At 60.0% G+C, this 42,568-nt stretch carries 31 protein-coding genes; 19 read left to right on the top strand and 12 right to left on the bottom strand.

What is annotated here, in order from left to right; all coding sequences use genetic code 11:
• The first annotated feature begins 1,541 nt into the window (after nucleotides 1-1,541).
• The 3 genes from ACCC96_RS26535 to ACCC96_RS26525 all read left to right on the top strand — a co-directional run bounded on the left by ACCC96_RS26535 (nucleotide 1,542) and on the right by ACCC96_RS26525 (nucleotide 8,356).
• Nucleotides 1,542-4,994, top strand: a complete 3,453-nt coding sequence (locus ACCC96_RS26535; protein WP_413697366.1) for a GMC family oxidoreductase N-terminal domain-containing protein — start codon at nucleotides 1,542-1,544, stop codon at nucleotides 4,992-4,994.
• Between the two features lie 216 nt (nucleotides 4,995-5,210).
• Nucleotides 5,211-7,079 (top strand): hypothetical protein, encoded by a 1,869-nt coding sequence (locus ACCC96_RS26530; RefSeq protein WP_413697365.1) that lies wholly within the window; start codon nucleotides 5,211-5,213, stop codon nucleotides 7,077-7,079.
• Nucleotides 7,080-7,105: 26 nt separating this feature from the next.
• Nucleotides 7,106-8,356 (top strand): metallophosphoesterase family protein, encoded by a 1,251-nt coding sequence (locus ACCC96_RS26525; RefSeq protein ID WP_413697364.1) that lies wholly within the window; start codon nucleotides 7,106-7,108, stop codon nucleotides 8,354-8,356.
• 100 nt (nucleotides 8,357-8,456) lie between these two features.
• On the opposite strand, the gene gbcA is transcribed toward ACCC96_RS26525, so the two are convergent.
• Nucleotides 8,457-9,752, bottom strand: coding sequence for a glycine-betaine demethylase subunit GbcA (gene gbcA / locus ACCC96_RS26520; RefSeq protein ID WP_019650289.1), 1,296 nt, complete (start codon nucleotides 9,750-9,752; stop codon nucleotides 8,457-8,459).
• Between the two features lie 283 nt (nucleotides 9,753-10,035).
• On the opposite strand from gbcA, the gene gbcB reads away from it, so the two are divergent.
• Nucleotides 10,036-11,136, top strand: coding sequence for a glycine-betaine demethylase subunit GbcB (gene gbcB, locus ACCC96_RS26515; RefSeq protein ID WP_019650290.1), 1,101 nt, complete (start codon nucleotides 10,036-10,038; stop codon nucleotides 11,134-11,136).
• A 90-nt stretch (nucleotides 11,137-11,226) separates the two neighbouring features.
• Here gbcB and ACCC96_RS26510 read toward each other — a convergent pair whose 3' ends face one another.
• Both ACCC96_RS26510 and ACCC96_RS26505 read right to left on the bottom strand, forming a co-directional pair.
• The gene (locus ACCC96_RS26510) at nucleotides 11,227-12,051 is read right to left on the bottom strand and encodes an SDR family oxidoreductase (protein ID WP_413697363.1); all 825 of its coding nucleotides are present in this window, start codon (nucleotides 12,049-12,051) and stop codon (nucleotides 11,227-11,229) included.
• A gap of 342 nt (nucleotides 12,052-12,393) precedes the next feature.
• Complete coding sequence (locus tag ACCC96_RS26505) at nucleotides 12,394-13,434, bottom strand: low specificity L-threonine aldolase (RefSeq protein WP_258671384.1); 1,041 nt, start codon at nucleotides 13,432-13,434, stop codon at nucleotides 12,394-12,396.
• A gap of 127 nt (nucleotides 13,435-13,561) precedes the next feature.
• On the opposite strand from ACCC96_RS26505, the gene ACCC96_RS26500 reads away from it, so the two are divergent.
• The 8 genes from ACCC96_RS26500 to fdhA all read left to right on the top strand — a co-directional run bounded on the left by ACCC96_RS26500 (nucleotide 13,562) and on the right by fdhA (nucleotide 23,577).
• Nucleotides 13,562-14,278: a TraX family protein gene (locus ACCC96_RS26500; RefSeq protein WP_413697362.1), complete on the top strand. Its 717-nt coding sequence runs from the start codon at nucleotides 13,562-13,564 to the stop codon at nucleotides 14,276-14,278.
• A 317-nt stretch (nucleotides 14,279-14,595) separates the two neighbouring features.
• Entirely contained in the window at nucleotides 14,596-15,849 is a 1,254-nt protein-coding gene (gene glyA, locus ACCC96_RS26495; protein ID WP_413697361.1) for a serine hydroxymethyltransferase, read from the top strand.
• Nucleotides 15,850-15,872: 23 nt separating this feature from the next.
• Nucleotides 15,873-17,123, top strand: coding sequence for a sarcosine oxidase subunit beta (locus tag ACCC96_RS26490; protein WP_007936415.1), 1,251 nt, complete (start codon nucleotides 15,873-15,875; stop codon nucleotides 17,121-17,123).
• A 14-nt stretch (nucleotides 17,124-17,137) separates the two neighbouring features.
• The gene (locus ACCC96_RS26485) at nucleotides 17,138-17,467 is read left to right on the top strand and encodes a sarcosine oxidase subunit delta (protein WP_007907563.1); all 330 of its coding nucleotides are present in this window, start codon (nucleotides 17,138-17,140) and stop codon (nucleotides 17,465-17,467) included.
• Complete coding sequence (locus tag ACCC96_RS26480) at nucleotides 17,464-20,481, top strand: sarcosine oxidase subunit alpha (RefSeq protein WP_019650294.1); 3,018 nt, start codon at nucleotides 17,464-17,466, stop codon at nucleotides 20,479-20,481. Before ACCC96_RS26485 ends, ACCC96_RS26480 begins: the two co-directional genes overlap by 4 nt.
• Nucleotides 20,482-20,538: 57 nt before the next feature.
• Nucleotides 20,539-21,171 (top strand): sarcosine oxidase subunit gamma, encoded by a 633-nt coding sequence (locus ACCC96_RS26475; RefSeq protein ID WP_019580687.1) that lies wholly within the window; start codon nucleotides 20,539-20,541, stop codon nucleotides 21,169-21,171.
• Between the two features lie 196 nt (nucleotides 21,172-21,367).
• A complete protein-coding gene (gene purU / locus ACCC96_RS26470; protein WP_018928799.1) occupies nucleotides 21,368-22,225 on the top strand; it encodes a formyltetrahydrofolate deformylase in 858 nt (285 codons plus the stop codon).
• Between the two features lie 152 nt (nucleotides 22,226-22,377).
• Nucleotides 22,378-23,577 carry a formaldehyde dehydrogenase, glutathione-independent gene (gene fdhA, locus ACCC96_RS26465; RefSeq protein ID WP_019580688.1) on the top strand — a complete coding sequence of 400 codons (1,200 nt, stop codon included), beginning with the start codon at nucleotides 22,378-22,380 and terminating at the stop codon, nucleotides 23,575-23,577.
• Nucleotides 23,578-23,651: 74 nt separating this feature from the next.
• Here the strand turns inward: fdhA and ACCC96_RS26460 are convergent, their stop codons facing one another.
• Nucleotides 23,652-23,999: a hypothetical protein gene (locus tag ACCC96_RS26460; RefSeq protein WP_258671377.1), complete on the bottom strand. Its 348-nt coding sequence runs from the start codon at nucleotides 23,997-23,999 to the stop codon at nucleotides 23,652-23,654.
• Nucleotides 24,000-24,231: 232 nt separating this feature from the next.
• Between ACCC96_RS26460 and ACCC96_RS26455 the strand changes: the two genes are divergently transcribed.
• Complete coding sequence (locus ACCC96_RS26455; protein WP_019650295.1) at nucleotides 24,232-24,846, top strand: DUF2780 domain-containing protein; 615 nt, start codon at nucleotides 24,232-24,234, stop codon at nucleotides 24,844-24,846.
• Nucleotide 24,847: 1 nt separating this feature from the next.
• Here ACCC96_RS26455 and ACCC96_RS26450 read toward each other — a convergent pair whose 3' ends face one another.
• Entirely contained in the window at nucleotides 24,848-25,732 is an 885-nt protein-coding gene (locus ACCC96_RS26450; protein WP_413697360.1) for an acyltransferase, read from the bottom strand.
• Between the two features lie 337 nt (nucleotides 25,733-26,069).
• On the opposite strand from ACCC96_RS26450, the gene ACCC96_RS26445 reads away from it, so the two are divergent.
• The 4 genes from ACCC96_RS26445 to creD all read left to right on the top strand — a co-directional run bounded on the left by ACCC96_RS26445 (nucleotide 26,070) and on the right by creD (nucleotide 30,242).
• Nucleotides 26,070-26,576, top strand: a complete 507-nt coding sequence (locus ACCC96_RS26445; RefSeq protein ID WP_018928803.1) for an ATP-dependent zinc protease — start codon at nucleotides 26,070-26,072, stop codon at nucleotides 26,574-26,576.
• Between the two features lie 59 nt (nucleotides 26,577-26,635).
• Nucleotides 26,636-27,325 (top strand): two-component system response regulator CreB, encoded by a 690-nt coding sequence (gene creB, locus ACCC96_RS26440; RefSeq protein ID WP_258671374.1) that lies wholly within the window; start codon nucleotides 26,636-26,638, stop codon nucleotides 27,323-27,325.
• Complete coding sequence (gene creC / locus ACCC96_RS26435) at nucleotides 27,325-28,752, top strand: two-component system sensor histidine kinase CreC (protein ID WP_413697359.1); 1,428 nt, start codon at nucleotides 27,325-27,327, stop codon at nucleotides 28,750-28,752. Before creB ends, creC begins: the two co-directional genes overlap by 1 nt.
• A 119-nt stretch (nucleotides 28,753-28,871) precedes the next feature.
• On the top strand, nucleotides 28,872-30,242 hold the full coding sequence (creD, locus tag ACCC96_RS26430; RefSeq protein WP_019650300.1) for a cell envelope integrity protein CreD: 1,371 nt from the start codon (nucleotides 28,872-28,874) through the stop codon (nucleotides 30,240-30,242).
• Between the two features lie 181 nt (nucleotides 30,243-30,423).
• Here the strand turns inward: creD and ACCC96_RS26425 are convergent, their stop codons facing one another.
• The 3 genes from ACCC96_RS26425 to ACCC96_RS26415 all read right to left on the bottom strand — a co-directional run bounded on the left by ACCC96_RS26425 (nucleotide 30,424) and on the right by ACCC96_RS26415 (nucleotide 33,902).
• Nucleotides 30,424-31,053 carry a glutathione S-transferase gene (locus ACCC96_RS26425; protein ID WP_413697358.1) on the bottom strand — a complete coding sequence of 210 codons (630 nt, stop codon included), beginning with the start codon at nucleotides 31,051-31,053 and terminating at the stop codon, nucleotides 30,424-30,426.
• A 204-nt stretch (nucleotides 31,054-31,257) separates the two neighbouring features.
• The gene (locus tag ACCC96_RS26420; RefSeq protein WP_413697357.1) at nucleotides 31,258-31,965 is read right to left on the bottom strand and encodes a PolC-type DNA polymerase III; all 708 of its coding nucleotides are present in this window, start codon (nucleotides 31,963-31,965) and stop codon (nucleotides 31,258-31,260) included.
• Nucleotides 31,962-33,902, bottom strand: coding sequence for a putative nucleotidyltransferase substrate binding domain-containing protein (locus ACCC96_RS26415; RefSeq protein ID WP_349747378.1), 1,941 nt, complete (start codon nucleotides 33,900-33,902; stop codon nucleotides 31,962-31,964). Before ACCC96_RS26415 ends, ACCC96_RS26420 begins: the two co-directional genes overlap by 4 nt.
• A gap of 265 nt (nucleotides 33,903-34,167) precedes the next feature.
• Here ACCC96_RS26415 and ACCC96_RS26410 point away from each other — a divergent pair, with 265 nt between their 5' ends.
• Nucleotides 34,168-34,614, top strand: a complete 447-nt coding sequence (locus tag ACCC96_RS26410) for a response regulator (protein ID WP_413697356.1) — start codon at nucleotides 34,168-34,170, stop codon at nucleotides 34,612-34,614.
• Between the two features lie 278 nt (nucleotides 34,615-34,892).
• Here ACCC96_RS26410 and ACCC96_RS26405 read toward each other — a convergent pair whose 3' ends face one another.
• Entirely contained in the window at nucleotides 34,893-37,070 is a 2,178-nt protein-coding gene (locus tag ACCC96_RS26405; RefSeq protein ID WP_258671362.1) for a malate synthase G, read from the bottom strand.
• 581 nt (nucleotides 37,071-37,651) lie between these two features.
• On the opposite strand from ACCC96_RS26405, the gene ACCC96_RS26400 reads away from it, so the two are divergent.
• Nucleotides 37,652-38,170: a glycine cleavage system protein R gene (locus ACCC96_RS26400; RefSeq protein WP_007936467.1), complete on the top strand. Its 519-nt coding sequence runs from the start codon at nucleotides 37,652-37,654 to the stop codon at nucleotides 38,168-38,170.
• A 215-nt stretch (nucleotides 38,171-38,385) separates the two neighbouring features.
• On the opposite strand, the gene rarD is transcribed toward ACCC96_RS26400, so the two are convergent.
• From rarD to ACCC96_RS26385, 3 genes are all read right to left on the bottom strand, one after another.
• Nucleotides 38,386-39,273, bottom strand: a complete 888-nt coding sequence (rarD, locus tag ACCC96_RS26395) for an EamA family transporter RarD (RefSeq protein WP_019580701.1) — start codon at nucleotides 39,271-39,273, stop codon at nucleotides 38,386-38,388.
• Between the two features lie 152 nt (nucleotides 39,274-39,425).
• The gene (locus ACCC96_RS26390) at nucleotides 39,426-40,400 is read right to left on the bottom strand and encodes a serine/threonine protein kinase (RefSeq protein WP_019650305.1); all 975 of its coding nucleotides are present in this window, start codon (nucleotides 40,398-40,400) and stop codon (nucleotides 39,426-39,428) included.
• A 163-nt stretch (nucleotides 40,401-40,563) separates the two neighbouring features.
• Complete coding sequence (locus ACCC96_RS26385) at nucleotides 40,564-42,465, bottom strand: PhoX family protein (protein ID WP_413697355.1); 1,902 nt, start codon at nucleotides 42,463-42,465, stop codon at nucleotides 40,564-40,566.
• Between the last annotated feature and the right edge of the window lie 103 nt (nucleotides 42,466-42,568).

Raw genomic sequence — 42,568 nt, 5'->3', positions numbered from 1 at the left:
GGCGCGGATCAACGCTGGTAGAGGCGTCGATGGAGGTAGTCACCGGTTGACGGACAGGCTCAGGGCGTGAGGGGGCGGTGCGTCAAAATCAAAAGCAAGGCGGCCTACCGGCCGGCCTGATCTCACGTGCACGCATTTCCCTGTAGGAGCTGTCGAGCGAAGCGAGGCTGCGATCTTTTGATCTTGCTTTTGCTTTTGCTTTTGCTTTTGCTTTTGCTTTGCTTTGCTTTGCTTTGCTTTGCTTTGCTTTGCTTTGGCTTTTGATCTTGATCTGTACGCCCCTTTCCCAGAGGCCGAACGCAGGCGTTGCGCAGGGGGCACCGCGGCAGGGATGCCGCGGTAGCCGCCCCCGGCCATGGATGGCCGATGGCGGCGGGCCCCCGGAGCAATGCCGGAGTGAGGGCATGCCGAGCCTAGGCGAGGCACCGAATGGCGGGGCAAAAGCGTTTTGGTTACTTTGGCGCTTTTCCAAAGTGACCCGCTGTAAGAGCGGAACCATAAGCCGCCGTTACCGCAGAAATGGATATGCACTCCCAACACCTGGCCCCAACATTACCCACAATCCCTGTTAGCGCTTCTGTGGATAACATGTTCGCCCCTCGCTACACCCCATGCCAATCAAGCCCTGCAGCCCTCCGTACAAAAAACAACCAGCCTAAGCCACGGTTTTTTCGGGCTTTTTCCACAGCATAACCTCGCTCACTGGCCGACACTTGCCCCCAATCTCTGTTGGCGCTTCTGTGGATAACATGTTCGCCCATCGCTACAGCCCATATAGATCGCGGCTTTCAGTAGGTTGATCAAATATTGTCCAATTCGACGTTTTCCCCCACTAATCCTCCCGCAAACCCCGAATTCTCGCGGGTTTCAGCGGTTTTCCACAGAACGAGCAAAGTTGCCCCCAAAGTCTGTTGGTGCTTCTGTGGATAAGGTGTTCGCCATCCCCTGCGCGCCATGTAAACCGTGCTCTGCAAGCTTCTGATTAAAAAATAACCAGTGTCTGGCTAAAACCCTGCTTCTGGATAAGTCACGGTTTTTCTTCGGTTTTTGTGAATAGATTTAGCCTGTCACCCACAGTTGTCCCCATTTGCTGTGGGTGGAGATGTGGATAACTTGTTCGCTGAACCCTGTAAGCCACGGCCCGTATAGGCCGGAACGCGATAGATCAGATTTCATACAGTTCTAAGGCACTTCCTTGACTTCGATCTGTCGCCTGTCTTCACTCTCATCGCATAAGGACAACTGTCACTTATCCACATCTGGTTCAGGGAGAACGCGTGATGGATAGCCAGCCACATCGCTCGCAGCCACATTCGCACCAAAGCCCCTGCACGACCTGTGTCCCGACATCCGCCACCTTGTTGCACAAGCGGATTCATCGTCGCGCCGCCAATCAGCGCGCTCGTCTATAGCACCTGGCCCCCTTATGCCATTACGCCGCTGCCATTGAGGCCCGACCGTGCCCGGTGACCAGGCGTTTGTTCGTCTATCGATTGCAGGCAACCGCAGAGTTGCTCCATCTGCCTGAGAGGAAATGACCCATGACACGGATCGCCACGCCCATCAGCGATATCAAGGAACATTACGACGTGATCGTCATTGGCTCCGGCTACGGCGGCGGGATCGCGGCGTCGCGCCTGTCCCGGGCCGGCAAGCGGGTATGCCTGCTGGAGCGAGGCCGGGAAATCCAGCCCGGCGAATACCCCAATACGATGCTGGCGGCCACTGAAGAGCTGCAAGTGCATGACCCGGACGGGCACATCGGTTCGCGCACCGGGCTGTTCGACCTGCACGTCAACGCCCAGCAGAACGTAGTGGTCGGTTGCGGCCTGGGTGGCACGTCGCTGATCAACGCCAACGTCGCGCTGGAACCGGAACCCGGTGTGTTCGACGATCCGCGTTGGCCGCTGGCGGTACGTGAACATCGCGACACGCTGCTCAAGGACGGATACGCCCGGGCTCGGGAGATGCTCAAGCCCAATCCCTATCCGAAAACCGCTCCGACCTTGCCCAAACTCGAGGCTAACCAGAAGTCCGCCGATTACCTCAAGCAAGGCGCGCACTTCTACAAGCCGCCGATCAACGTGACCTTCGACAAACTGCCGAACAACCTCAACCACGTCGGCGTCGAGCAATTGCCGTGCAACCACTGCGGCGACTGCGTTTCGGGCTGTAACAACAAGGCCAAGAACACCACGTTGATGAATTACCTGCCGGATGCCTGCAACCACGGCGCAGAGATTTTCTGCCAGGCCGAGGTGCGGCATCTGGAGCGCGACGGCGATGGCTGGATCGTGCACTTCCAATACCTGGACAGCGGCCGCGAGAAATTCTCCGCGCCGACGCTGTTCGTCAAGGCGGACATCGTCGTGGTGTCGGCCGGCACCCTGGGTTCCACCGAAATCCTCCTGCGCTCTCGGGACAAAGGCCTGTCGACGTCCAATCAGCTTGGCGAAAACATGAGCGGCAACGGCGACATCCTCGGTTTCGGCCACAATTGCGATGAAACGATCAACGGCATCGGTTTCGGTGCCCATCCGGCCTCGGAAATGAAACCGGTCGGCCCGTGCATCACCTCGATCATCGACATGCGCACCGAAGGCGACTGGCGCAGCCGTATGGTCATCGAAGAAGGCTCGATCCCCGGCGCACTCGGCCGGCCCATGGTGCCGAGCATGGCCACATTCGCCGGGTTGATCGGTAAACCCACCGATGACAGCTTCACCGGCAAGCTCAAATATGCCGAGCGCGAAGCCGAAAGCTTCCTGCGCGGCCCGTATCACGGCGCCCTGCACAACATGCAGACCTACCTGATCATGAGCCACGACGACGGCAAGGGCCGCATGGTGCTCGACAGCAAGGATCAGTTGCGCATCGACTGGCCGGGCGTTGGCGAGCAGGAAAACGTCAAGATCGGCAACGAGCGTTTGCACCAGAGCACCAAGGCCTTGGGCGGGATCTGGGTCGAGAACCCGATCTGGACCGAGCTGCTCAAACACAGCATCGTTTCCGTGCACCCATTGGGCGGTTGTGTGATGGGCGAGGATGCAACGCAAGGCGTGGTCAACCACAAGGGCCAGGTGTTCAGCGGCGTCAGCGGCACCGATGTCTATGCCGGGCTGTACGTGGCCGACGGTGCGGTGATCCCGACCTCACTGGCGGTCAATCCGTTGCTGACCATCTCTGCCGTGAGCGAGCGCAACATGGGGCTGCTGGCGGCCGATCGTGGTTGGCACATCGACTACACGTTACCCTCGGCACCGCGCAAACCGGTGGCGGCACCGACCCTCGGCGTGCAGTTCACCGAAACCATGAAGGGCTATTTCTCCAAAGATTTCACCCAGCCCCAGGGCACCGATCTAAAACTCTACGAAGCGGCGGCCAAACGCGGCAAGTCGGATAACTCACCGATCGAATTCACCTTGACCATCACCGCCAACGACCTCAATCGCATGATCAAGGAGCCGGAACACGCCGCGACACTGGTCGGCACCCTGGATGCGCCGGGCTTGTCGCCGGAACCGCTGACTGCCAGCAACGGCGTGTTCAATCTGTTCGAGGAGTATCAGGAACAGGTCGGCGTGCGGCACATGAATTACGACATGAAGCTGACCGCTGAGGACGGCAGCGATTATTACTTCAGCGCATTCAAGACCGTGCCCGAAGACAACGGCGTGCTTAACGTCTGGCACGACACCAGTACGCTCTACGTGACGCTGTATCGCGGGCCGGACAAGACGGGCGAGGTCATCGGTTCGGGGGTGATGCACATCGAGCCGGCCGATTTCGCCAAGCAGATGACCACCATGAAGGTGCTCAACGCGCGCAACGAACGCGAGCGCATTGAGGGGCTGGCGCGGTTCGGCAAGTTCTTCGCCGGCATCTTGTGGGAGAGCTATGGCGGGGTGTTCGCGGGCGACATCTACTTCAACCCCGATGCGCCGCCCCGGCAGAAACGGCCGCTGGATGCGCCGACGCCAAGCGTGCAGTTCTTCCAGACCGAAGACAGCGTCCAGCTCCGCCTGACCCGTTATCAGGGCGGCAGCAAGGGGCCGGTGATGCTGGTGCATGGTTTGGGGGTGGGCTCGAATATTTTCTCTACCGACACCATCCAGACCAACCTGCTGGAGTACCTGTGCAAGCACGAGTATGACGTCTGGCTCCTGGATTTCCGGGTCAGCATCCTGCTGCCGGCCAGCAAACATGAATGGAACGGCGACCAGATTGCCCAGTACGACTTCAAGGCCGCCATCGAGCATATCCAGCAGGCAACCCTCGCCGCTGACGTGCAGTGCGTGGTGCATTGCTACGGCGCGACGACCTTCTTCATGTCGCTGCTGGCCGGTTTGCAGGGCGTGCGCTCGGTGGTCTGTTCGCAGATCGCTGCGGACACGGTGGTCGCCACGGCAACAGGGCTCAAGGCCGGTCTGCATTTGCCGGGGATGCTCGACGCCATCGGCATCAAATCCCTCACCGCGTATGCCGACAACAAGGAGAGCTGGTTCAACAAACTCTATGACAAGGCCCTCAACATCTACGCCCGCATCGAGGCTCAAGGTTACTGCACCAACCCGGTGTGCCACCGCATCACCTTCATGTACGCGTCGTTGTATCGCCATGACACGCTCAACGAAACCCTGCACGACAACCTGCACGAGTTGTTCGGCGAGTCGAACATACAGACCTTCGAGCACCTGGCGCTGATCCTGCGCAAAGGCCATCTGGTGGACTTCAAGGGCCATGACGTCTACATGCCGCACTTCGACCGGCTGACCATGCCGATCTGCTTCATCAGCGGCGAAGACAATCAGTGCTACTTGCCCGAAAGCACGCTCAGGACCTATGAGCGCGTGTGCAAAATCCATGGACCGGAACGCTACAGCCGGCATGTGGTGCCGGGTTACGGGCATATTGACTGCATGTTCGGCAAGAACGCGGTGGTCGATGTGTACCCGATCATCCTGCAACACCTGGAGAAAACCGCCCTCGGCTAGCACTGCTCACCTGTGGCTTGGGGCTTGTTGTGGCGAGGGGGCTTGCCCCCGTTGGGCTGCGAAGCGGCCCCAAATCGGCAAATGCGGTCATTCAGGAACATTGCGATTGCATGTTTCACGACTGCTTCGCAGCCGAGCGGGGGCAAGCCCCCTCGCCACGGGTATGTGCCCACTCAAGATTCGTTGGTGGCTAGGGACAAAAAGGAAATGGATGCCATGGACAGTTACATCCGCTGGTTTCAACGCTTCATCTGGATAGGCATCGCAATGAACATGGTCTTCGCGATTCCGGCGCTGTTTGCACCGGCGTTGCTGACCTCGATGCTCGGGATGCCTCCACAACTCTCCGATCCTTGGCTGGAGAACGCCGGCATGTTGCTGGTGGGGATCAGCCTTTTTTACATGCCGTCAGGCTTCAATGCCCCCAAATACGTGGTGCATTCGTGGCTGTGCGTATTGTCGCGGTTGGTCGCCGTGGCGTTCTGGATTTACCTGATCAACACCAGCAACCAGGCCCAGGTGTTCGTGCCGATGCTGCTGGGCGATCTGGGCATGTTCCTGATCCTCGGGATTCTGCTGTACCTGGGCAGCGCGCCGGCCAATCGGCCGTTCGCCCTGCTTCGCGATGGCTGGCGTGAGTGGTGCGCAGCGTGGGCGCGACGCTGGCGGCGGCACAGCTTCAAGGTCGCCACGCTGGTCGTGGTGCTGGCGCTGGGGTTTATCGGCTACGAAACCTGGTACCAGATGCTGCGGGTGGTGCCGGCCGAGCAATACGCTTCTGACGAAGACCACTACAAATACGCTGCCATCGGCCTGGGCATCGAAGCACGGATTCCCTATTACCTGTTCGCCGTGTTGCCGCAGATGTGCCCGGAGAAACTGCCGAAGCCCGGCGGTTACGAAGTGTTCGGTTTCCTCTACGAGAACGGCAAGGACCTGCCGATCGGCATGGCCAAGCGGCAGATCGGCTACCCGACCGTGGAGCCCAACTGCGCCTTGTGCCACACCGGCTCCTACCGCGCCAATGCCAGCGACGTTGCGACCCCGGTGGCCTCCGCGCCGGCCAATACCCTGCAGCTGCAGGCCTTCCAGTGGTTCGCCTACGATTGCGCGAGTGACCCCAAATTCACGCCTGACGCGGTGATGACGGCGATCAACAGCAAGTTTCAGCTTGGGTTCTTCGAGCGCCTGTACAACCGTTATCTGATCATCCCGATGGCCACCAGCGCGCTGATCAAACAAAAGCAGGCCTATGCCTGGCAGAAGCTGCGCGCACCGCAAGGGCCGGGGCGTACCGACACCTTCAACCCGACGAAAATGGTGGTGTTCGGCTTCCCGGATGACTCGACCATCGGCACCGTCGACTTGCCGCAAGTCTGGAACCAGAAACCCCGGGAGTCGCTGTACCTGCACTGGGACGGCAACAACAACGATATCCATGAGCGCAACTACGCGGCGGCCATGGCCGTGGGCGCGACGCCGGAGTCGGTGCTGCCGGACAGTTTCAACCGGGTGACCAATTGGCTGCTGGGCCACAAGGCACCGGCCTGGCCGTTCGCGCTGGATCAGGCCAAAATCGCCCGGGGCAAGCCGGTCTGGGAAAAAAATTGCGCCGGTTGCCATGACTTCGGCCGCACCGACACCGGTCAGGTCACCACCACTATTGATGAACTGGGCACCGATCCCCATCGGCTGAACTCGTTCACCACCGGTTTAGTGACAGCCTTCCACGGCTTCAAGAAACCGCCGTTCGACTTTGGCGCTTACCGCAAGACCCAGAGCTACAGCAACACGCCCACCGACGGCATCTGGTTGCGCGCGCCGTACTTGCACAACGGTTCGGTGCCGACCCTGTGGGATTTGCTGCAACCACCGGAACTGCGGCCGCAGGTGTTCTTCACCGGCTCCGACATTTACGACAAGGACAAGGTCGGCTTCGTCACCGGTGGCGAGCAGGTGAAAGCCTCGGCGGACTTCAAATACGACACGCGCCTGGAGGGCAACCACAACGGTGGCCACCTGTACGGCACGCAATTGTCGGAACTCGATAAGCGGGCGCTCATCGAGTTCATGAAAACCCTGTGATTCCACTACGGATGGAGGAAGTCGACATGTCATTGGTCAGTCATTGGGAACATGAGTACGTCAAGGTCAAGCTACGTTTGCATGGTTTGGTCACCCGCCTGGAAATGGCCTGGAAGAAGCTCGTCAGCGAGCTTGAGCCGGAGGAGTACCAGGCCATCGTCGCGCTGCTGCAGCGGGGGCACGATCAGGCGCAATACGTGCTCAAGCACGGCGACATGCCGGACGATCAACCGAGTGTGCCGTGGGAGTTGTCCCACGGTTTGTCGATCCTGCACATCGGCAACGCCAGCCCCTTGCCGCAATCGGTAGATGAGCTGCAGACCCAAGTGCTCAAGGATGGCAGCCTGCTCGGTTGTCGCAAATGGGAGCTGCTGGATCTGTTGTGGAGCGAAGCGCTGCTCAAGTGGATCGAGAACCTGCGGCATCACGCACCGTTCGCCACCAATCCGGCGTTGATGCGCATGGACAGTGACGTGACCCTGGCCATCGCCGGCGACTGGGGCACCGGGCCGTTCGACAGTCATGCCCCGGCGGTAGCGGTGGCCAATCAGATGCAACTGGCCCAGGCCGACTTCACCATCCATTTGGGGGATGTGTATTACGCCGGCACCCGCTCCCAGGAAGACGTCGACATGGTCGGCTGGCCGATGGGCAAGCACGGCTCGTTCACCCTCAACTCCAACCACGAGATGTACAGCGGCGCCCATGGCTACTTCAAGGAACTGGCCAAGCGTTTTCCAGCACAGCAGGGCACCAGTTATTTTGCGTTGTACAACGATGACTGGCTGGTGGTCGGGATCGACTCGGCTTATGCCTCCAGTCCAATCAACCTGTATATGGACGGCGCGCTGAACAAGCAGCAGATCGACTGGATGAAAGACTTGCCCAAACGCAAGAAGATCATGGTGCTCAGTCATCACCAGGGCTTTGACATTACCGGGCGTGACAAGACCGCGTTGTACAAGCCGGTCTGCGATGCCTTGGGACGCGAGCCGGATTACTGGTATTGGGGGCATTTGCATAACGGCATCTGCTATGCCACTCAAGGTGGCTTGCATGCACGTTGCGCAGGGCATGGGGCGATTCCCTATGGCAATGCCAGCGAGCTGAACGGGCATCCGGGGGTGCTGTGGTCGGAAACGCAGAATGCGCGGGATGAGGCGTACCCGGATCGGGTGTTGAACGGTTATGTGAAGGTGCGGCTGGTGGGGGAGAACATCGAAGAGACGTTTATTGGCGAGGATGGTTCGGTGCGATGGTCTTCGGTATTACAGTAATTGTGCGTTGCCGTTGAAAAGATCGCAGCCTGCGGCAGCTCCTACAGGTGTACACAAAACCCTGTAGGAGCTGCCGCAGGCTGCGATCTTTTGATCTTGATTAACCCTGAACCGGCACGCCTTTGAGGTAAGGCGCAGGCTCGGCCCCGAGGTTGTTCAGCAGGCGCTCGCTGTACCAGTCCACGAAGTTCACCACACCAAACTCATAGGTCTTGGAGTAAGGCCCTGGCTGGTACGCGGTGGAGTTGATCCCGCGCTGGTTCTCTTCGGCCAGGCGACGGTCCTGGTCGTTGGTGGCATCCCAGACCTGGCGCATGCGCTCCACGTCATAGTCCACGCCTTCGACCGCGTCCTTGTGGACGATCCACTTGGTGGTGACCATGGTTTCCTGGGCGCTGATCGGCCACACGGTGAACACGATGATGTGGTCGCCCATGCAGTGGTTCCACGAGTGCGGCAGGTGCAGGATGCGCATCGAGCCCAGGTCCGGGTTCTTGATGCGGCCCATCAGTTTGGCGCAGCCCTGTTTGCCGTCCATGGTCATCGATACGGTGCCCTTGAGCAGCGGCATGCGCACGATACGGTTACGCAGGCCGAAACTGGCGTGGGCGTAAGGGATCTTCTCGGCTTCCCAGGCAGCGGCGGAAGCGGCTACGTGGTCCTTGAAGGCCTGGTCGGCACGCGGGTCGGTGACGTCGTCCCATTCCAGCAGGGTTTTCAGCAATTCGGGGTGTGAACCGCCGCAGTGGTAGCACTCGCGGTTGTTTTCCAGCACCAGTTTCCAGTTGGCTTTTTCCATCAAGGTGGTTTGTACCGCCACCTTGGTGTTCTCCATGTCGTACGGTTCCATGTAATGGCTGAGCGTCGACAGGAAGTCATCGATGGCTGGCGGGTTTTCCGCCAGGCTGATGAAGATGTAACCGCCAGCAGTTTTCACGTTTACCGGCTTGAGGCCGTACTGCTTCATGTCGAAGTCGGCGCCCATTTCGGTCCCGGCGAACAGCAGGCGACCGTCCAGCTCATACGTCCACTGGTGGTAGTGGCAGACCAGTTTGGCGACTTTGCCTTTTTCACTGGTGCACAGGCGTGAACCACGATGGCGGCAGACGTTGTGGAACGCATGCACCACGCCATCGGCGCCGCGAATCACGATGATCGGGTTCTTGCCGACCTGCAGGGTCAGGTAGTTGCCCTTGGTCGGGATCTCGCAGGTCATGCCGGCGATCAACCACTCTTTCTGGAAGATTTCCTGCATGTCGATATCAAACAGCCGCTCGTCAGAGTAAAACGGCTGCGGCAGCGAGAAAGTGCGCTCGCGCTCTTGCAGCATCTGCGCAGTGGCCTTGCGTGCGGGTTCCAGTGGATCGCCCAGGCTCAGGGTAGTGGTGACGTCCATCGTTTAATCCTCAAGGCCATTCTGTGTGGCCGGCGAAAGTGGCTAATCAGGTTTGCTACGCAAGGTGTAAAGGTTGTGTCTTGGTATGGGGCGAGTGTGGGGCCGGCGCGCACCACAACCTTATCCATGGGCGACATGGCCCAATCTGTTCCCGACGCGCAACCCCCGGTAATTGGGGGCTGGTCGCGATAAGTATGTCAATGTCGCAGATAGGTAAATGGCGGGGCTGCTCTATACGCAGAATCGCCAACATAAAGGCCGGTAGTCGGCCGTGGAGATCAGCATGTCCAACAACTTCCTGAACCCGGTAACCACCCAGACCTGGGCCAATGGTCGACACATTGTCCGTTGCGTCAAAGTCATCCAGGAAACCTGGGATGTGCGCACCTTCTGCTTTATGGCCGACCAGCCGATCATGTTCTTCTTCAAACCGGGGCAATTCGTCACCCTGGAGCTGGAAATCGAAGGCCAGCAGATCATGCGTTCGTACACCATTTCCAGCTCGCCGTCGGTGCCATACAGCTTCTCGGTGACGATCAAGCGCGTACCGGGCGGCAAGGTCTCGAACTGGTTGCATGACACCCTGCATGAAGGCTACGAACTGGCGGTGCACGGCCCGGTCGGGCTGTTCAACGCCATCGACTTTCCGAACCCGAAAGTGCTGTACCTCAGCGGAGGTGTGGGCATCACCCCGGTGATGTCCATGGCGCGCTGGTTCTTCGATACCAACGGCAATGTCGATATGGCCTTCATCCACAGCGCCCGCTCGCCGAAAGACATCATTTATCACCGCGAGCTGGAACACATGGCGGCGCGGATCGAAAACTTTAGCCTGCATCTGATCTGCGAGAAACACGGTTTCGGTGAGCCGTGGGCCGGATACCGCGGTTATCTCAACCACAAGATGCTCGAACTGATGGTCCCGGATTTCCTTGAGCGGGAAGTGTTCTGCTGCGGCCCGACGCCTTACATGAACGCGGTCAAGCGTTTGCTGGAAAACGCCGGCTTCAATATGAAGCGCTACCACGAAGAGTCCTTCGGCGCCACGCCGCCTGAGGCAATCGCCGATGCAGAGGAACACGCTGAACAAGCGGCCGACGCCCCCGCAATCGACGCCGCCGACCTGAACCAGGTGGAATTCACCGCCTCCGGCAAGAGCATCCGCGTGGCCCCGGGCGAAACCGTTCACGCCGCTGCCGCCAAACTTGGCCTGATGATCCCCAAGGCTTGCGGCATGGGCATCTGCGGCACCTGCAAGGTAATGAAGCTTGCCGGCGAAGTGGAAATGGAACACAACGGCGGGATTACCGAGGAAGACGAAGCTGAAGGGTTCATCCTGTCTTGCTGCAGCGTGCCGAAGGGTGACGTGCGGATCGAGTATTGATCGGTCTAGATGGCCACTGAATAACTCCCGTAGGAGCTGCCGAAGGCTCGGGCCGCGTTCGGCAGCTCCTACAGGGTGTGTGTAGATCCATCAATCAACGAACAGATCCGGCATCAGCAGCGCGTCGCTGTCCGGTGCATACCGATACCCTTCAAAATCCGTCACCCCATGCTCACCCAAAATCTCCTCATCGATCAGCAACCGACCGGTAATGCTGCAACCGCTGCTGTCGAGAATGATGTGGGCGGCATCCGCCATGATCGCGGGTGTGCGGGCATGTTTGAAAGATTCGCGCGATCCGAGCTGAAACTCGATGGCGGCCGTGGCGATCATGGTCTGCGGCCATAGAGAGTTGACGCTGATGCCGTAGGCGGCGAATTCCTCGCTCATACCCAGGGTCAACATACTCATGCCGTACTTGGTCACCGTGTAGGGGCTGTACTGGGCGAACCATTTGGTGGCCAGGTTCAGCGGCGGTGACAGGTTGAGGATGTGGCCGCTGGATTTTTTCAGATAGGGCAGGGCGGCCTGGCTGCACAGCAACACGGCGCGGGTGTTGATCTGGTGCATCAGGTCGAAGCGCTTGAGTTCGATGTGCTGCACGCCGGTCAGCTTGATCGCTCCTGCATTGTTGATCAGTGCGTCGATGCCACCAAAATGCTCGCTGGCGTCAGCCATCGCGTGGCGCACAATGGCTTCATCGCGCACATCAACCTCCAATGCCAGCGCCTTGCCGCCCGCAGCTTCGACTTCCGCCGCAACGCTGAAGATGGTGCCGGGCAGTTTGGGGTGAGGGGCGGCGCTTTTCGCGGCAATCACGATGTTGGCCCCGTCGCGCGCGGCCCGCAGCGCAATCTCACGACCAATCCCGCGACTGGCGCCGGTGATGAACAGGGTTTTGCCTTGTAGTGACATGCGGACGCTCCCGATTGGCGTGATCCGAGTGGATCGAAACGGCTCGCAGTCAATGTAGACCAACTCGTGCGGGACTGTGGCAAGGGGGGAAGCCCCCTCGCCATAAGATCTCTTGCCAATCAAATAGCTGAGGTCGAGCGCAGAACCTGTGGCGAGGGAGCTTGCTCCCGTTGGGTTGCGAAGCAGCCCCAAAGCCTGAGCATGCGGTCTGTCAGGTGGACCGCGTTGGCTGGTTTTACGACTGCTGCGCAGCCGAGCGGGAGCAAGCTCCCTCGCCACAAAGTCGCATTTCAACCAAATAGCTGAGGTGGAACACAGAGTCTGTGGCTGGGAGGGAGGGAGTCAGGCCGCCATCACGTGCCGAATATCCGCTGCCAGTTCCCGCACGCGTTCTTCTTCGGTGTCCCACGAGCACATGAACCGTGCGCCACCGTTGCCGATGAAGGTGTAGAAGCGCCAGCCCTTGGCGGTCAGTGCGGCGATGGCCGGCTCCGAGAGTTGCAGGAACACACCGTTGGCCTGCACCGGGAACATCAGCTCGACGCCAGGAATGTCGCTCACCAGTTCGGCCAGCAACTGCGCGCAGTGGTTGGCGTGGCGGGCGTATTTGAGCCAAGCGTCGTTTTCAAGAATCCCGACCCAGGGGGCCGAGAGGAAGCGCATCTTCGACGCCAGTTGCCCAGCCTGCTTGCAGCGGTAGTCGAAATCTTCGGCCAGTTTGTGGTTGAAGAACAGAATCGCTTCGCCCACCGCCATGCCGTTTTTCGTACCGCCAAAGCACAGCACGTCGACGCCGGCCTTCCAGGTCAGGTCGGCTGGCGAGCAACCCAGATAAGCGCAGGCGTTGGAGAAACGAGCACCGTCCATGTGCAGGTTCAAGCCCAGTTCTTTACAGGTGACGCTGATGGCGCGGATTTCTTCCGGGGTGTACACGCTGCCGACTTCAGTGGCCTGGGTCAGGGTCACGACGCGTGGTTTCGGGTAGTGGATGTCCTGGCGCTTGAGAGCAATTTCGCGAATCGATTCCGGCGTCAGCTTGCCGTTTTCGGTGCGGGCGATGAGCAGCTTGGAACCGTTGGAGAAAAACTCCGGTGCGCCGCATTCGTCGGTTTCGACGTGGGCGGTTTCCGAGCAGATCACGCTGTGGTAACTCTGGCACAGCGACGACAGGGCCAACGAGTTGGCCGCGGTGCCGTTGAAAGCGAAGAACACTTCGCAGTCGGTTTCGAACAGCTTACGGAATTGATCGGACGCGCGTGCGGTCCACTCATCGTCGCCGTAAGCGCGTTGGTGGCCGTGGTTGGCCTGTTCCATGGCAGCCCAGGCTTCAGGGCAAATACCGGAATAGTTGTCGCTGGCGAATTGTTGGCTCTTGTCGGTCATGGCCGGCTTCCGTGATCGAGGCGCTTGTGGCGCTTCGTTGGTCAATGATGATGTGCACTTTACCGAAGATCGTCCGGGGAGCACACGGGATGAGTCTGTCAGAAAAATACAAACACCTTGGGCAATTATGCACATGACGCAGAGGGACGGTGCACTGGATCTGCTCAAGTGGCTGGCGCTGTTGAGCATGGTGCTCGATCACCTGCGATATGTCGGTTATTCCCTCGATCTGCTGTATGTGCCGGGCAGACTGGCGTTCCCGTGGTTCTGTCTGGCGATGGCGGCGAACCTGGCGCGTGTCCGTACAGTGACGACCGACGGCCAGTGGCGCTACCTCGGTTGGTTGTTGCTGTTCAGTGCCCTGAGCGAAATTCCGTATCGGATGTACATTCCTGATCACGACACCTTGAATGTATTGCCTACGCTGGTCTTGGGGTTGTTGGTGGCGCGTGGCTGGCGGCACGGGATGCTGCAATCGCGACTGTTGGCGGCGCTTGCCTTGTTGCTGGCTGCACTGTTCCCGCAGCGACTGATGTTCGGTTTCTTCGGTGTGCTGTTGCCGCTGGCGATGTTGCTGGTAATCCAGCGGCCCTGGTATTTCAGCCTGCTGCCGGGGTTGGTGTGCCTGGCGGCCAATCAATGGCAAGTACTGTATTCCGCTGCCTGGTTCGGCAGCGGTGCGGCGATTTTGGGTATTGTCGTTTGTCTGATTGCGCCATTGTTGGGCTTGCTGCTATTGCGACATGCCCAAGGCATCCAGACACCGCCGATGCGCCGCTGGGCCTACGCGCTCTATCCCGGGCATTTCCTCGCGCTTCTGGCCTTGCGCCAACTCGTCGCCTGACACCCGTCCCCTGTGGCGAGGGAGCTTGCTCCCGCTGGGCTGCGCAGCAGACCCAAACCCGGCGCATGTGGTTCGTCAGTTAGATCGAATTTGTCGGTTTCACGACTGCTTCGCAGTCGAGCGGGAGCAAGCTCCCTCGCCACAGGGGTGTTCGCCCGTTCACCCATTTCGGCCCATGTCGTAAACGCACCTTTGCGTGGCGTCCATAGGCATTTGACCTGTCTGCGCCGGTCATACCATCGCTATCAAAGGGCACTGCCGAAATGCCAGTGCCTCACCGAGACGAAAGGCGCACCGCCGCCGCTGGGAGAGACGCGATGTTCAGCAAGCAAGACCAGATTCAGGGTTACGACGATGCACTGCTGGCGGCGATGAATGCCGAGGAGCAACGCCAGGAAGATCACATCGAGCTGATCGCGTCAGAGAACTACACCAGCAAGCGCGTGATGGAAGCGCAAGGCAGTGGCCTGACCAACAAATACGCCGAAGGCTATCCGGGCAAGCGCTACTACGGTGGCTGCGAGCACGTCGACAAGGTTGAAGCCCTGGCCATCGAACGCGCCAAGCAATTGTTCGGTGCCGATTACGCCAACGTGCAGCCGCACTCCGGCTCCTCGGCCAACAGCGCCGTTTACCTGGCCCTGCTGCAAGCCGGCGACACCATTCTGGGCATGAGCCTGGCCCACGGCGGTCACTTGACCCACGGCGCCAAAGTGTCGTCCTCGGGCAAGCTGTACAACGCTGTGCAGTACGGCATCGACACCAAAACCGGCTTGATTGACTACGATGAAGTCGAACGCCTGGCTGTTGAATGCAAGCCGAAGATGATCGTCGCCGGTTTCTCGGCTTACTCCAAGACCCTCGACTTCCCACGTTTCCGCCAGATCGCTGACAAGGTCGGTGCCCTGCTGTTCGTCGACATGGCTCACGTCGCCGGTCTGGTCGCTGCTGGCCTGTACCCGAACCCGCTGCCTTACGCCGACGTAGTGACCACCACCACCCACAAGACCCTGCGCGGTCCACGTGGTGGCCTGATCCTGGCCAAGGCCAACGAAGAAATCGAGAAGAAGCTCAACGCCGCGGTATTCCCTGGTGCCCAGGGCGGCCCGTTGATGCACGTCATCGCCGGTAAAGCAGTGTGCTTCAAGGAAGCACTGGAGCCTGGCTTCAAGGCCTACCAGCAACAAGTGATCGACAACGCCAAGGCAATGGCCGGCGTATTTATCAAACGCGGCTACGATGTAGTGTCCGGCGGTACCGATAACCACCTGTTCCTGGTCAGCCTGATCCGTCAGGGCCTCACCGGTAAAGAGGCGGACGCAGCACTCGGTCGCGCCCACATCACCGTGAACAAGAACGCTGTCCCGAACGATCCACAGTCGCCGTTCGTGACCTCCGGCCTGCGTATCGGCACCCCGGCGGTGACCACTCGCGGCTTCAAGGTCGCACAGTGCGTTGAGTTGTCCGGCTGGATCTGCGACATCCTCGACAACTTAGGCGACGCCGATGTAGAGGCCAATGTCGCCAAGCATGTGGCAGCCCTGTGCGCGGACTTCCCGGTTTATCGCTGAGCGCGGTTTTGGAGTAAATGACTATGCAACGCTATTCGGGCTTCGGCCTCTTCAAACACTCCCTCAGCCACCATGAAAACTGGCAGCGCATGTGGCGTACACCGACCCCGAAAAAGGTCTACGACGTAGTCATCGTCGGCGGTGGCGGGCATGGTCTGGCGACCGCCTACTACCTGGCCAAGGAGCACGGCATCACCAACGTGGCCGTGGTCGAGAAAGGCTGGCTGGGCGGCGGTAACACCGCGCGCAACACCACCATCGTGCGTTCCAACTACCTGTGGGACGAGTCGGCGCACCTGTACGAACACGCGATGAAATTGTGGGAAGGCCTGTCCCAGGACCTGAACTACAACGTGATGTTCTCCCAGCGTGGCGTCTACAACCTGTGCCACACCCTGCAGGACATTCGTGATTCCGAGCGTCGGGTCAGCGCCAACCGCCTCAACGGCGTGGACGGCGAACTGCTCGATGCCAAGCAAGTGGCAGACGAGATCCCGTACCTCGACTGCTCCAAGAACACCCGCTACCCGGTGATGGGCGCTACCGTCCAGCGTCGCGGCGGCGTGGCCCGTCACGATGCCGTGGCGTGGGGCTTTGCCCGTGCCGCCGACGCCTTGGGCGTGGACCTGATCCAGCAGACCGAAGTGATCGGTTTCCGTAAGGAAAACGGTGTGTGCATCGGTGTTGAAACCAACAAGGGCTTCATCGGCGCCAAGCGCGTCGGCGTGGTGACTGCCGGTAACTCCGGGCACATGGCCAAACTCGCCGGTTTCCGCCTGCCGATCGAATCGCACCCGCTGCAAGCGCTGGTGTCCGAGCCGATCAAGCCGATTATCGACAGCGTGATCATGTCCAACGCCGTACACGGTTACATCAGCCAGTCCGACAAGGGCGACCTGGTGATCGGCGCCGGTATCGACGGCTACAACGGCTATGGCCAGCGTGGTTCGTACCCGGTGATCGAGCACACCATCCAGGCCATCGTCGAGATGTTCCCGGTGCTGTCGCGCGTACGCATGAACCGTCAGTGGGGCGGCATCGTCGACACCACGCCGGATGCGTGCCCGATCATCTCGAAGACTCCGGTACCGAACATGTTCTTCAACTGCGGTTGGGGTACCGGTGGCTTCAAGGCTACACCTGGCTCGGGCAACGTGTTTGCCGCAAGCCTGGCCAAGGGTGAAATGCACCCATTGGCTGCACCTTTCTCCATCGACCGCTTCCACAGCGGTGCGTTGATCGACGAACACGGCGCTGCAGCAGTCGCCCACTAACAGGAGAAATCCCTATGTTGCATATCTTCTGTCCTCACTGTGGCGAACTGCGCTCCGAAGAGGAATTCCATGCATCCGGCCAGGCGCACATCCCGCGTCCACTGGATCCGAACAGCTGCACCGACGAGGAGTGGGGCGACTACATGTTCTTCCGCGATAACCCTCGCGGTCTGCACCACGAACTGTGGGATCACGTCGCCGGTTGCCGTCAGTACTTCAACGTGACCCGTGACACCGTGACCTACGAGATTCTCGAAACCTACAAGATCGGCACCAAGCCGCAGTTCACCGACAAGACCGACAGCCCGAAAGCGGCCGCCACGGCTCTGGGAGAGAAGGTATGAGCCAGATCAATCGCCTGTCCAACGGCGGACGCATCGACCGCAACAAAGTGCTGAGTTTCACCTTCAACGGCCAGGTCTACAAAGGTTTTGAAGGCGACTCGCTGGCCGCAGCCTTGCTGGCCAACGGTGTCGATATCGTCGGCCGCAGCTTCAAGTATTCGCGCCCACGCGGCATCTTCGCCGCCGGTGCCGAAGAGCCGAACGCCGTGCTGCAGATCGGTGCGACCGAAGCCACGCAGATCCCGAACGTACGCGCCACGCAACAAGCGCTGTATCAAGGCCTGGTCGCCACCAGCACCAACGGCTGGCCAAGCGTGAACAACGACATGATGGGGATTCTCGGCAAGGTCGGCGGCAAGCTGATGCCACCGGGCTTCTACTACAAAACCTTCATGTACCCGCAATCGTTCTGGATGACTTACGAGAAGTACATTCGTAAGGCAGCCGGTCTTGGCCGTTCGCCGACCGAGAACGATCCGGACACCTACGACTACATGAACCAGCACTGCGACGTGCTGATCGTCGGCGCTGGCCCTGCGGGTCTGGCGGCTGCACTGGCGGCTGCCCGCAGCGGCGCCCGTGTGATCCTGGCCGATGAGCAGGAAGAGTTTGGTGGTAGCCTGCTCGACTCCCGCGAAAGCCTCGATGGCAAACCAGCTACCGAGTGGGTTGCCAGCGTCATCGCCGAGCTGAAAAACACCCCTGACGTGCTGCTGTTGCCGCGCGCCACGGTCAACGGTTACCACGACCATAACTTCCTGACCATTCACGAGCGCCTCACCGATCACCTCGGCGACCGCGCTCCGATCGGCCAGGTGCGTCAGCGCATCCACCGGGTTCGCGCCAAGCGCGTGGTGCTGGCGACAGGTAGCCACGAGCGTCCACTGGTTTACGGCAACAACGACGTGCCGGGCAACATGCTCGCCGGCGCTGTGTCGACTTATGTACGTCGCTATGGCGTGGCACCGGGCAAGAAACTGGTGCTGTCGACCAACAACGACCACGCCTACCGCGTTGCCCTGGACTGGCTCGACGCCAGCCTGCAAGTGGTGGCCATCGCCGACGCCCGCAGCAACCCTCGCGGTGCGCTGGTGGAAGAAGCGCGCGCCAAAGGCATTCGCATCCTGACCGGCAGCGCCGTGATCGAGGCCCGTGGCAGCAAGCACGTGACCGCCGCTCGCGTTGCAGCGATTGATGTAAAAGCACACACCGTGACCAGCCCGGGCGAATGGCTCGATTGCGACCTGGTCGCCAGTTCCGGCGGTTACAGCCCAGTGGTTCACCTGGCTTCGCACCTGGGTGGCAAGCCGATCTGGCGTGAAGACATCCTCGGTTTCGTACCGGGCGAAGCACCGCAGAAACGCGTGTGCGTCGGTGGCATCAACGGCGTCTACAGCCTCGGCGATTCGTTGGCCGATGGTTTTGAAGGCGGTGCTCGCGCTGCCAGCGAAGCTGGTTTCGGCAAGGTCGAAGGCGTACTGCCCAAAGCCCTGAGCCGACTCGAAGAGCCGACGCTGGCGCTGTTCCAGGTGCCTCACGAAAAAGCCACTGCCCGTGCGCCGAAGCAATTCGTCGACCTGCAGAACGACGTCACCGCAGCCGCCATCGAACTGGCGACCCGCGAAGGTTTCGAATCGGTCGAGCACGTCAAGCGCTACACCGCACTGGGCTTTGGCACCGATCAGGGCAAGCTCGGCAACGTCAACGGCTTGGCCATCGCCGCCCGTTCGCTGAACGTGACCATCCCGCAGATGGGCACCACCATGTTCCGCCCGAACTACACGCCGGTGACTTTCGGCGCCGTGGCCGGTCGTCACTGTGGGCACATCTTCGAGCCGGTTCGCTTCACCGCGCTGCATCACTGGCACGTGAAGAACGGCGCCGAGTTCGAAGACGTCGGTCAGTGGAAACGTCCTTGGTACTTCCCGAAAAACGGTGAAGACCTGCATGCCGCGGTCAAGCGCGAATGCAAAGCCGTGCGCGACAGCGTCGGCCTGCTGGACGCTTCGACCCTGGGCAAGATCGACATCCAGGGCCCGGACTCCCGCGAGTTCCTCAACCGTATCTACACCAACGCCTGGACCAAGCTCGACGTGGGCAAGGCGCGCTACGGCCTGATGTGTAAAGAAGACGGCATGGTGTTCGACGACGGCGTGACTGCATGCCTGGCCGACAACCATTTCGTGATGACCACCACCACCGGCGGCGCTGCGCGCGTGCTGCAATGGCTGGAAATCTACCACCAGACCGAATGGCCAGACCTGAAGGTGTACTTCACTTCCGTGACGGATCACTGGGCAACCATGACCCTGTCCGGGCCGAACAGCCGCAAGCTGCTCAGCGAAGTCACCGACGCCGACCTGAGCAACGAAGCCTTCCCGTTCATGACCTGGAAAGAAGCCCTGGTCGGTGGCGTGCCGGCGCGGATTTTCCGGATTTCGTTTACCGGTGAGCTGTCGTACGAAGTCAACGTGCAGGCCGACTATGCGATGGGCGTGCTGGAAAAAATTGTCGATGCTGGCAAGAAGTACAACCTGACGCCATATGGCACTGAAACCATGCACGTACTGCGGGCCGAGAAGGGCTTCATCATCGTCGGTCAGGACACTGACAGTTCGATGACCCCGGACGACCTGAACATGGGCTGGTGTGTCGGTCGCACCAAACCGTTCTCGTGGATCGGCTGGCGTGGCATGAACCGTGAAGACTGCGTGCGTGATCAGCGCAAACAGCTGGTTGGCCTGAAGCCGATCGATCCGACCAAATGGTTGCCGGAAGGTGCTCAACTGGTGTTCAACACCAAGCAAGCCATCCCGATGACCATGGTGGGCCACGTGACTTCCAGTTACCTGCACAACTCCCTGGGCTATTCGTTTGCCATGGGCGTGGTGAAAGGCGGCTTGAAGCGCATGGGTGAGCGGGTGTTCGCACCGCTGGCCGACGGCAGCGTGATCGAGGCGGAAATCGTTTCTTCGGTGTTCTTCGATCCGAAAGGCGATCGCCAGAACGTGTAATCGATCACCCCCCGCGCCAGGCGCGGGGGGCGACAAAGAATTCAGGACAGGTGCTTTATGACCGCAGCCAATGTTTACCAACAACGCCCAACCACTGGGGCCAAGGCCGAGTCGTCGCTGCATCACGCCGACCTCGCCAGCCTGGTGGGCAAGGGTCGCAAAAACGCCGGCGTGATCGTGCGTGAGAAAAAACTCCTCGGTCACCTGACCATCCGTGGCGATGGCCACGACGCCGCGTTCGCTGCTGGTGTGCACAAGGCCCTTGGCATCGAATTGCCAGGTGCGCTGACCGTGATCATCAAAGGCGAAACCAGCCTGCAATGGATGGGGCCGGATGAATGGCTGCTGATCGTGCCGACCGGTGAAGAATTCGCCGCCGAGAAAAAACTCCGTGAAGCGCTGGGCGACCTGCACATTCAGATCGTCAACGTCAGCGGTGGCCAGCAGATCCTCGAACTCAGCGGCCCGAACGTACGTCAAGTGCTGATGAAATCCACCAGCTACGACGTGCACCCCAACAACTTCCCGGTGGGCAAGGCTGTTGGCACGGTGTTCGCCAAATCGCAACTGATGATCCGCCATACCGCAGAAGACACCTGGGAACTGCTGATTCGCCGCAGCTTCTCGGATTACTGGTGGTTGTGGTTGCAGGATGCGGCGGCTGAGTACGGGCTTAGCGTCCAGGCGTAATTAGGTTTGTGACTGCTTTTGTGGCGAGGGAGCTTGCTCCCGCTCGGCTGCGCAGCAGTCGTAAACCCTGCCTCCGCGTTCCTTCTGCAGGAATGCGGATGTTGATTTTGGGGTCGCTTCGCAACCCAGCGGGAGCAAGCTCCCTCGCCACAGAGTTCTCTCTGATCACAGATGTTGCAGCAGGAGTCACCGCACTATGAGCCGCGCCCCAGACACATGGATTCTGACCGCCGACTGCCCAAGCGTCCTCGGCACCGTGGATGCGGTGACCCGCTTTCTGTTCGAGCAGGGCTGCTACGTCACCGAGCACCACTCCTTTGATGACCGGCTCTCAGGCCGTTTCTTCATCCGAGTGGAGTTTCGGCAACCCGACGCTTTCGACGAACAAGCCTTCCGCGCAGGCCTGGCGGAGCGTGGTGCCGCCTTCGGGATGGTCTTCGAGCTGACCCCGCCGAACTACCGGCCAAAAGTGGTGATCATGGTCTCCAAGGCCGATCACTGCCTCAACGACTTGCTCTACCGCCAGCGCATCGGCCAGTTGTCGATGGACGTGGTCGCGGTGGTCTCCAACCACCCGGACCTCAAGCCGTTGGCCGACTGGCACCAGATTCCGTACTACCACTTTCCGCTGGACCCCAACGACAAACCATCGCAAGAGCGCCAGGTCTGGCAGGTGATCGAAGAGGCCGGCGCCGAGCTGGTGATCCTTGCCCGCTACATGCAGGTTCTGTCGCCAGAGCTGTGCCGCAAACTCGACGGCAAGGCGATCAACATTCACCACTCCCTGCTGCCGGGCTTCAAGGGCGCCAAGCCGTATCACCAGGCCTACAACAAAGGCGTGAAACTGGTCGGCGCCACGGCGCATTACATCAACAACGATCTGGATGAAGGTCCGATCATCGCCCAGGGCGTGGAAGCCGTGGATCACAGCCACTATCCCGAAGACTTGATCGCCAAGGGGCGGGATATCGAAGGGCTGACGTTGGCGCGGGCCGTGGGTTATCACATTGAAAGACGCGTGTTCCTTAACGCTAACAGGACAGTTGTTCTCTAGCGTTTTTACTGCCTGAAAAGATCGCCTGCCTCTGTAGACGCTGCCGAAGGTTCGGGCCGCGTTCGGACGATCTTTTGATTTATCGAGCAATCAACGCGCCGCCGCTTCCTGGCGACGCGACCGCTACATAAAAACAACAGCGAGGTGAAAGCATGTCTGGTAATCGTGGTGTGGTGTATCTCGGCGCAGGCAAGGTCGAAGTACAGAAAATCGACTATCCCAAAATGCAGGACCCGCGCGGCAGGAAGATCGAGCACGGTGTCATCCTGCGCGTAGTTTCCACCAACATCTGTGGTTCCGATCAGCACATGGTGCGCGGTCGTACCACCGCTCAGACCGGTCTGGTGCTGGGCCACGAGATCACGGGTGAAGTGATCGAGAAGGGTAGCGGTGTCGAGAACCTGCAGATCGGCGACTTGGTGTCGGTACCTTTCAACGTTGCCTGTGGCCGTTGCCGTTCGTGCAAAGAGCAACATACTGGCGTCTGCCTGAGCGTTAACCCGGCGCGTCCGGGCGGTGCCTATGGTTATGTCGACATGGGTGACTGGACCGGTGGCCAGGCTGAATACGCGTTCGTGCCGTATGCCGACTTCAACCTGCTGAAACTTCCAGATCGCGACCGGGCCATGGAAAAAATCCGTGACCTGACCTGTCTCTCCGACATCCTGCCGACCGGTTACCACGGCGCAGTGACTGCCGGCGTTGGCCCTGGCAGCACCGTGTACGTCGCCGGCGCCGGCCCGGTTGGCCTGGCAGCTGCCGCTTCCGCTCGCCTGCTGGGTGCTGCGGTGGTGATCATCGGTGACGTCAACCCGATCCGCCTGGCCCATGCCAAGGCTCAGGGCTTCGAAATCGCTGACCTGTCGACAGACACCCCGCTGCACGAACAAATCGCTGCACTGTTGGGCGAACCGGAAGTGGACTGCGCCGTCGATGCCGTAGGCTTCGAAGCTCGCGGTCACGGCCATGCCGGCGTGAAGCACGAGGCTCCGGCCACCGTACTCAACTCGCTGATGGGCGTGGTTCGCGTCGCTGGCAAAATCGGTATTCCTGGCCTGTACGTCACCGAAGATCCGGGTGCAGTGGACGCTGCCGCGAAAATGGGCAGCCTGAGCATCCGCTTCGGCCTGGGCTGGGCCAAATCCCACAGCTTCCACACCGGCCAGACGCCAGTGATGAAGTACAACCGCCAGCTGATGCAGGCGATCATGTGGGACCGCATCAAGATTGCCGACATCGTCGGTGTGGAAGTCATCAGCCTGGATGATGCGCCACGGGGTTACGGCGAGTTCGATGCCGGCGTGCCGAAGAAGTTTGTGATCGATCCGCACAAGTTGTTTAGTGCGGCATAAGTAAAAAAACGGGCGGCCCTTGGGTCGCCCGTTTTTTATATGAATCAAAGGTACTCAGTAAAAGGTACCCGGCATTAGCTTGCCTTGAGCTTCAGATAAGGAACCGCTGTCTCGCCATTCTCTACTAACGTTTTGCCGCCGTAGCTGCAGATGGAGCCATCAAAGCTTTCGGCTTTCAGTTCGTATTTTTTGGCCAGATAATCATCGTTGGTAGCCATTGTGACGCCAGTCCATGTTTTGCCATTGGCGGTCGCGGTGTATTTGTAACCTTCATTGAAAGGGGCGGGAATATTCTTGTCGTCACTTGTATAAGGCGATGATTTGATATCACCCACTTTAGGGCAGGTGCTGACGTCTGCTGCATAAACATTGCCCATCAGCGCCATCATTGCAAACACACCCACCGCAATTTTGCTTTGCATTATTTAGTACTCCATTACGTAATTGGAGTGCCAATGCTGGTGGGCTTTCCTTTTTGTGCCTACTGTCAGATTTGATAGTTTTTTATGCTGTTTTCGAATCGTTAGTAGCTTAATTATTCGAATATGAAATAAGCGAACTAGACAAGGAACATGCCTCCGGATACCCGGTCCAATCGGCAGTTTTGCCGCTCCCGTTACCGGGCGGTTTTTCATGGCACAAGAGGATGTCTGGATGAACGTTTCACGCGGTTTTGCACTGGCATCGCTCATGGTTGTCGCTTCGTTGACGACGCTGGCCGCCAGCCCGGCCTTTGCACAGTTAAGCCTCAGCGATGCGGTCAAGGCGGTGTCATCGATGCAGGACGACGAGGATGTCGAGGGTGTCGAGGCCGATGATGTCGATGGCATCGTGGCGGCGGCGCCCAAGGCGGCCGGTTTGCTCAATACCCTGGGCTCGCAGCTCGACATCACCCCGGAACAGGCCATCGGTGGCGCCGGTGCGATGTTGGGGCTGGCGCGGAATCAGCTCAGCGGCCAGGACTTCTCCGAACTGAGCAAAACCGTGCCGGGCCTCGCTCAGATCGCCGGCAACAGCGCGATCAGTGGGCTGACTGGCTTGGGTGGGCTACTTGGTGCGGGTTCAGACAAGAATGCGTTGCTCGATGGCTTACTGGGTAACGTCAAGGACACCAAGGACCTGAACAACGCCTTCAGCGCCCTGGGCATGGACACCGGGATGGTCGGCGTGTTTGCCCCGGTGATCCTGCAATACCTCGGTCAGCAAGGCGTTGCCGGTTCGTTGCTGCAAAACCTCGGCGGGATCTGGGGCACAGGCGCCGGTAGCTGAGTCAGCCCTCGGCGCGTAGTGCCTGGATGCGCCGGTCCTTCTCGATCCAGAGCTGGTTGACCCAGTTCTGGATTGTTTCGCGAAACACCGGATCGTTTTCGTAATCGCCTTGCCACAGTGCCGGGTCCAGTTCGCGGGTGTGGATGTCGATGATCACCTTGGGCACGTTGCCACTGAGCAAATCCCAGAACCCCGGGATCTTCTGCTGCGGATACACCACCGTCACATCGAGAATGGCGTCCAGCTGTTCGCCCATCGCCGCCAGCACAAACGCCACGCCGCCTGCCTTTGGCTTGAGCAGGTGGGTGAACGGTGACTGTTGTTGGGCGCTTTTCGCTGCGGTGTAGCGGGTGCCTTCCAGATAATTGACCACCGTCACTGGCTGGCGCTTGTACAACTCGCAGGCTTGTTTGGTGATCTCCAGGTCCTTGCCGGCCAGCTCCGGGTGCCTCTTCAGGAACGCCTTGCTGTAGCGCTTCATGAACGGATAGTCCAACGCCCACCAGGCCAGGCCCAGGAATGGCACCCAGATCAATTCTTTCTTGAGGAAGAACTTGAAGAACGGCGTGCGCCGGTTCAGTGCCTGGATCAGCGCCGGGATATCGACCCAGGACTGATGGTTACCGATCACCAGATACGAGGTGTCGCCGCGCAGCTCATCGCCGCCGCGAATATCCCATTGGGTGGGAATGCACAGGCGGAAGATCAGCTTGTCGATCTCGGCCCAGGTCTCGGCAATCCACATCACCGCCCACGAGGCGTAATCGCGAAAGCGCCCGGGCAGGAGCAGTTTGAGCAGCGCGAACACCATCAAAGGCCCGAACAGGACCAGCGTGTTAAGCAATAGCAGCAGGGTAACGAAACAGCCGGTGAGCAGGCGGCGCATAGATAACTCTTGAAAGCGTGTGGGCGCGCCATGATAAGCAGCTTCGGGTGACAGGCCAAATCACCGATAACGAATGTTTCACCTTTGCGGCGATATGCTCTCGACGTATCGACAATTGCCTTTGTGGCGAGGGAGCTTGCTCCCGCTGGGCTGCGTAGCGGCCCCAAAACCAGGCACCGCGATTTTCAGGTGTACCGCAGGCAACGGTTTTACGAGTGCTGCGCACCCGAACGGGAGCAAGCTCCCTCGCCACAAAAGTGGGAAGTGGTCCAACTATCGTTGTTTTTTGCGGTCTAGAATTCGGCCATGCGTCCACATCCTCAAGGAAGCCCCTTACGTGAAATCTCTCCTTGCACTGCTTGCCCTCGTGACCTTGCCGGTTCTGGCCGCTGAGCCGACCCTTTACGGGCGTTACGAATACATCGCGCTGCCGGAAATCGGCGGTGAAGTCCTCAAGGCCAAAATGGACACCGGTGCCCTGACCGCATCGCTGTCGGCCAAAGACATCGAAACCTTCACCCGCGACGGCGACGAGTGGGTGCGCTTTCGCCTCGCCACCAAAGGCGCGAGCAACAAGGTCTATGAACACAAGGTCGCGCGTATCAGCAAGATCAAGAACCGTGCCGATGAAGAAGATGAAGACAAGGCCGTGAGCGAAGTGACCAAGCGCCCAGTGGTCGATCTGGAACTGTGCCTGGGCAACGTCAAGCGCACCGTCGAGGTCAACCTCACCGACCGCAGCAGCTTCAATTACCCGTTGCTGATCGGCGCCAAAGCCCTGCGCGAGTTTGGCGCGGCAGTGAACCCGGCGCGTCGCTTTACAGCCGACAAACCCGACTGCTGATTGACGGCGAATCAGCCTTGGGGCACCGTTCGTCCACTTAACCAGCGGGCTCGGACGCCATGCCTCATATCCTGATTGTCGAAGACGAAGCGGCGATTGCCGACACCCTGATTTTCGCCTTGCAGGGCGAGGGCTTTACCACCACCTGGTTGAGCCTTGGCGCGGCGGCGCTCGAACATCAGCGCGCCACGCCGGCCGACCTGATCATTCTCGATATCGGCCTGCCGGATATCAGCGGCTTCGAGACCTGCAAGCAATTGCGGCGTTTCAGCGAAGTGCCGGTGATGTTCCTCAGTGCACGTGACGCCGAGATCGACCGCGTGGTGGGCCTGGAAATCGGCGCCGACGACTACGTGGTCAAGCCGTTCAGCCCTCGGGAAGTGGCGGCGCGGGTCCGGGCGATTCTCAAGCGCATGGCGCCACGACCGGTGGCGGAGATGTCGGAGGTGGCTTCAGCGCTGTTTCGCATCGACGGCGAACGGGTGCAGATCAGCTATCGCAACCAGCCGCTGAGCCTGACTCGCCATGAGTTTCGTTTGCTGCAATGCCTGCTGGAACAACCTGAGCGAGTCTTCAGTCGCGAGCAATTGCTCGATGCGCTGGGTGTGTCCGCCGATGCCGGTTACGAGCGCAGCATCGACAGCCATATCAAGAGCGTGCGCGCCAAGTTGCGCCTGGTGAAGGCCGACGCCGAGCCGATCCAGACTCATCGCGGCCTCGGCTACAGCTACAGCCCGGGGCACAGCTGATGTCACTGGGGATCCGGATTTTTCTGGTCTACGTGCTGTTCATCGGCCTGACCGGCTACTTCGTGCTCAACACCGTGATGGAAGAAGTCCGCCCCGGTGTGCGCCAGTCCACTGAAGAAACCCTGGTGGACACCGCCAACCTGATGGCCGAGATCCTGCGCGACGACTTCAAGGCCGGCACCCTCAGCCAGAACCGCTGGCCCGAGTTGCTCAAGGCTTATGGCGAGCGGCAACCGAAGGCGAAAATCTGGGGCCTGTCGAAGAATCAGGTCAATCACCGCATTTACGTCACCGATGCCAAGGGCATTGTGGTGCTGGATTCCAGCGGGATTGCGGTGGGCCAGGACTACTCGCGCTGGAACGACGTCTACCTGACTCTGCGTGGCGAGTACGGCGCGCGTTCGACGCGCAGCAACCCCGATGACTCGAACTCGTCGGTGATGCACGTCGGGGCACCGATTCGCGACAACGGCCAGATCATCGGCGTGGTGACCGTGGCCAAACCCAACAGCTCACTGCAGCCTTACGTCGATCGCACCGAACGGCGATTGCTGACGTATGGCGCCGGATTGATTGGCCTCGGTTTGTTGTTCGGTGCGCTGTTGTCCTGGTGGCTGAGCGCGGCACTGCGGCGGTTGACGGCTTATGCCCAGGCCGTCAGCGAAGGTCGACGGGTCGAGGTGCCGCATTACCGCGGCGGCGAGCTGGAGCAACTGGCCACGGCGCTGGAGCACATGCGTACCCAACTCGAGGGCAAAGCCTACGTCGAGCGTTATGTGCACACCCTGACCCATGAATTGAAAAGCCCGCTGGCGGCGATTCGCGGCGCGGCGGAGCTGCTGCAAGGCGAAATGCCGCCGGCCCAGCAGCAGCGCTTCGTCAGTAACATCGACAGCGAAAGTGCGCGCATGCAGCAGTTGATCGAGCGACTGCTGAATCTGGCGCAGGTTGAACAACGCCAAGGATTGGAGGAGCGGGTGGCGGTGCCATTGGCGGGCCTGGTGGAAGAACTGTTGAACGCGCAGGCTGCGCGAATCGAAGGCAAGCAATTGCGTGTGGAACGGCAAATTGCAGCGGATCTGAATCTGCTTGGCGAGCCGTTCCTATTGCGCCAGGCGCTGGGCAATCTGCTGGAGAATGCCTTGGACTTCACCCAGGCGTATGGCGTGCTGCGATTGTGTGCCGAACGAGTCGGTGAGCAGATCGAGTTCAGGCTGTTCAACCAGGCCGAAGCGATTCCCGACTATGCGTTGCCACGCTTGAGCGAGCGCTTCTACTCACTGCCGCGTCCGGACAGTGGACGCAAGAGCACCGGTTTGGGGCTCAATTTCGTTGAGGAAGTGGTCAAGTTGCATGGTGGTGTGATGAGTATCGGCAACGTCGACGGCGGTGTTCAAGTGCGTTTGCGGTTGCCTTCAGGCCGCTGAAGATCGCAGCCTTCGTCAGCTCCTACGCCGAGCGTAAACTCCACACACTCTCCACATTCGCCCCACAAATCTCCCACATACCCGATCCAGACTCTCTCCATCCAAACAGGGAGAGTCCCATGAACCGAAGCCTGACCCTAAAACTCGGGGCAATTGCCCTGCTGATTCTGTTGCTGCTGATCCCGTTGCTGATGATCAACGGCGTGATCCAGGAGCGCCAGCAACTGCGTGACGGTGTGCTCGAAGACATCGCCCGCAGTTCCAGTTACAGCCAGCAATTGAGCGGCCCGCTGATGGTGGTGCCTTATCGCAAGACGGTGCGTACCTGGAAAACCAACGAAAAAACCAACCAGCGTTATCAGGATGTCGGCGAGGAGCGTGGGCGTTTGTATTTCCTGCCGGAGCGTTTCGAACTCGACGGCCAGGTCCAGACCGAGCTGCGCGCCCGGGGTATCTACGAGGCGCGACTGTTCCATGCCGATAACCGCATCAGCGGGCATTTTTCGGTTCCGGCACAACTGGGCATCAAGGAGGACTTCGCCGATTACCGCTTCGATCAGCCGTTCCTGGCCGTTGGCATCAGCGACATCCGCGGCATCGAGAATGCGCTGAAACTCGAACTCAATGGCCAGAAGCTGGATTTTGTACCGGGTAGCCAGGTGGGCTGGTTGGGCGAGGGTGTGCATGTGACGTTGCCGGCGCTGGAAACCCAACAGGCTACGGAGCTGGCCTTCGGTTTTGACTTGCGTCTGCAAGGCACCGGCCAGTTGCAGGTTCTGCCGGTGGGCAAGACCAGCAAGGTGTCACTGGCCGCCAATTGGCCTCATCCCAGCTTCATCGGCAATTACCTGCCGGCCCAGCGGGAAATCACCGATCAGGGCTTTACGGCCAATTGGCAGACCTCGTTTTTCTCCACCAACCTGCAAGAGGCGTTGAACAGTTGCGTGTCCGGTGGTCAGTGCGAGGCGTTCAGCGGTCGCAGTTTCGGCGTGAGTTTCATCGACCCGGTGGACCAGTACCTGAAAAGCGATCGGGCAATCAAATACGCATTGCTGTTCATCGTCCTGACCTTCGCCGGTTTCTTCCTCTTCGAAGTGCTGAAAAGCCTGGCGGTGCACCCGGTGCAGTACGCCTTGGTGGGTGTGGCGCTGGCGTTCTTCTACCTGTTGTTGCTGTCGCTGTCCGAACACATCGGCTTTGCCCTGGCGTATCTGCTGTCGGCGAGTAGCTGTGTGGCGTTGATCGGTTTTTATGTCTGCCATGTGCTGCGCAGCGTGCGTCACGGTTTGAGCTTTTCGGCGGGGTTGGCGGCGTTATACGGGCTGCTTTACGGCTTGTTGAGCGCCGAGGATTACGCGCTGTTGATGGGCTCGCTGCTGTTGTTCGGGCTACTGGGTGTGTTCATGGTGCTGACCCGCAAGCTGGACTGGTACGGGATCGGGCAGAAAACCGCGAAGCCCTTGGACTTTGATATAGGTGCCGTGGAATGAGCCGGTGGTTGGGGTTGCGCGAGGATCAGCGTGTGGGTGAGGTGTTGGCGACGCGGATTGCCAGGTTGTTTGCACAGAGATCAAAAGATCGCAGCCTGCGGCAGCTCCCACAGGAGCACGCGTTCGGCGTAGGAGCTGCCGAAGGCTGCGATCTTCTGAGGCCGGCATGGCCGACCAAAGATCAAACCTTAGGCATCGTCGCGATCATCGAAGGCCGCTGACTCACTTCGAAATACCACTCGGCCAACTTTGGATTTTCCTTGCGCCATTCCAGATCCGGATGGCGCAAATCCAGATAACCCAAGGCACAGGCCACACTGATCGCTGCCACATCGAAATGGCTGGTCAGCTCGGCAATCGCATCGGCCTCCAACAGCGCCAGGGCGCGACGAATCTTGTCGCGTTGACCGTCGAGCCATGCGTCCCAATGTTTCTCCGGTGAGCGCAGGGCCACTTCATAGCGAACCATCACTGCGGCATCCATGATCCCGTCTGCCAGAGAGGCCAGGGTCAAGCGCCGCCAGCGCGCCGAGCCTTCACGAGGAATCAGCGGATTGCCGACGTGCTGGTGATCGAGGTAATCGAGGATCACCCGGCTGTCGTACAACACATTGCCGTCGGCCAGGCGCAGCGCAGGAATCTTGCCCAACGGGTTGTCTTCGTTGAGAGCCGGATCCGGGCTGACCGGCGTGAGCTGGCTGGCTTGCAGCGCCACGCGGTTGGTTTGACCGGTCTCGTGCAGCAGCACCATGACTTTGCGAACAAAGGGCGAGGCAGGGTTGTGGAACAAGGTCATGCTGGGGGTGGACATGTCGGCATCTCGATCATGGGCAGTGTCGGGAGCATAGCGCTTTGGTGTTTGAGTGTGTGCGAGCTTGTGGCGAGGGGGCTTGCCCCCGTTCGGCTGCGCAGCAGTCGTAAAACCGCCGAATGCGGTCTATATGGCGAAATGCAGGGGGCCGCTTCACGACCCAACGGGGCGGTGCGGCGGTCCGACAAGCCCCCTCGCCACAGGTCAGAACGAAGGCGCTTGCCGCCGCCGCTTCCACTGACTCAGCCGCTGCTGCAGGTTCAACGGGCTATGAATCTGTTGCTGCCGCGCCCGGCTGAACAAAATCAGCATCAGCTCCGCCGTCGCCAAGGCATCGGCGCTGGCGTTATGCCGCTCGAAGACCTCCAGCTTGAACCAGTCGATCCACTCGTCCAGCCCCGCCTCGCGAAAGTGCGCCTGGGGACAAAGCAGCGGGGCGATGTCCGCCACGTCCAGAAACGGATGCTGCAACTTGTAACCCAGATGCTCTTTCAGTGCACGCCCGAGCATGTGCTGGTCGAACGGCGCATGAAAGGCCAACACCGGACTGTCGCCGACAAACTCCATGAACTCGAGCAAGGCTTGCGCCGGGTCGCTGCCCGCGGCAATGGCGCTCGGGCCCAGCCCATGAATCAACACGCTGGGGCCGAGTTTGAGTTCGGTGCATTGCAGCGTGCGCTCGAACTGCTGGCTGAAGTCGATCGCCCCATCCTCGATCACCACGGCTCCGATGGACAGCAGCCGATCCTTGTTCAGATTCAGTCCAGTGGTTTCCAGGTCGAGCACCACCCAGCGTTGCTCGCGCAGGCTGCAGTCACTCAGCTCGGCCACGGTCGGCAAGCGCTCCAGACGTTGTTGCAGTTCACCGGACAAAACGGGACTGGCCGGGCGCAGCCATGAAAACAGGCTCATAACTGATACCGCAGGGTCAGGCTGCTTTGCAGGCGTTGGGCCTGGCGCAGGGATTCACGCAGGATGCGTCGGTCCAGATGATTGAGGCTGTCGGGATCGACTCGGTTGGAGTAGGGCAAGTTCTCCCGGGTCTGTAGCTGATGTTGCTGCATGCGGGTTTGCTGGATGAAGTGGTACGCCTCTTCATAGGCCGCGCCGTCCAGCTGATCGATGACCTCTTTTTCCACCAATTGGCGAAAGCGCTCCAAGGTGTTGTTGGCATCGATGCCGTGGGCCAGGGCCAGCACTCGCGCGCCGTCGACGAATGGAGTCAGGCCCTGGAGTTTCAGGTCGAGGGTGGCTTTCTCGCCATTCTTGCGCGCCAGGACGAATTCTCGGAAACGCCCTACGGGCGGACGGTTGCGCAGGGCGTTCTCGGCCATCATGCGCTGGAACAACCGGTTGTCGCCGACCTGATCGAGAATGCCCCGGCGCAGTTGCTCACAGCCTCGCTCATCCCCCCAGACCACGCGCAGATCGAAATAGATACTCGACCCCAGCAGGTTTTCCGGTGTCGCCTCGCGGATAAACGCTGCAAAGCGTCGTGCCCACTCGATCCGGGACAAACACAGCTCGGGGTTGCCGGCCATGATGTTGCCTTTGCACAAGGTAAAGCCGCACAGTGCGAGGCTCTGATTGACCTGCTGGGCGATGGGCAGCAACTTGCCGCGAATCTCGGCGGCGTGGGCCGCATCGCGAGCTTCGAACAGAATGCCGTTGTCCTGATCGGTGTGCAGCGTCTGCTCGCGGCGGCCTTCGCTGCCGAAGCAAAGCCAACTGAACGGCACGCCGGGGTCACCTTTCTCCGCCAAGGCCAGTTCGATCACCCGGCACACGGTATGGTCGTTGAGCAGGGTGATGATATGGGTGATCTGCGTCGAGGACGCGCCGTGGGCCAGCATCCGCTCGACCAATTGGCCAATCTCGCCGCGGATCGCCACCAGGTTCTCTACCCGTTGGGCACTGCGAATGGTCCGCGCCAGGTGCACCAGATCGACCCTTTGCAGGGAAAACAGGTCGCGCTCCGAAACTACGCCGCACAGGCGCTGGTCCTTGACCAGGCAGACGTGGGCGATGTGTCGCTCGGTCATGGCGATCGCTGCGTCGAAGGCACTGTGGTCCGGCGTCAGGTAAAACGGTGCCGGGGTCATGTGCCGCTCGATGGATTCATTGAAATCACTGGTGCCGTTGGCCACCACATGCCGCAAGTCGCGCAGAGTGAAAATGCCCAGCGGCGCCTTTTGCTCATCGACCACCACAATGCTGCCGACTTGCTGATCGTGCATCAGCGTCACCGCTTCACGCAGGGGTGTGATCGGGCTGCAGGTAACCGGGTGACGCATGGCCAATTCGCCCAGCCGGGTATTGAGCGAATACTGGGTGCCGAGGGTTTCCACGGCTTTTTGCTGGACTTGCTGATTGACCTGGTCCAGCAAGCTGCTGACACCACGTAGGGCAAAGTCACGGAACGGATTGGACAGTGCGAACAGTTTGATGAACGCGAGCTTATTCAGCTGTAGGCAAAAGGTATCTTCGGCCGCCAGATGTTCGGTGCGGGTTGCACGTTCGCCCAGCAGCGCGGCAAGGGGAAAGCACTCGCCGGTGGTGATTTCGAAAGTGGTTTCGGTGCCGCCCTTGGCCGTGTGCGGGCGCTCCCCCACGACCCGGCCCTGTTTGACGATGTAGAAATGCTCGATCGGGCCATCGGCGGGTTTGATGATGCTCTCGCCGGGGGCATAAAAACGCAGCTGGCATTGCTCCACCAGATAGGCCAGGTGAGCGTTTTCCATCTGATTGAAGGGGGGGAAGCGCTGCAGGAATTGCAAAGTGCCCTGGATGTTCTGCAACACCGCGGTTTTCCCTGCCTGGGTGAAGGCGTCCGCTTTACTCATAACCATTACCGCAGTCTTTTTCTGATTGTTGTGTCGGATCGTTGTTTCAGATCGTTCCAGGCATGGTCGACCCCTGCGGGCAGGGTGCCCATTGGACGTAAGTCTAGGTAGGCAGTGCAGCGGCCGGAATATGGGAAATGTCTGACACAACGGTGGGAAAAACCTCCTACATTGTCTATTGGAAAAGTTTCCGACGAAGTGCACATTGAAGTCTGCTGAGCGATGTCTGACGCCCTGTGTCAGGGATCGCATCGAAAACGTTGAGAACGCCATGTCCGACCACGATATTTTGAGTGATGCCGAGCGCGAAGCGCTCAGCGCCGTCATGCTGGAACCAGACTTGCCGCCGCAGCGGGTGCTGATCGTCGATGACGATAAGGATGCCCGCGAATTGCTGTCGGAAATTCTGGGGCTCGATGGCATTCACTGCATGACGGCGGCCAGTGGCGAAACGGCGCTCAAAATGCTGGAAGAGAAGCCATCGATCGGTCTGGTGATTACCGATCTGCGGATGGGGCATGTCGATGGCCTGGAACTGATCCGCCAGGTGCGGGAATCGGCACGTGCGGCGATGCCGATCATCATCGTTTCCGGCGATGCCGATGTGAAGGATGCGATCGAAGCGATGCACTTGCACGTCGTGGACTTTCTGCTCAAGCCCATTGATAGCGAAAAATTGCTTGAACTGGTCAAGCATGAGCTGGGGATGGATGTGTAGCGCGGACTTCCAGGTTGGCAGCTTTGGTGGCGAGGGAGCTTGCTCCCGCTGGGTTGCGAAGCAGCCCCAAAAACTGCGATCCCAATGTCCCTGATACACCGCATACACCGGATTTACGACTGCTGCGCAGTCGAGCGGGAGCAAGCTCCCTCGCCACAGGGGACCGCAGCGTGTCTAGTCCTGAAACAGGTGTGAACCTATTTCAGGACTAGACAGCGTAAATGAAAAAGCCCTGATCTCTCGATCAGGGCTTTTTCACGTCCGGCGTCAGCGTTTACTCAAAGGCCATTGGCAGCTTTGAACTCGCGACGACGACGGTGCAGAACCGGCTCGGTGTAGCCGTTCGGCTGTTTAGTGCCTTCGACCACCAGCTCGACCGCCGCCTGGAAGGCGATGTTGCTGTCGAAGTTCGGTGCCAGCGGGCGGTACAGCGGGTCATTGGCGTTTTGACGGTCAACCACCGGCGCCATGCGCTTGAGGCTTTCCATCACTTGCGCTTCGGTAACGATGCCGTGGCGCAGCCAGTTGGCGATGTGCTGGCTCGAAATACGCAGCGTCGCACGGTCTTCCATCAGGCCGACGTCGTTGATGTCCGGCACTTTCGAGCAACCTACGCCCTGGTCGATCCAGCGCACCACGTAACCGAGAATGCCTTGGGCGTTGTTGTCCAGTTCGTTCTTGATCTGTTCCGCAGTCCAGCTCGGATTCACAGCCAGCGGGATAGTCAGGATGTCGTCCACCGAAGCACGCGCACGTTTGGCCAGTTCGGCCTGACGGGCGAACACGTCGACCTTGTGGTAGTGCAACGCGTGCAGCGCAGCAGCGGTCGGCGATGGAACCCAGGCGGTGTTGGCACCGGCCAATGGGTGAGCGATTTTCTGTTCCAGCATCGCTGCCATCAGGTCGGGCATGGCCCACATGCCTTTACCGATCTGGGCACGACCTTGCAGGCCGGTGCTCAAACCGATGTCGACGTTCCAGTTCTCGTAGGCACTGATCCACTTCTCGGCCTTCATGTCGGCCTTGCGCACCATCGGGCCGGCTTCCATGGAGGTGTGGATTTCATCGCCCGTGCGGTCGAGGAAACCGGTGTTGATGAACACTACGCGCTCGCTGGCAGCCTTGATGCAGGCCTTGAGGTTGACCGTGGTACGGCGCTCCTCGTCCATGATCCCGACTTTCAGCGTATTGCGCGGCAGGCCGAGGACGTCCTCGATGCGACCGAACAGCTCGTTGGTGAACGCGGCTTCTTCCGGGCCGTGCATCTTCGGCTTCACAATGTAGACCGAACCGGTACGGCTGTTCTTGCGCGAGCTGTTGCCGTTGAGGCTATGGATCGCCGCGAGGCAAGTCACCAGACCGTCGAGAATGCCTTCTGGCACTTCGTTGCCGTCTTTGTCGAGGATCGCGTCAATGGTCATCAGGTGACCGACGTTGCGCACGAACAACAGCGAGCGACCGTGCAGGCTCAGTTCGCTGCCATCGAGAGCGGTGTAGGTGCGGTCGGCGTTCATGGTGCGGGTAAAGGTCTGACCGCCCTTGGAGACTTCTTCCGACAGGTCGCCCTTCATCAGGCCGAGCCAGTTGCGATAGATCACCACTTTGTCATCGGCATCGACTGCGGCGACCGAGTCTTCGCAGTCCATGATGGTGGTCAGCGCGGCTTCCATCAGGATGTCTTTGACACCGGCTGCGTCGGTCTGGCCGACCGGGGTGCTGGCATCGATCTGGATTTCGAAGTGCAGGCCGTTGTTCTTCAGCAGGATCGCGGTCGGAGCCGCCGCATCGCCGTGGAAACCGATCAGTTGAGCATCGTTGCGCAGGCCAGTGTTGCTGCCGCCTTTGAGGGCGACGACCAGTTTGCCGTCAACGATTTTGTAGCCGGTGGAGTCGACGTGGGAACCGGCAGCCAGTGGCGCGGCCTCGTCGAGAAAGGCGCGGGCGAAAGCAATGACCTTGTCGCCACGTACCTTGTTGTAGCCTTTGCCCTTTTCCGCGCCATCCGCTTCGCTGATGGCGTCGGTGCCGTAGAGCGCGTCATACAGCGAACCCCAGCGGGCGTTCGAGGCGTTGAGCGCGAAACGGGCGTTCATTACCGGCACCACCAACTGTGGGCCGGCCATGCGGGCGATTTCGTCATCGACGTTTTGTGTCGTTGCCTGGAAATCGGCCGCTTCTGGCAGCAGATAACCGATGTCTTGCAGGAAGGCTTTGTAGGCCACCGCATCGTGCGCAACACCTGCACGAGCCTGGTGCCAGGCATCAATGCGAGCCTGGAAATCATCGCGTTTGGCGAGTAGGGCTTTGTTCTTCGGCGCCAGGTCATGGATGACCTTGTCGGCACCGCCCCAGAACGTGTCGGCGGTGAGGCCGGTACCGGGAATGGCTTCGTTGTTCACGAAGTCGAACAGGACTTTGGCGACCTGCAGGCCACCGACTTGAACGTGTTCAGTCATTGCTTGCCTCACTCTGCTCAGCTATTTCGCTTTTCAGCTCTTCAATTTAACAATGAAGCCTCTGGCCATTTAAACCACAAACCCTTCTACCAGTACATGCCATTGCTGGCGGCTGGGTTCGTTCCGATCAACGGCATTGCGGCCTTGCTGACGGGGCTTTCAGGGTTGCGAGTGTGCCTGCGGCAGACATCGATCCAACGTTATGTAGTGCGCGCTGCGGCATACTACATGATGAATTGCGGTTGTGAAAATTAGACTAATTACGTCGTTCTGCGACCCTATGACGCATTGCAGTCATGTCGGGGAACGGGATGTTCTCAAAAAACCATTGGATTGTTCCAGCTAAATATAAAAACTTGTACACATAATCTTCGATGCCCTGCTATGGAGAGGGGGTTTTTGTGGCGAGGGGGCTTGCCCCCGTTCGGCTGCGAAGCAGTCGTAGATCGCCTGATGCGAATACGCTGGAGAAACTCAAGGGGCCGCTTCGCGACCCAACGGGGGCAAGCCCCCTCGCCACAACCAGCGCCTTGCCTATACTTGCCTTTCCATAACAAAAGTCATGACAAGAGGGCTGCGCCATGGACCATCTCGTACTCACGGTATTCGCCCCGGACAAGCCCGGGCAGGTCGAGCGCATTGCCCAATGCATTGCCGAGCACGGCGGCAACTGGCTGGAGAGCCGCATGTCGCGTATGGCCGGGCAGTTCGCCGGGATTCTTCGGGTAGGCGTACCCGCCGAAGCCTACGATGAACTGGTAGACGCCCTACAGGGACTGTCGACCCAGGGCATCCGCGTGATGATCGCCGAAAGCAGCATCGAACAATCCTGCACCTGGAAGCCGATTGCCATGGAACTGGTGGGCAATGATCGTCCGGGCATTGTGCGAGACATTACGCGTCTGCTGAGTGAGCAAGGGGTGAGCCTGGAGCGGCTGGTGACCGAAGTGCGTCCGGCGCCGATGAGCAGCGAGCCGTTGTTCCATGCCGAAGCAATTCTTGCGGTGCCCTTGACCTTGTCGCTGGAGGTGCTGCAATCGCGCCTGGAAACCCTGGCGGACGACCTGATGGTCGAATTGGTGCTGCGCAGCGAACCTTGAACAGGTTATCCAAGTTATACGTGCACCTGCCTGTGGATAACCTGTAGAGACACCCCGCCAGCCCGCGCCGGCCGGGGCTCTTCAGGATCTGATCAAAAAACCAGCAGTTTCAGCGACTTGCGCACAAACGCCGGGGATCACGCTGTGGATAACCTTGGGAAGGATGGATGCAGGCCACGGGAGACGTGGCCTGTAGAGGTTTGTACGTTTTCTGATCAGCTGCGGCGGCGCAGACTTATCCACGCGTCGATGCTGTAAACCGCCAGACCTGCCCAGATAAAGATGAACGCCACCAGCGTGCTGGACGACAAGTGTTCGCCAAACAGCAGTACGGCTTGCAACAGCACCAGCGTCGGCGCCAGGTACTGGAGAAAACCGAGGGTGGTGTAGGGCAAGTGCCGTGCGGCGGCGTTGAAACACACCAGCGGCACCAACGTCACCGGACCGGCGGCTACCAGCCACCAGGCTTCGGAGCTGGTCCAGAATGCGGCTTGCGCGCTGGTCGCCGTCGGATTGAACAACAGCCAGGCGACAGCAATCGGCACCAGCATCCAGGTTTCCACCACCAGCCCCGGCAGCGCCTTGACCGGCGCCTGTTTGCGGATCAGGCCGTAGAAGCCGAAGGTCAATGCCAGCACCAGCGACACCCACGGCAGACTGCCGACTTGCCACACTTGCTGCGCGACACCGACCGCTGCCAGCCCCACCGCAATCCACTGCATGCGCCTTAGCCGTTCGCCGAGGATCAGCATCCCCAGCAACACGTTTACCAATGGATTGATGTAGTAACCGAGGCTGGCTTCAAGCATGCGTCCATTGTTCACCGACCAGACGTAAGTCAGCCAGTTGGCCGCGATCAGCGTGCCGCTCAGGGCCAGGATCGCCAGCCGCCGTGGATTCTCACGCAGCTCGCGCCACCAGCCGGGATGCTTCCAGACGAGCAGCAGCAAGGCGCCGAACAACGCGGACCAAAGCACTCGGTGGATGATGATCTCCACGGCGGGCACGCTGGCGATGGCTTTGAAGTAGAGCGGGAACAATCCCCAGATGATGTAGGCACTCAGGCCCAGAATGTACCCGCGACGCAGGTTGGCGGCTTGCATGAGAATCCTTGCTTAGGCAGCTAACAAAGAAGGGATTGTAAGGAGGTTGTATAGATGTGTCGTGCCCGAATGCAAAAGATCGCGGCGCCCCAAGGCGCGTAGGAGCTGCCGAAGGCTGCGATCTTTGATCTTTTGATCTCGAAATCCTGAAATTAAAAAAGCTTCAACGGCTCTTCATTCAGCGCCGCCAATTGCTCACGCAACGCCAACACTTGATCACCCCAATAGCGCTCGGTGCCGAACCACGGAAAGCTGCGGGGGAAGGCCGGGTCGTCCCAGCGGCGGGCGAGCCAGGCGCTGTAATGCATCAACCGCAAGGCGCGCAGCGGTTCGATCAGCGCCAGTTCCCGCGGATTGAAGTCGTGGAATTCGCTGTAGCCATCCATCAGTTCCGACAACTGCCCCAGACATTCCTGACGGTCACCCGCCAGCATCATCCAGATATCCTGCACCGCCGGACCCATGCGGCAGTCATCGAGGTCGACGATGTGGAACATCTCGTCGCGGCACATCATGTTGCCGGGGTGGCAATCGCCATGCATGCGGATGTTCTGGTGTGGCGTGGCCTGATAGACCTCTTCCACGCGCTTGAGCAGGTCGCGGGCCACGGATTCGTAGGCGGGCAGCAGGCTGCGCGGGATGAAATTGCCTTCGAGCAAGGTGGTCAGCGAGTCATGACCAAAATTCTTCACCCCTAGCGCTTCACGATGCTCGAACGGTTTTGTAGCACCGACCGCATGCAGACGACCCAGCAGTTGGCCCAGGCGATACAGTTGATCAAGGTTGCCCGGCTCCGGAGCGCGGCCGCCACGGCGAGGGAACAGGGTGAAACGGAAACCGTTGTGTTCGTGCAGGCTTTCATCGTTATGGATCATCGGCGCGACCACCGGTATATCGCACTCGGCGAGCTCGAAGGTGAAACGGTGTTCTTCGAGAATCGCTTCGTTGGTCCAGCGCTGCGGACGGTAAAACTTGGCGATCAGCGGCTCGGAGTCTTCGATGCCAACCTGATAGACACGGTTCTCGTAGCTGTTGAGCGCCAGAATGCGCGCGTCGCTGAGAAAGCCGATGCTTTCGACGGCATCGAGCACGAGGTCTGGGGTGAGGGTTTCAAACGGGTGGGCCATGCTGACTCCTGCGCGCGGCAGGCTGCCGCGTCCGGCCAAGCATGGTAGCGCAGACGGGGCATCTTTAGGGGGTGGGCTTGAGGTAAGAGTTGTTTGGGCTGACGCTTTCGCGGGCAAGCCTTGCTCCTACGGTAGGCGCGAGACTTGCCGCGAAGAGGCCCTGTCAGGCGCCGACGATCCCGCCATCCTCGCGGGTAATCGCCATCACCGAAGACCGTGGCTTGCCGTTGGGCAGATGCTCAGGGAACGTCGAACCGCCGTTTTCCCCCGGATGCTGAATCCCGACAAACAAGGTCTTCTGATCCGGCGAGAAGCTGATCCCCGTCACCTCACAGCCCACCGGCCCGACCATGAAACGGCGGATCTCACCGGTTGCCGGGTCAGCACAGAGCATCTGGTTATTGCCCATGCCCGCGAAGTCGCCCGCATTGCTCGTGTCGCCGTCGGTCAGAATCCACAAGCGTCCGTCCTTGTCGAAGCCCAGGCCGTCCGGGCTGTTGAACATGTTCTGCGGGGTGATGTTTGACGAGCCGGCCTTCGGCGTGCCGGCGTGGACGCCCGGGTTGCCGGCGACCACAAACAGGTCCCAGGCAAAGCTATTCGAACCGTGATCGTCGCGGTCGGTGCGCCAGCGCAGGATCTGCCCGTAGACGTTCTTCTCGCGTGGGTTCGGGCCGCCCACCGGTTGGCCTTCTTCGCCGCGCTTGGCGTTGTTGGTCAGGGTGCAATAGACCTGGCCGTCCTTGGGGCTGACGACGATCCATTCCGGGCGGTCCATGCGCGTGGCGCTCACCACGCTGGCGGCGAGGCGCGCATGAATCAGCACTTCGGCCTGATCGGCAAAACCGCTGCTGGCGTCGATGCCGTTTTTGCCGTGGGTCAGTTCGATCCACTGGCCCTGGCCTTTCGGATGATCGGCGTTGCCGTCGCCCGCATCGAAACGCGCCACGTACAAGGTGCCGTGGTCCAGCAGATCGCGGTTGGCTTTGGGGTTTTTGTGGTTGATCTTGTCGCGGCTGACGAATTTATAGATGAACTCGCCACGTTCGTCGTCGCCCATGTACACCACGGCGCGACCGTCGTTGGTTTCGGCCAGGGCAGCGTTTTCATGTTTGAAGCGGCCCAGCGCGGTGCGTTTGACCGGCGTCGATTGCGGATCGAACGGGTCGATTTCCACCACCCAGCCGTGGCGGTTGAGCTCGTTGGGGTTCTTTGCCAGGTCAAAGCGTGGATCGTGTTGATGCCAGTTGATGTCTTTGCTGGTTGCCACTGCGCCGTAGCGTTTCTGCGCGGCGTCGAATTTTTGCTCGGCATTGCTGCTGCCGAAGCAGTCGGTGAAGTTCTCTTCGCAGGTCAGATAAGTGCCCCACGGCGTTTTGCCGTTGGCGCAATTCTGGAAGGTGCCGAGGACTTTCTTGCCGTGTTTGTCGGCACTGGTTTTCAGCAGGTCGTGACCCGCTGCGGGGCCGCTCAGTTTGATGGGCGCATTACCGTGAATGCGCCGGTTGTAGCGCGAGCCCTGGACGAACTGCCACTGGCCGTTCTTGCGCTGCACTTCGATCACTGACACGCCTTCGCAGGCCAGGGCCTTGCGCACATCTTCCGCCGATTGCGGCATGCCGCCGTGGGGGTAGAGGTAGCGGTAATTGGTGTATTCGTTGTTGATCGCCATCAGCGCCCGGTCTTTGTCACCGGGGAATTCGAACAGGCTCATGCCGTCGTTGTTGTCGCCGAACTGGACTTCCTGCGCCTGGGCCGTGCCGTTACCGCTAGGGTCGAACGCCGGGCCATTCTTTTGCAGAGGCTGACCCCAGCTAATCAAAACCGAGGACTTGTAGCCCGGCGGCAGGGTGATGGTATCGGTGGTGGCGGCGGCAATGCTGTCGAAGCCCAACAGCTTGCTGGAACCGGCGCTGACGCTGGCGGCCAGCACGCTGCGACTCAGCAGGTTGCCACCGAGAAACATCGCCGCACCGCAGAGGGCGCCGGCGCTGATGAAGCCACGACGGCTGAGGCCGACCATTTTTTCGAGGTCGGTGGGTTGGTTGTCTTCTAATAGGCTCACATCAGGCTCCCTGCGGGTTTTTGCAGCCACCTTAAGGGCGGTTGATGAAGCTTTTGTTGCAGTCACCTCGTAGGAGCTGCCGAAGGCTGCGATCTTTTGATCC

It is taken from the genome of Pseudomonas sp. Pseusp11 (assembly GCF_047304405.1).
In the GTDB taxonomy this organism is placed as follows: Bacteria; Pseudomonadota; Gammaproteobacteria; order Pseudomonadales; family Pseudomonadaceae; genus Aquipseudomonas.
This window is presented reverse-complemented; position numbering and strand designations above follow the sequence as displayed.

What these genes read in the sequence shown, in the direction of transcription:
- ACCC96_RS26535 (WP_413697366.1), top strand. Translation starts at nt 1,542, where the DNA reads ATGACACGGATCGCCACGCCCATCAGCGATATCAAGGAACATTACGAC.
- ACCC96_RS26530 (WP_413697365.1), top strand. Translation starts at nt 5,211, where the DNA reads ATGGACAGTTACATCCGCTGGTTTCAACGCTTCATCTGGATAGGCATC.
- ACCC96_RS26525 (WP_413697364.1), top strand. Translation starts at nt 7,106, where the DNA reads ATGTCATTGGTCAGTCATTGGGAACATGAGTACGTCAAGGTCAAGCTA.
- gbcA (WP_019650289.1), bottom strand. Translation starts at nt 9,752, where the DNA reads ATGGACGTCACCACTACCCTGAGCCTGGGCGATCCACTGGAACCCGCA.
- gbcB (WP_019650290.1), top strand. Translation starts at nt 10,036, where the DNA reads ATGTCCAACAACTTCCTGAACCCGGTAACCACCCAGACCTGGGCCAAT.
- ACCC96_RS26510 (WP_413697363.1), bottom strand. Translation starts at nt 12,051, where the DNA reads ATGTCACTACAAGGCAAAACCCTGTTCATCACCGGCGCCAGTCGCGGG.
- ACCC96_RS26505 (WP_258671384.1), bottom strand. Translation starts at nt 13,434, where the DNA reads ATGACCGACAAGAGCCAACAATTCGCCAGCGACAACTATTCCGGTATT.
- ACCC96_RS26500 (WP_413697362.1), top strand. Translation starts at nt 13,562, where the DNA reads ATGCACATGACGCAGAGGGACGGTGCACTGGATCTGCTCAAGTGGCTG.
- glyA (WP_413697361.1), top strand. Translation starts at nt 14,596, where the DNA reads ATGTTCAGCAAGCAAGACCAGATTCAGGGTTACGACGATGCACTGCTG.
- ACCC96_RS26490 (WP_007936415.1), top strand. Translation starts at nt 15,873, where the DNA reads ATGCAACGCTATTCGGGCTTCGGCCTCTTCAAACACTCCCTCAGCCAC.
- ACCC96_RS26485 (WP_007907563.1), top strand. Translation starts at nt 17,138, where the DNA reads ATGTTGCATATCTTCTGTCCTCACTGTGGCGAACTGCGCTCCGAAGAG.
- ACCC96_RS26480 (WP_019650294.1), top strand. Translation starts at nt 17,464, where the DNA reads ATGAGCCAGATCAATCGCCTGTCCAACGGCGGACGCATCGACCGCAAC.
- ACCC96_RS26475 (WP_019580687.1), top strand. Translation starts at nt 20,539, where the DNA reads ATGACCGCAGCCAATGTTTACCAACAACGCCCAACCACTGGGGCCAAG.
- purU (WP_018928799.1), top strand. Translation starts at nt 21,368, where the DNA reads ATGAGCCGCGCCCCAGACACATGGATTCTGACCGCCGACTGCCCAAGC.
- fdhA (WP_019580688.1), top strand. Translation starts at nt 22,378, where the DNA reads ATGTCTGGTAATCGTGGTGTGGTGTATCTCGGCGCAGGCAAGGTCGAA.
- ACCC96_RS26460 (WP_258671377.1), bottom strand. Translation starts at nt 23,999, where the DNA reads ATGCAAAGCAAAATTGCGGTGGGTGTGTTTGCAATGATGGCGCTGATG.
- ACCC96_RS26455 (WP_019650295.1), top strand. Translation starts at nt 24,232, where the DNA reads ATGAACGTTTCACGCGGTTTTGCACTGGCATCGCTCATGGTTGTCGCT.
- ACCC96_RS26450 (WP_413697360.1), bottom strand. Translation starts at nt 25,732, where the DNA reads ATGCGCCGCCTGCTCACCGGCTGTTTCGTTACCCTGCTGCTATTGCTT.
- creB (WP_258671374.1), top strand. Translation starts at nt 26,636, where the DNA reads ATGCCTCATATCCTGATTGTCGAAGACGAAGCGGCGATTGCCGACACC.
- creC (WP_413697359.1), top strand. Translation starts at nt 27,325, where the DNA reads ATGTCACTGGGGATCCGGATTTTTCTGGTCTACGTGCTGTTCATCGGC.
- creD (WP_019650300.1), top strand. Translation starts at nt 28,872, where the DNA reads ATGAACCGAAGCCTGACCCTAAAACTCGGGGCAATTGCCCTGCTGATT.
- ACCC96_RS26425 (WP_413697358.1), bottom strand. Translation starts at nt 31,053, where the DNA reads ATGTCCACCCCCAGCATGACCTTGTTCCACAACCCTGCCTCGCCCTTT.
- ACCC96_RS26420 (WP_413697357.1), bottom strand. Translation starts at nt 31,965, where the DNA reads ATGAGCCTGTTTTCATGGCTGCGCCCGGCCAGTCCCGTTTTGTCCGGT.
- ACCC96_RS26415 (WP_349747378.1), bottom strand. Translation starts at nt 33,902, where the DNA reads ATGGTTATGAGTAAAGCGGACGCCTTCACCCAGGCAGGGAAAACCGCG.
- ACCC96_RS26410 (WP_413697356.1), top strand. Translation starts at nt 34,168, where the DNA reads ATGTCCGACCACGATATTTTGAGTGATGCCGAGCGCGAAGCGCTCAGC.
- ACCC96_RS26405 (WP_258671362.1), bottom strand. Translation starts at nt 37,070, where the DNA reads ATGACTGAACACGTTCAAGTCGGTGGCCTGCAGGTCGCCAAAGTCCTG.
- ACCC96_RS26400 (WP_007936467.1), top strand. Translation starts at nt 37,652, where the DNA reads ATGGACCATCTCGTACTCACGGTATTCGCCCCGGACAAGCCCGGGCAG.
- rarD (WP_019580701.1), bottom strand. Translation starts at nt 39,273, where the DNA reads ATGCAAGCCGCCAACCTGCGTCGCGGGTACATTCTGGGCCTGAGTGCC.
- ACCC96_RS26390 (WP_019650305.1), bottom strand. Translation starts at nt 40,400, where the DNA reads ATGGCCCACCCGTTTGAAACCCTCACCCCAGACCTCGTGCTCGATGCC.